This is a genomic window from Nocardia spongicola (genome assembly GCF_047200775.1).
Classification (GTDB): Bacteria; Actinomycetota; Actinomycetes; order Mycobacteriales; family Mycobacteriaceae; genus Nocardia.
The window spans coordinates 980,010-1,037,680 of record NZ_JBJZOO010000001.1 but is presented as its reverse complement, the minus strand read 5'-3'; the positions used below and the strand labels follow the sequence as shown (position 1 = coordinate 1,037,680).

The 57,671-nt window shown below is 64.9% G+C and carries 54 protein-coding genes and 4 tRNA genes (2 of these 58 cut by a window edge); 46 read left to right on the top strand and 12 right to left on the bottom strand.

Features of this window, described 5'->3' with window-relative positions; all coding sequences use genetic code 11:
* The 6 genes from ACL02S_RS04505 to ACL02S_RS04480 form a co-directional block, all read right to left on the bottom strand.
* On the bottom strand, window positions 1–702 hold the 5' portion of the coding sequence (locus ACL02S_RS04505) for a sigma factor-like helix-turn-helix DNA-binding protein (RefSeq protein WP_412800967.1). Its footprint begins 546 nt before the window's first position; 702 of the gene's 1,248 nt are visible here — the first part of the coding sequence; its start codon is at window positions 700–702; its stop codon lies beyond the left edge, outside the window.
* Window positions 703–969: 267 nt separating this feature from the next.
* On the bottom strand, window positions 970–1,218 hold the full coding sequence (locus ACL02S_RS04500) for a type II toxin-antitoxin system RelE family toxin (RefSeq protein WP_412800966.1): 249 nt from the start codon (window positions 1,216–1,218) through the stop codon (window positions 970–972).
* A complete protein-coding gene (locus tag ACL02S_RS04495; protein ID WP_412800965.1) occupies window positions 1,215–1,487 on the bottom strand; it encodes a type II toxin-antitoxin system Phd/YefM family antitoxin in 273 nt (90 codons plus the stop codon). Before ACL02S_RS04495 ends, ACL02S_RS04500 begins: the two co-directional genes overlap by 4 nt.
* Window positions 1,488–1,660: 173 nt before the next feature.
* Window positions 1,661–1,735, bottom strand: a tRNA-Val gene (locus tag ACL02S_RS04490).
* Window position 1,736: 1 nt separating this feature from the next.
* Window positions 1,737–1,807: transfer RNA gene (locus tag ACL02S_RS04485), tRNA-Cys, on the bottom strand.
* 48 nt (window positions 1,808–1,855) lie between these two features.
* Window positions 1,856–1,928, bottom strand: a tRNA-Gly gene (locus ACL02S_RS04480).
* Window positions 1,929–2,321: 393 nt separating this feature from the next.
* Between ACL02S_RS04480 and ACL02S_RS04475 the strand changes: the two genes are divergently transcribed.
* From ACL02S_RS04475 to ACL02S_RS04410, 14 genes are all read left to right on the top strand, one after another.
* Window positions 2,322–2,393: transfer RNA gene (locus ACL02S_RS04475), tRNA-Val, on the top strand.
* Between the two features lie 678 nt (window positions 2,394–3,071).
* Complete coding sequence (locus ACL02S_RS04470) at window positions 3,072–5,321, top strand: solute carrier family 23 protein (RefSeq protein ID WP_412800964.1); 2,250 nt, start codon at window positions 3,072–3,074, stop codon at window positions 5,319–5,321.
* Between the two features lie 178 nt (window positions 5,322–5,499).
* Window positions 5,500–5,856, top strand: a complete 357-nt coding sequence (locus ACL02S_RS04465) for a TIGR02611 family protein (protein ID WP_412801104.1) — start codon at window positions 5,500–5,502, stop codon at window positions 5,854–5,856.
* A 2-nt stretch (window positions 5,857–5,858) separates the two neighbouring features.
* Window positions 5,859–6,479 carry a (2Fe-2S)-binding protein gene (locus ACL02S_RS04460; protein ID WP_412800963.1) on the top strand — a complete coding sequence of 207 codons (621 nt, stop codon included), beginning with the start codon at window positions 5,859–5,861 and terminating at the stop codon, window positions 6,477–6,479.
* Between the two features lie 176 nt (window positions 6,480–6,655).
* Window positions 6,656–8,719, top strand: coding sequence for a threonine--tRNA ligase (gene thrS / locus ACL02S_RS04455; protein WP_412800962.1), 2,064 nt, complete (start codon window positions 6,656–6,658; stop codon window positions 8,717–8,719).
* Window positions 8,720–8,789: 70 nt separating this feature from the next.
* Window positions 8,790–9,389, top strand: coding sequence for an ATP adenylyltransferase (locus tag ACL02S_RS04450; RefSeq protein ID WP_412800961.1), 600 nt, complete (start codon window positions 8,790–8,792; stop codon window positions 9,387–9,389).
* 23 nt (window positions 9,390–9,412) lie between these two features.
* Window positions 9,413–10,108 (top strand): phosphatidylinositol phosphate synthase, encoded by a 696-nt coding sequence (gene pgsA, locus ACL02S_RS04445; protein WP_412800960.1) that lies wholly within the window; start codon window positions 9,413–9,415, stop codon window positions 10,106–10,108.
* 88 nt (window positions 10,109–10,196) lie between these two features.
* Window positions 10,197–11,165 carry a phosphatidylinositol mannoside acyltransferase gene (locus ACL02S_RS04440; RefSeq protein WP_412800959.1) on the top strand — a complete coding sequence of 323 codons (969 nt, stop codon included), beginning with the start codon at window positions 10,197–10,199 and terminating at the stop codon, window positions 11,163–11,165.
* Entirely contained in the window at window positions 11,162–12,286 is a 1,125-nt protein-coding gene (locus ACL02S_RS04435; protein ID WP_412800958.1) for a glycosyltransferase family 4 protein, read from the top strand. Before ACL02S_RS04440 ends, ACL02S_RS04435 begins: the two co-directional genes overlap by 4 nt.
* Entirely contained in the window at window positions 12,286–13,329 is a 1,044-nt protein-coding gene (locus ACL02S_RS04430) for an NUDIX hydrolase (protein WP_412801103.1), read from the top strand. Before ACL02S_RS04435 ends, ACL02S_RS04430 begins: the two co-directional genes overlap by 1 nt.
* Before the next feature lie 141 nt (window positions 13,330–13,470).
* Complete coding sequence (pdxS, locus tag ACL02S_RS04425) at window positions 13,471–14,391, top strand: pyridoxal 5'-phosphate synthase lyase subunit PdxS (protein WP_412800957.1); 921 nt, start codon at window positions 13,471–13,473, stop codon at window positions 14,389–14,391.
* Between the two features lie 120 nt (window positions 14,392–14,511).
* Window positions 14,512–15,333: an acyl-CoA thioesterase gene (locus ACL02S_RS04420; RefSeq protein ID WP_412800956.1), complete on the top strand. Its 822-nt coding sequence runs from the start codon at window positions 14,512–14,514 to the stop codon at window positions 15,331–15,333.
* A gap of 213 nt (window positions 15,334–15,546) precedes the next feature.
* Complete coding sequence (pdxT, locus tag ACL02S_RS04415) at window positions 15,547–16,197, top strand: pyridoxal 5'-phosphate synthase glutaminase subunit PdxT (protein WP_412800955.1); 651 nt, start codon at window positions 15,547–15,549, stop codon at window positions 16,195–16,197.
* Between the two features lie 108 nt (window positions 16,198–16,305).
* Window positions 16,306–17,058, top strand: a complete 753-nt coding sequence (locus ACL02S_RS04410; RefSeq protein WP_412800954.1) for a YebC/PmpR family DNA-binding transcriptional regulator — start codon at window positions 16,306–16,308, stop codon at window positions 17,056–17,058.
* 241 nt (window positions 17,059–17,299) lie between these two features.
* Here ACL02S_RS04410 and ACL02S_RS04405 read toward each other — a convergent pair whose 3' ends face one another.
* Window positions 17,300–17,506 carry a DUF5988 family protein gene (locus tag ACL02S_RS04405; RefSeq protein ID WP_412800953.1) on the bottom strand — a complete coding sequence of 69 codons (207 nt, stop codon included), beginning with the start codon at window positions 17,504–17,506 and terminating at the stop codon, window positions 17,300–17,302.
* A gap of 246 nt (window positions 17,507–17,752) precedes the next feature.
* Between ACL02S_RS04405 and ACL02S_RS04400 the strand changes: the two genes are divergently transcribed.
* The 4 genes from ACL02S_RS04400 (at window position 17,753) to ruvB (ending at window position 20,643) form a co-directional block, all read left to right on the top strand.
* A complete protein-coding gene (locus ACL02S_RS04400) occupies window positions 17,753–18,268 on the top strand; it encodes an O-acetyl-ADP-ribose deacetylase (RefSeq protein ID WP_412800952.1) in 516 nt (171 codons plus the stop codon).
* A 114-nt stretch (window positions 18,269–18,382) separates the two neighbouring features.
* The gene (gene ruvC / locus ACL02S_RS04395; protein ID WP_412800951.1) at window positions 18,383–18,952 is read left to right on the top strand and encodes a crossover junction endodeoxyribonuclease RuvC; all 570 of its coding nucleotides are present in this window, start codon (window positions 18,383–18,385) and stop codon (window positions 18,950–18,952) included.
* Window positions 18,949–19,554 carry a Holliday junction branch migration protein RuvA gene (gene ruvA, locus ACL02S_RS04390; protein ID WP_412800950.1) on the top strand — a complete coding sequence of 202 codons (606 nt, stop codon included), beginning with the start codon at window positions 18,949–18,951 and terminating at the stop codon, window positions 19,552–19,554. Before ruvC ends, ruvA begins: the two co-directional genes overlap by 4 nt.
* 6 nt (window positions 19,555–19,560) lie before the next feature.
* On the top strand, window positions 19,561–20,643 hold the full coding sequence (ruvB, locus tag ACL02S_RS04385) for a Holliday junction branch migration DNA helicase RuvB (protein WP_412800949.1): 1,083 nt from the start codon (window positions 19,561–19,563) through the stop codon (window positions 20,641–20,643).
* A 137-nt stretch (window positions 20,644–20,780) separates the two neighbouring features.
* Here the strand turns inward: ruvB and ACL02S_RS04380 are convergent, their stop codons facing one another.
* The gene (locus ACL02S_RS04380; RefSeq protein ID WP_412800948.1) at window positions 20,781–21,446 is read right to left on the bottom strand and encodes a TetR/AcrR family transcriptional regulator; all 666 of its coding nucleotides are present in this window, start codon (window positions 21,444–21,446) and stop codon (window positions 20,781–20,783) included.
* Window positions 21,447–21,482: 36 nt separating this feature from the next.
* On the opposite strand from ACL02S_RS04380, the gene ACL02S_RS04375 reads away from it, so the two are divergent.
* The 25 genes from ACL02S_RS04375 (at window position 21,483) to ACL02S_RS04255 (ending at window position 49,642) form a co-directional block, all read left to right on the top strand.
* Complete coding sequence (locus ACL02S_RS04375) at window positions 21,483–22,973, top strand: flavin-containing monooxygenase (RefSeq protein ID WP_412800947.1); 1,491 nt, start codon at window positions 21,483–21,485, stop codon at window positions 22,971–22,973.
* 187 nt (window positions 22,974–23,160) lie between these two features.
* Complete coding sequence (gene yajC, locus ACL02S_RS04370) at window positions 23,161–23,529, top strand: preprotein translocase subunit YajC (protein WP_412800946.1); 369 nt, start codon at window positions 23,161–23,163, stop codon at window positions 23,527–23,529.
* Window positions 23,530–23,653: 124 nt separating this feature from the next.
* A complete protein-coding gene (secD, locus tag ACL02S_RS04365; RefSeq protein WP_412800945.1) occupies window positions 23,654–25,336 on the top strand; it encodes a protein translocase subunit SecD in 1,683 nt (560 codons plus the stop codon).
* A gap of 7 nt (window positions 25,337–25,343) precedes the next feature.
* Window positions 25,344–26,528: a protein translocase subunit SecF gene (gene secF, locus ACL02S_RS04360; RefSeq protein WP_412800944.1), complete on the top strand. Its 1,185-nt coding sequence runs from the start codon at window positions 25,344–25,346 to the stop codon at window positions 26,526–26,528.
* A 19-nt stretch (window positions 26,529–26,547) separates the two neighbouring features.
* Window positions 26,548–28,266, top strand: a complete 1,719-nt coding sequence (locus ACL02S_RS04355; protein WP_412800943.1) for an ABC transporter substrate-binding protein — start codon at window positions 26,548–26,550, stop codon at window positions 28,264–28,266.
* Window positions 28,267–28,303: 37 nt separating this feature from the next.
* Complete coding sequence (locus ACL02S_RS04350) at window positions 28,304–28,876, top strand: adenine phosphoribosyltransferase (RefSeq protein WP_412800942.1); 573 nt, start codon at window positions 28,304–28,306, stop codon at window positions 28,874–28,876.
* 340 nt (window positions 28,877–29,216) lie between these two features.
* Window positions 29,217–30,806: an ABC-F family ATP-binding cassette domain-containing protein gene (locus ACL02S_RS04345; RefSeq protein ID WP_412800941.1), complete on the top strand. Its 1,590-nt coding sequence runs from the start codon at window positions 29,217–29,219 to the stop codon at window positions 30,804–30,806.
* A 39-nt stretch (window positions 30,807–30,845) separates the two neighbouring features.
* Complete coding sequence (locus tag ACL02S_RS04340) at window positions 30,846–31,457, top strand: alkaline phosphatase family protein (protein ID WP_412800940.1); 612 nt, start codon at window positions 30,846–30,848, stop codon at window positions 31,455–31,457.
* 357 nt (window positions 31,458–31,814) lie between these two features.
* Window positions 31,815–34,100 (top strand): RelA/SpoT family protein, encoded by a 2,286-nt coding sequence (locus ACL02S_RS04335; protein ID WP_412801102.1) that lies wholly within the window; start codon window positions 31,815–31,817, stop codon window positions 34,098–34,100.
* Window positions 34,101–34,379: 279 nt separating this feature from the next.
* Complete coding sequence (locus tag ACL02S_RS04330) at window positions 34,380–34,748, top strand: hypothetical protein (protein WP_412800939.1); 369 nt, start codon at window positions 34,380–34,382, stop codon at window positions 34,746–34,748.
* A gap of 57 nt (window positions 34,749–34,805) precedes the next feature.
* Window positions 34,806–35,753 (top strand): DUF8176 domain-containing protein, encoded by a 948-nt coding sequence (locus tag ACL02S_RS04325; protein ID WP_412800938.1) that lies wholly within the window; start codon window positions 34,806–34,808, stop codon window positions 35,751–35,753.
* Between the two features lie 14 nt (window positions 35,754–35,767).
* Window positions 35,768–36,643 (top strand): MinD/ParA family ATP-binding protein, encoded by an 876-nt coding sequence (locus ACL02S_RS04320; RefSeq protein WP_412800937.1) that lies wholly within the window; start codon window positions 35,768–35,770, stop codon window positions 36,641–36,643.
* Window positions 36,640–37,302, top strand: coding sequence for a DUF6668 family protein (locus tag ACL02S_RS04315; protein WP_412800936.1), 663 nt, complete (start codon window positions 36,640–36,642; stop codon window positions 37,300–37,302). Before ACL02S_RS04320 ends, ACL02S_RS04315 begins: the two co-directional genes overlap by 4 nt.
* A gap of 52 nt (window positions 37,303–37,354) precedes the next feature.
* Window positions 37,355–37,651 (top strand): hypothetical protein, encoded by a 297-nt coding sequence (locus tag ACL02S_RS04310; RefSeq protein ID WP_412800935.1) that lies wholly within the window; start codon window positions 37,355–37,357, stop codon window positions 37,649–37,651.
* Window positions 37,652–37,659: 8 nt separating this feature from the next.
* Window positions 37,660–37,923 (top strand): hypothetical protein, encoded by a 264-nt coding sequence (locus ACL02S_RS04305; RefSeq protein WP_412800934.1) that lies wholly within the window; start codon window positions 37,660–37,662, stop codon window positions 37,921–37,923.
* A gap of 90 nt (window positions 37,924–38,013) precedes the next feature.
* Window positions 38,014–38,826, top strand: a complete 813-nt coding sequence (locus ACL02S_RS04300) for a DUF8175 domain-containg protein (RefSeq protein ID WP_412800933.1) — start codon at window positions 38,014–38,016, stop codon at window positions 38,824–38,826.
* The gene (locus tag ACL02S_RS04295) at window positions 38,820–39,677 is read left to right on the top strand and encodes a DUF8175 domain-containg protein (protein ID WP_412800932.1); all 858 of its coding nucleotides are present in this window, start codon (window positions 38,820–38,822) and stop codon (window positions 39,675–39,677) included. The genes ACL02S_RS04300 and ACL02S_RS04295 overlap by 7 nt, the downstream gene beginning before the upstream one ends.
* The gene (locus ACL02S_RS04290) at window positions 39,671–41,152 is read left to right on the top strand and encodes a hypothetical protein (RefSeq protein ID WP_412801101.1); all 1,482 of its coding nucleotides are present in this window, start codon (window positions 39,671–39,673) and stop codon (window positions 41,150–41,152) included. Before ACL02S_RS04295 ends, ACL02S_RS04290 begins: the two co-directional genes overlap by 7 nt.
* Window positions 41,149–42,639 (top strand): SCO6880 family protein, encoded by a 1,491-nt coding sequence (locus tag ACL02S_RS04285; RefSeq protein ID WP_412800931.1) that lies wholly within the window; start codon window positions 41,149–41,151, stop codon window positions 42,637–42,639. The genes ACL02S_RS04290 and ACL02S_RS04285 overlap by 4 nt, the downstream gene beginning before the upstream one ends.
* A 7-nt stretch (window positions 42,640–42,646) precedes the next feature.
* Window positions 42,647–44,740 (top strand): putative type IV secretion/conjugal transfer ATPase, encoded by a 2,094-nt coding sequence (locus tag ACL02S_RS04280; protein WP_412800930.1) that lies wholly within the window; start codon window positions 42,647–42,649, stop codon window positions 44,738–44,740.
* Window positions 44,737–45,045 carry a transposase gene (locus tag ACL02S_RS04275; RefSeq protein WP_412800929.1) on the top strand — a complete coding sequence of 103 codons (309 nt, stop codon included), beginning with the start codon at window positions 44,737–44,739 and terminating at the stop codon, window positions 45,043–45,045. The genes ACL02S_RS04280 and ACL02S_RS04275 overlap by 4 nt, the downstream gene beginning before the upstream one ends.
* 34 nt (window positions 45,046–45,079) lie before the next feature.
* On the top strand, window positions 45,080–46,753 hold the full coding sequence (locus ACL02S_RS04270; RefSeq protein ID WP_412800928.1) for a peptidoglycan DD-metalloendopeptidase family protein: 1,674 nt from the start codon (window positions 45,080–45,082) through the stop codon (window positions 46,751–46,753).
* A complete protein-coding gene (locus tag ACL02S_RS04265) occupies window positions 46,750–47,379 on the top strand; it encodes a hypothetical protein (protein WP_412800927.1) in 630 nt (209 codons plus the stop codon). The genes ACL02S_RS04270 and ACL02S_RS04265 overlap by 4 nt, the downstream gene beginning before the upstream one ends.
* Before the next feature lie 41 nt (window positions 47,380–47,420).
* Window positions 47,421–49,256, top strand: a complete 1,836-nt coding sequence (locus ACL02S_RS04260; protein WP_412800926.1) for a type IV secretory system conjugative DNA transfer family protein — start codon at window positions 47,421–47,423, stop codon at window positions 49,254–49,256.
* Window positions 49,253–49,642, top strand: a complete 390-nt coding sequence (locus ACL02S_RS04255; RefSeq protein ID WP_412800925.1) for a DUF4913 domain-containing protein — start codon at window positions 49,253–49,255, stop codon at window positions 49,640–49,642. Before ACL02S_RS04260 ends, ACL02S_RS04255 begins: the two co-directional genes overlap by 4 nt.
* 84 nt (window positions 49,643–49,726) lie before the next feature.
* Here ACL02S_RS04255 and ACL02S_RS04250 read toward each other — a convergent pair whose 3' ends face one another.
* Together ACL02S_RS04250 and ACL02S_RS04245 are read right to left on the bottom strand one after the other, a co-directional pair.
* Complete coding sequence (locus tag ACL02S_RS04250; RefSeq protein ID WP_412800924.1) at window positions 49,727–50,287, bottom strand: hypothetical protein; 561 nt, start codon at window positions 50,285–50,287, stop codon at window positions 49,727–49,729.
* A 391-nt stretch (window positions 50,288–50,678) separates the two neighbouring features.
* A complete protein-coding gene (locus ACL02S_RS04245; RefSeq protein ID WP_412800923.1) occupies window positions 50,679–51,551 on the bottom strand; it encodes a peptidylprolyl isomerase in 873 nt (290 codons plus the stop codon).
* A 149-nt stretch (window positions 51,552–51,700) separates the two neighbouring features.
* Between ACL02S_RS04245 and hisS the strand changes: the two genes are divergently transcribed.
* The 3 genes from hisS to ACL02S_RS04230 all read left to right on the top strand — a co-directional run bounded on the left by hisS (window position 51,701) and on the right by ACL02S_RS04230 (window position 54,964).
* Entirely contained in the window at window positions 51,701–52,972 is a 1,272-nt protein-coding gene (gene hisS / locus ACL02S_RS04240; RefSeq protein WP_412800922.1) for a histidine--tRNA ligase, read from the top strand.
* A gap of 190 nt (window positions 52,973–53,162) precedes the next feature.
* A complete protein-coding gene (locus ACL02S_RS04235) occupies window positions 53,163–53,810 on the top strand; it encodes a hypothetical protein (protein ID WP_412800921.1) in 648 nt (215 codons plus the stop codon).
* 143 nt (window positions 53,811–53,953) lie between these two features.
* Window positions 53,954–54,964: a malate dehydrogenase gene (locus ACL02S_RS04230; RefSeq protein WP_412800920.1), complete on the top strand. Its 1,011-nt coding sequence runs from the start codon at window positions 53,954–53,956 to the stop codon at window positions 54,962–54,964.
* Between the two features lie 58 nt (window positions 54,965–55,022).
* On the opposite strand, the gene ACL02S_RS04225 is transcribed toward ACL02S_RS04230, so the two are convergent.
* Together ACL02S_RS04225 and ACL02S_RS04220 are read right to left on the bottom strand one after the other, a co-directional pair.
* Entirely contained in the window at window positions 55,023–56,102 is a 1,080-nt protein-coding gene (locus tag ACL02S_RS04225; RefSeq protein ID WP_412800919.1) for a 2-oxoacid:ferredoxin oxidoreductase subunit beta, read from the bottom strand.
* On the bottom strand, window positions 56,099–57,671 hold the 3' portion of the coding sequence (locus tag ACL02S_RS04220) for a 2-oxoacid:acceptor oxidoreductase subunit alpha (RefSeq protein ID WP_412800918.1). 359 nt of this gene lie beyond the right edge of the window; the window shows 1,573 of its 1,932 coding nt (coding positions 360–1,932); its start codon lies off the right edge, out of view — the gene reads right to left on this strand; the stop codon is at window positions 56,099–56,101. Before ACL02S_RS04220 ends, ACL02S_RS04225 begins: the two co-directional genes overlap by 4 nt.

Here is a 57,671-nt window from a genome sequence, read left to right as displayed (position 1 = left end):
GTGCCCGCGCCCATCATGGCTTTCCGCTGCGCGCGCTGTGGTAGCCGGGATCGGTGCCGCGGCGTGCGCAGCAGGCCAATCGATCTGCCCTATCCATGGGTTCAGCTGACTGGTCTCGTGAGGCTGGGCACCGTGCAGCTTGGCGAGACGGCTGTTGGTCTTCTTCTGCCATACCGCGATGCGCTGGGTGACGAATCCGGAGATCCGCTTCGCGTCCTCGGCCGTATGCCCGCCCAGCCGCAGCTTCAGATACGACAGCTCGCCCGCGGCGATATCGGTATCGGTCACATAGGTCTCCACCAGGAGCGCGCGCACCAGTGCCCGGTCTCCCGCGTCGAGCGGATACCGAGCACCGAGCACAGTGGCGGCGCGATGCCCGGATCGTTGCGCCATCCGGACCAGCTGCCCGACCGCCTTGGTGTGCAGTTGCCGCACGCGGTCCCTGGACAGGTCGTAGCGGGCGCCGAGGTGAGCCAGGGTTTCGGGCTTCTCGCCGCCGATTCCCAGCCGAGCCGTGAGCAGTTCGGCATCCTTGGCCTTGTGATCGGCCCGCATCGCGATCAACTCACCGAGTACCTCGTTGATCTCTTCGAGCTCGAAAGAGATATTGTTCTGTAGGTCGAGCAGCTCGGGGTCGGAGTGATCATCGGGTATGTGATCATCAGGCAGCTGCCCCTGCGTAGTTTCTGGATTGATCGTCACGCGGCAACCCCCTTTTCGCACTGGCACCGTGCGATATAGCGTATCCCTATCTACATACTGACGAGTATTGTCCCGAGGCGTTCGACCTGCTCGGCGACAAAAAATCGGTCACGTCAGGTGTGGGTGCGGTAGATCACCCGACGGTCGTGCGGCACCATTCCCGCTGCGGACATGGGGGCTCTCGCCCCGCGGACCTGTCTGTCCCGAATCGTCTTATCCATATCGGTGTAGCTCTGCGGGTAAGGGGCGGCCGCTGCTGGATGCCGGTCAGCGGTAGGCGTCGGAACGTTTGGCGACGGTATAGATCGTCACCAGCTGCTCGTCGTCGATCTCGTACACGATGCGGTACTGCCCGATGCGAACACGCCAGTCGTCCCGGCTGCCGACGAGCTTCTTCGCGCCTGCGGGTCGTGGATCTTTGCTGAGCCCGATGATCGCCTGAAGCGCCGGCTCGAAGACGTCGCGGGGGAGTTTCTGAAGCTGTTTGAGGGTATCGGGATGGAACTCGATCCTCACGAGGAGAGAACCTCGCTCGGGTCGATGCCCAGCGCGGTCGCCATCTCCGACATCGACATCTTTTCGAACGGTTCTTCCCGCTTCCGGCGTAAGTTCAGCGCATCAGCGAGGTCGGCGTGTTCGTGCAACCGCTCGTAGTCGGCCATGCTGATCAGCACAGCGACCTCGGTACCGCTATCGGTGATGATGACTTCCTCGCCGGTTGACGCGACTCCACGTACGACGGCCCCGAGATTGTTCCGTAGATCCCGCAGGCTGTATGTACTCATGTTGAACATGTTACATACCGGAATGGATTCCGGTGCGGTAGTGGCCACGGAAACCTTCGGTTACCTGCGATGGCTGTTTCCTCCCAGAAACAGGAATGTAAGACCAGATACGGGAACGCAGGAAAAGCTCCTGACCATTTCTCTTGGTCAGGAGCTTTTCTATCTGCTTCCGGTGGTGCGCGATACTGGGATTGAACCAGTGACCTCTTCCGTGTCAGGGAAGCGCTCTCCCGCTGAGCTAATCGCGCGAGGTGGAGACGGGAATCGAACCCGTGTGCACGGCTTTGCAGGCCGTTGCCTCACCACTCGGCCACTCCACCGCGCAAGGTGGGAAGGCTTTTATTACTATTGCCTGGCCCTACCTCTCGAGCGGATGACGGGATTCGAACCCGCGACCCTCACCTTGGCAAGGTGATGCGCTACCAGCTGCGCTACATCCGCATTCCGCCTCCCGGGCCTTGTTTCGACCCCGGCGGTGCGAGAAGAAACATTAGCGGACGCTCAGTGAAAGGTACAAATCCGCTGGTAGGGCGGGGGAAATTCGTAAGTTACGCACTGTGCCGATAGTGGCTCGTGTGGTTGATGGGGATGTGGATCGGCCGGGCAGTCGATTCGAAGCGTGGCAGCGGGACGGTGTTCGGATGGCATCGGCTGTCCCGGGTGGCCGGAATCGGTTTCGGTCCGGTCGTTCGTGAGTCGCGCTCTCGCCATCGATTCGGTGGCGAGCGCGGGCTCGGGTGGATCGCTCCTGTCCAGGTGGCGATTTGGTGAACCGGCAGTATCGCGTGCTAGTGTTTCGTCTCGTCCGGAGGGCATCCCGTCGGACGCCCGCAAGGTCTCATAGCTCAGCGGGAGAGCGTCCGCCTCACACGCGGAAGGTCGCTGGTTCGATCCCAGCTGGGACCACCTCATCCCCTCGTCATGTCATGTGGTCGAGGGGATTTTTTTGTGTCACATCCCGAGAATATTCGGCGTTGTCGGCGGCTGCTGGTGTCCAGCTGGATCCGATGGGTGTTTGCGCATGTGTTGCGTATGTGTTCGCTCGTGCCATCCGGATCGGTGATGTATCGCGAATCGATGTACATTTTGTGATCTGTATCACAATTGAATAGCGGTTGTGTCGGTGCCGACGAGAACCTTTCCTTCCATTTTGCTAAGCCTTTACTATTGATGCTAGCTCTGAGCTGCGAAGCTCGGAGCAGTTGTAGCGCATATCCGGCAAGCGATGGATGTGGCGGTGTGGGGCTGCTTCCGGCCCCGAGCGTTCGGTCGGCTGACTGATGGTCGGCGAAATCGTGAAGTTCGACGACAGCGTCCGCTGAGTAGTCGCGATATCGACCCGAGGGTTGCTGTGCAACAGATCCTGGTGAGGGTGACGAGCTGTTGGTGGCGTGAGGCGCGCTCCGCAAGCCTCCTCAGGCTTTGCTAAGTCTTTGCCAATACACTCGCATTCGTTTACTTCTCGGCCCGTTGGTGTGCCGGGACTGCTTCACCGCGAGATGCCGGTTCGCGGTCTTATGCCCTGCTGGACATGTTGATCGTCAACCGAACTCGGCTGATCGGCCGAGTCGGCGAAGGAGAATCATGGCTATCGATCATGAAATAGCCCCGCCATTGCCACCGTCTGTTACCAAGGGTTCGGAGAGGGGCTCCGGATTGCTACCCGACCGTGTCACAGAGGTACTCCGTTACGACGTTCCCGCGTCGGTGGTGGTCTTCCTTGTCGCGTTGCCGCTTTCGCTCGGTATCGCGATCGCCTCAGGGGCTCCGGTGGCCGCGGGGCTCATCGCCGCGGTGATCGGGGGCATTGTCGCCGGATCGTTCGGCGGTTCCCCCCTGCAAGTCAGTGGTCCCGCCGCAGGGCTCACCGTTGTGGTAGCCGAGACGATAAATCAATTCGGCTGGCGCATGACCTGCTTTATCGTCCTCGCCGCCGGCGTGCTGCAGATTCTGCTCGGGCTCAGCCGTGTTGCCAGGGCCGCGCTCGCGGTGGCGCCAGTGGTGGTGCACGCGATGCTCGCAGGTATCGGCATCACCATCGCCTTGCAGCAGGTTCATGTCCTACTCGGTGGTTCGTCCCGCAGCTCGGCCTGGCAGAACATCATCGAGCTACCCGAGCAGCTGCTGTCGCTGCAGGGTGGTGGTGTGTTCATCGGCATGGTGGTGATCGTCATCATGCTCGGCTGGCGATATGTGCCTGCCAGGGTCCGCGTAGTGCCGGGCCCACTGGTGGCGGTGGTCGCGGGTACCTTGTTGTCGCTGGCTCTGCCGACCGATGTCGAGCGCATTGTGCTGAACGGCTCGCTGTTCGATGCGATCGCGCTCCCGGAGCTGCCGAGCGGTAACTGGTCGGCGGTGGTGTTCGCCGTTCTCACCATCGCGTTGATCGCCAGCGTGGAGAGTCTGCTGTGCGCGGTGGCCGTGGACAAGATGAGTGCGCGCACCCGCACCAATTTCGATCGTGAATTGGTCGGTCAGGGCACGGCGAACGTGCTTTCCGGTTTAGTCGGTGGTCTGCCGGTCACCGGCGTGATCGTGCGCAGTGCCACGAATGTGCAGGCAGGTGCGCGCACTCGAGCCTCAGGGGTGTTGCACGGCGTCTGGGTTCTCGTGTTCTCGGTGATGCTGGTATCGGTGGTCGAGCAGATCCCGAAGGCCGCGCTGGCCGGTCTGCTCATCGTGATCGGTATCCAGCTGGTCAAGCTGGCCCACATCAAGTCGGCTCGCCGCACCGGCGATCTCATGGTCTATGCCGTCACGGTGCTCGGTGTGGTGTTCCTGAACCTGCTGGAGGGCGTGTTGATCGGCCTCGGGCTGGCCTTCGGCCTGCTGTTGTGGCGGGTGGTCCGGGTCGCGATCCGTGCCGAGCAGGTCCCCGGTACGCAGCGTTGGCTGATCACTATCGATGGCTCGGCTACTTTCCTCGCGCTGCCACGACTGTCGGCACAGTTCGCCAAGATTCCTCCCGGTGCCGATGTCACTGTGGAGATGACCGTCGACTTCCTCGACCACGCGGCTTTCGAGGCCATCGAGGCGTTCGAACGTCAGCAGCGGGCCGGCGGCGGCAGTGTCGATTTCGTGGAGATCGGTGGCGCCAGAATGGCCCAGGCCACGGCGAAGCCACCCGCGCGCAGCCTCGCGCGATCGGTCTGGGACGACGTCCTCGCCCCGTGGAGTCACGACGAGGGGGATAAGGACCCCATCGCGACAGGCATCGCGGCCTACCACCGCAATCAAGCTCATGTCGTGCGACCGCACCTGGACGAGCTGCGTAATAGGCAGGACCCGGATTCGTTCTTCCTGACCTGTGCCGATTCGCGGATCGTGCCGAATGTCATCACCAGTAGCGGGCCTGGCGATCTGTTCACTGTCCGCAATGTGGGCAACCTTGTCCCTGCCGAGGGTGATGATTCGGTCGAGGCCGCGTTGCGTTTCGCGTTAGAGGAGTTGAATGTCCGCTCGGTCGTGGTGTGTGGACATTCATCGTGTGGTGCGATGGCGGCTTTGCACGCACAGGCGCGGGTTCCCGGCGTGGATGCCTGGCTAGAGCACGCCCGGCCGAGCCTGGAGCGGTTCCGTGCCGGCCATCCGGTGGCGGTCGCGGCACGTGAGGCGGGGTTCGGCCCGGTCGATCAGCTCGCCATGGTGAATGTGGCGGTGCAGTTGGAGAACCTGCAGCGCCACCCAGCGGTACGTAAGGCGGTCGCCGAGCGCGGCGCCGCGGTGTCGGGTCTCTTCTTCGATATCGCTAGTGCGCGGGTGATCGAGGTGACCGCGCACGGGCTGGCGCGTATCGAGGACACCGATCACTCGGCCGCTTCTGATTTCATGTGATCTATGTGCTGTGCTGCTCGGGCCGGATGATTCCGTCCCGAGCGGCATCGCCGTATCCGGAAACGCGATAGCGGAGTCCGGTGTGCCGGATCGCTCGTACTCTGGGCAGGTGGCCGAGGATCTGACAGTGAGTTCGACTAGAGGGAAAACCGGCCGGAGCGCCTTCCGGGCCGGGCTCATGCGCCGACCTATGCTTTACCTCGTCTATCGGGCCGGGGTCGCGGTGGTCGGTGTGACTGTGCTCGCGGTCGGTGTTCTCGCGATCCCGTATCCCGGTCCTGGCTGGGCGATCGTGTTCGCCGGACTCGGTATTCTCGCCACCGAGTTCGCCTGGGCACGTGGGGTGCTCAGGTGGTTACGAAACCGGTATCGCAGCGGTATGGCCTGGTACTCGGCTCGGGGGCCGTGGATACAGGTGCTCACGACGGTGGGCACCTTTGTGTTGGTCATGGTGACTCTGTGGGTACTCGGAACATTCGGGATCGTGGGTAGCTGGATCGGAGTCGAATGGGAATGGCTGCGCAGCCCTCTGTAACGGTGACTGTCGTCCCGGGATGGACGCTTACCCGGCCTGAGTGGCTGGCCGCTCGGATCACGGAGCTGGGGCACTCGTGGGGAACCACGTCGCTGCGCGTCGCGGGCACGCTGTGGTGGTCTATGGCCGCCTCGGCGTTGGTGGAGCTCATCGTGCGGGCGTACGCGCACGATAAGCGAGCCCCCGAAGCCACATTGGATCGGCTGTCTTGCGAAGTCCGCGCTGATGGCGGCATCGAACGGGTGCGCATCCTGACCGGCGGTATACAGGAAGATTGCTCCGCGCATGCCGGGGCATTAGGGGAAACCCTGGCCGCTGTGGTCCCGCCGGTCACCGAAGTATCCGGCGCGGGGACGGCTGCTTTATGGGCGATCGTGGCCGATGCGATCGGTAATCGTGCGATCGATGCCGGGGCACCGGAGGCGGGAATGCGGTTGGCCGCCGAAATCGGTGGCGCGCTCCCGGTGCCACGGTTCGTAGCGATCGGCGGACGCACTTTCGTGCGACGTATCTCATGCTGCCTGGTATTCCAGGTGCCTGGCTGTGCCTTGTGCACCAGCTGTCCGAAACGACCGGCTGCTGAACGCCAAGCATTGCTGGAGGGCCTCGCCGCGCGGGACTGAGCTGTCCGGCTGCTCGCTTCGCCTGATCGGTGGTACGTGCCGCTGCGCTGATGCCGGTCCATCGGTACGTAGGTCGCACGGTGCCGATAGCATGGTCGCGCCGGAGCGAATACGCGATCGGTCACCGATTCGGCGGGAGCCTGCCCGCACCCGAGAACGCCAAGGAGAGCGCAGCCGTGACCACCTCAGCCCCCATCAGCCCAGTCGCCCTCGTCCGGGTGCCGGCCGGGACGACGGCGGGCGCCGCGGTGCGCGAAGCGGGACTTCCGGTCAAGGGGCCGGACACCATCGTCGTCGTGCGAGCGGACGGAGAACTGAAGGACCTGTCGTGGGTTCCCGAGGTCGATATCGATGTGGAGCCGGTGGCGGCGAACACCGACGACGGCCGCAATGTCCTCCGGCACTCTGCCGCGCATGTGCTGGCCCAAGCGGTGCAGCAGGAATTTCCCGAGGCCAAACTCGGCATCGGTCCCTATATCAAGGACGGTTTCTACTACGACTTCCAGGTCGAGCGACCGTTCACCCCGGAGGATCTGACCAAGCTGGAATCCCGGATGAAGAAGATCGTCAAGGGTGCGCAGCGCTTCTCCCGCCGGGTGGTCGAGGTCGACGACGCCAGGGTCGAGCTGGCCGGAGAGCCGTTCAAACTGGAGCTGATCAGCGATAAGTCCGGTATCGACGATCCCGAGGTCATGGAGGTCGGCGGTAAGGAGCTGACCATCTACGACAACCTTGATCCGCGTACCGGCGCGAAGGTCTGGGGCGATCTGTGCCGCGGTCCGCACATTCCGACCACCAAGTTCATCCCGGCCTTCAAGCTGACCCGCAGTTCGGCCGCGTACTGGCGAGGCGACCAGAATCGCGAGGATCTGCAGCGTATCTATGGTACTGCGTGGGAATCGCAGGAAGCGCTCGACGAGCATATGCACTTACTCGCCGAGGCCGAGCGCCGCGACCACCGCAAACTCGGATTGGAACTGGATCTGTTCAGTTTTCCCGAGGAACTCGGATCCGGTCTTCCGGTGTTCCATCCCAAGGGCGGCATCATCCGCAAAGAGCTGGAGGAGTACTCGCGCCGCAGGCACGTCGAAGCGGGCTATGAGTTCGTCAACACCCCGCACCTCACCAAGGGGCATCTTTTCGAGGTCTCCGGCCATCTGGATTGGTATCGCGACGGCATGTTCCCCGCGATGCATCTCGATGCCGAACTCAACGCCGACGGCACCGTCCGCAAGCCAGGCCAGGACTACTACGTCAAGCCGATGAACTGCCCGATGCACAATCTGATCTTCCGTTCCCGTGGCCGGTCGTATCGGGAGCTGCCGCTACGGCTGTTCGAATTCGGTTCGGTCTACCGCTACGAGAAGTCCGGTGTGGTGCACGGCCTGACCAGGGTGCGTGGCATGACCCAGGACGACGCCCACATCTACTGCACCAAAGAGCAGATGCACGCCGAGCTGACCGATACCCTGCGGTTCGTCCTGGATCTGCTGAAGGATTACGGACTCGACGACTTCTATCTCGAACTGTCCACCAAGGATCCGAAGAAGTTCGTCGGCTCCGAGGAGATCTGGGAAGAGGCCACCGCGACTCTGGCCGAGGTTGCCTCGGCCTCCGGTCTGGAGCTGGTGCCCGATCCGGGTGGCGCCGCCTTCTATGGGCCGAAGATCTCGGTGCAGGCCAAGGACGCGCTGGGCCGGACCTGGCAGATGTCGACCATCCAGCTGGATTTCAACCTGCCGGAGCGGTTCGAGCTGGAGTACACCGCATCCGATGGCACCAAACAGCGACCGGTGATGATCCACCGCGCGCTGTTCGGCTCGATCGAGCGATTCTTCGGTGTGCTCACCGAGCACTACGCCGGTGCGTTTCCGGCCTGGCTCGCGCCGGTGCAGGTCGTCGGCATCCCGGTCGCGGAAGCCTTCGCCCCGCATCTGGATCAGGTGATAGAACGGCTCCGCGGCGCCGGCATCCGCGCGCAGGTGGATCGCAGCGACGACCGGATGCAGAAGAAGATCTTCAACAACACCGCGCAGAAGATCCCGTTCATGCTGCTCGCCGGGGAACGCGATGTGAACGCGAACGCCGTGAGCTTCCGCTTCCGCGACGGAACCCAGGTCAACGGGGTGCCGGTGGACGATGCGGTGGCCACCATTACCGAGTGGATCGCGCACCGGGAGAATAGTTCGCCGACCGCCGAGGGCTTTGCGATCCGATCAGCGAACAAGGGCGGGGCATGAGCGGTCAGGCCCGGAGGCGGCAGCGCAGCGTGGCCATGGAGGGCTCCGCTCATGCCGGAGGAGGTACAGCATGAGCGAACGTACGGTATCGGACGGGCTCGCGGATCTGCACGAGAACGGGACTTCCGCCGAAGGGGGCAGCATTGTGGACACCGGCGCCGGGGAACCGGATCGGCTGCTGCGGTTGTGGACGCCGTACCGTATGTCCTATATCGCGTCGGCGGCCACCAGCCCCAAGGATTCGACCGGTCACCCGTTCACCGATATCCCCAAGATGTCCGATGAGGACGGGCTGGTCGTGGCCCGCGGCGAACTGGTGTATGCGGTACTCAATCTGTATCCGTACAATCCGGGGCACCTGATGGTAGTGCCGTACCGCAAGGTGGCGGATCTGGAGGATCTCACCGAGGCGGAGAGTGCCGAACTGATGGCCTTCACCCAGCAGGCGATCCGGGTGATGAAGAAGGTCTCCCGGCCGCACGGCTTCAATGTCGGGCTGAATCTCGGCGGGGTGGCAGGCGGTTCGCTGGCCGATCACCTGCATCAGCACATCGTGCCGCGTTGGGGTGGTGACGCGAATTTCATCACCGTGATCGGCGGAGCGAAGGTGATGCCGCAGCTGCTGCGGGAGACCAGGGCGCTGCTCTCGGCGGCCTGGAAGGAGGCGTAGATGAGCGACAGAGCGGATCGGCTGTGCTGAGTTTCTTCGGTCGGGAGGTGTTCGCCAAAGCGACCGCGCCGCTGGGCCGGATGCTGGTGAGCACGGGACTCACTCCCGATGTCATGACGGTGCTCGGCACCACCGCGTCGATCACCGCCGCGGTCACCCTGTTCCCGACCGGGCACCTGTTCTGGGGAACCATGGTGATCTGGTTGTTCGTCATGTTCGACATGCTCGACGGAGCGATGGCCAGGGCGCGCGGCGGTGGTACGAAGTACGGGGCGGTGCTCGACGCCACCTGCGACCGGCTTGCCGATGGCGCCATCTTCGGGGGTCTGGCCTGGTGGGCCGTCTATCAGGAACAGCACAAGCCGCTGTTCGTCGCCACGCTCATCGTTCTGGTGACCTCCCAGGTGATCTCCTATGCCAAGGCGCGCGCCGAGGCCAGCGGCCTGTCCGCGGACGGCGGACTCATCGAGCGACCGGACCGGCTGATCATCGTGCTTGTCGGTGCCGGGCTCACCGGCATCGGCGGCTATTGGGATATCGAGTGGCTCACCTACGCGGTGCACGTGGCCATGTGGTTACTCGCTGTGCTCAGTATGGTGACTGTTGTGCAGCGCGTACTCGCGGTGCGTAATTCACCGGGAGCGCGCACCGTGATCCCGGCGGGACAGCCGCAGAACTCGAGCACGGGAACCGCAGGCACCACGGGACTTTCGTCGTGACCTCATCCAGTATCGGGCGCCGACCGATCACAGGTGGCGTCCGGGCCGCCGTGTCTCTCGGTCGTGGACGAGTAATGGAGAGGTGTCGATGAGCCTCGGGGAACAGCTCGGCACCGCCGGGTACGCGGCGGGCTGGCAGTTGGTGCGTGCCTTACCCGACTCGACCGCTCGGCGGTTGTTCGACTGGGGTGGTGACCGAGCTGCCCGGCGCGCCAACCGGGAGTATCGCGCCGGTGCGGCACCGAATCAGTTGCGGCGCAACCTGGCTCGTGTACTCGGGGTATCGCCTGCCGAGGTACCGGACGAGCTGATCCGCGCGAGCATGCGGTCCTACGCCAGGTACTGGCGTGAGGCCTTCCGGCTTCCCACGATGGACCATTCCGCGATCGATTACCGGGTCGACGGGGTGCCGTTGCTCGACGCCGCACTGGCCGAGGGGCGCGGGGTGATCTTCGTCTTGCCGCATTCCGGCAACTGGGATATGGCAGGCGTCTGGCTGGTGCAGCGCTACGGCAGTTTCGCCACTGTGGCCGAGCGACTGCGGCCGGAATCGTTGTTCGAGCGGTTCGTCGCTTATCGGGAGAGCCTCGGCTTCGAAGTATTCCCCCTCACCGGCGGCGAACAGCCGCCGTTCGGTCAGCTGGCGGCACGGCTGCGGGAGAACAAGGTGGTATGCCTGATGGGTGAGCGCGATCTCACCGGTAAAGGCGTTCCGGTCCAGTTCTTCGGAGAACGCACGTGGATGCCGGCAGGCGCGGCGAAATTGGCCATCGAGACCGGTGCGGCGCTGATGCCGGTGCACGCGTGGTTCGAGGTCGATGCGCAGGGCCGGGAGAGCTGGGGACTGAAAACCGAGCGGCCGCTCGATGTTTCCGGTGGGGTAGCCGCTGCCACACAGCAATTGGCGGATCGCTTCGCGGCGAATATCGCTGAGCATCCCGAGGATTGGCATATGCTGCAACCGCTGTGGGAGAACGATCTGTCGCCACGACGGCGAGCTGTGATCGATGCCGCGCAGACGAGTATCCGGGCCGAGCAGGGGGATGTCTCGCCATGAAGATCGGCATGGTCTGCCCCTACTCGTTCGACGTCCCCGGTGGGGTGCAGGCACATGTGGTGGAGCTGGCACGGGTATTCATCGAACGCGGGCACAAGGTGAGTGTGCTCGCCCCCGCGTCGGAAGGTACCCCGCTGCCGGAATTCGTGGTGTCGGCAGGACGCGCGGTCGCTATTCCGTACAACGGATCGGTGGCCCGATTGTCCTTCGGGCCGACGGCCTATACCAGGATTCGCCGGTGGATCGATGGCAACGACTTCGACGTCCTGCATATCCACGAGCCGAACGCGCCGAGCTTGTCCATGCTCGCACTGAAGATCGCCGAGGGCCCGATTGTCGCGACTTTCCACACCTCGACGACGAAATCGTTGGTGCTGAGCACTTTTCAAGGCGTGCTTCGGCCCTATCACGAGAAGATCGCCGGCCGTATCGCGGTATCGGAGCTCGCGCGGCGCTGGCAGGTGGAGGCGCTCGGCTCGGACGCGGTGGAGATCCCCAACGGGGTCGATGTTCCCGCGTTCGCCAGGGCGCCGATGCTGCCGGGCTATCCACGGGCAGGCGGCACGGTGCTGTTCCTCGGCCGTTATGACGAGCCGAGGAAAGGGATGCAGGTCTTGCTCGGCGCGCTTCCCGAGCTGGTGCGCGAGCATCCCGGTATCGAGATCCTCATCGTCGGCCGCGGGGACGAGGACCGGCTGCGCCGTGAGGCGGGCAAGCTGTCCGGACATCTGCGTTTCCTCGGTCAGGTATCCGATGCGGAGAAGGCGTCCGCGATGCGCAGCGCGGATGTCTATGTCGCGCCCAATCTGGGCGGGGAGAGCTTCGGCATCATCCTGATCGAGGCGATGGCCGCGGGAACCGCGGTCATCGCCAGTGAACTGGACGCCTTCCGCCGGGTGCTGCGTGACGGTACGGCAGGCATGCTTGTTCCGGTCGGCGATTCGGCGGCATTGGCCACCGCATTGCATACCGTGCTCACCGATACGGTGCGCAGGGAAGCACTGGTGCGTACCGCGACCCAGGTGGTCGGCGAGTACGACTGGCCGGTGGTGGCCGAACAGATCCTGCGCGTCTACGAGACGGTGACCGTGGGCGACATCAGAGTTCGGGCCGCTGGATGATCACCTTCTCCGCGACCACCGTTCTCGTTCTCGGGTTGTTGGCCGCGCTGGTCGTCGCGGTCGGTCTCTGGGCTTATTCGACCGCGAACCGGCTCGATCGGCTGCATGTGCGTTCCGATCAATCCTGGCAGGCGCTCGATGCGGCCTTGGCCCGGCGGTCGGTGGTGGCCAGATCGGTCGCCATGGCCATCGCGGGACCGGTATCGGACCCGGTCCTGACGGAGCAAGCCGGACGGTTGACCACGTTGGCGGACCGGGCCGAGCGGGTAGACCGCACTGAACGGGAGACCGCGGAGAACCAGCTCTCGACCGCGCTGTCGGCCGTCGATATCGGTATGTTGCGCCCGCAACTGGTCGCCGAACTGGCCGATGCCGAGGCAAGGGTGCTGATCGCTCGTCGCTTCCACAACGACGCGGTACGCGATACGCTCGCGCTGCGCACGCGGCGTCTGGTACGTATTCTGCACCTCGGCGGCACCGCTCCGTTGCCGTCCTACTTCGAGATCACCGAGCGCGCTACACCTGCCGCGTCCACTGGTCTCTCTGTCGACACCGTCCGGACCGCTGCGCGCATCGTGCTGTTCGACGAGAACGATCGAACGCTGCTGATGCGCGGAAACGACCCCAAGACACCGGAGGTGTCGTTCTGGTTCACAGTCGGTGGCGGGGTGGAGCCGGGGGAGAGCCTGCGTGGCGCGGCGGTACGGGAACTCTTCGAGGAGACCGGATACCAGGCGGATCCGGCAGGCCTGCGCGGACCGATCTGGCGGCGGGTCGCGGTCTTTCCCTTCAACGGTGAGCTGATTCGTTCCGAAGAGCTGTTCTTCAGCCTGCGGGTGCGCGGTTTCGAACCGCGCGCGGCGAACCGGACCGTGATCGAACGTCGCTGTATCACCGGTCACAAATGGTGCACGGCCGCGGATATCGTCGCCTTGGATCGCGCCGGCGAAATCGTGTATCCCTATCACCTGGACGAATTGCTGGCCGAGGCCGCGGTAGCCGCCTCTGGTGTCGTCGAGCCGGAAGTGCGCTCCATCCGCTGACCGATTGCATACGGGGTGCTCTCGTCCAGAAGAGCCATCGTCGAGTCCGTACCAGGCCAGTGCGCTACAACTGGCTATCAAGTGGCCTCAGGTGGCCGCTTAGAATCGTAGTGTTCGAATCCGCGCGACCGATTGGCGCACATGACTCAGGAGTTTGCCGTGACCAGCCCCGAGACCACCCAGACCATTGGCACCGCCCGTGTGAAGCGCGGTATGGCCGAGATGCTCAAGGGCGGGGTGATCATGGATGTCGTCACGCCGGAGCAGGCCAAGATCGCCGAGGATGCCGGTGCGGTCGCGGTGATGGCGCTGGAGCGCGTTCCGGCCGATATTCGCGCGCAGGGCGGCGTGTCCAGGATGAGCGACCCGGACATGATCGATGGCATCATTTCCGCCGTCTCGATTCCGGTCATGGCGAAGGCCCGTATCGGCCACTTCGTGGAGGCGCAGATTCTGCAGAGCCTCGGTGTGGATTACATCGACGAGTCCGAGGTCCTCACCCCGGCCGATTACGCCAACCACATCGATAAGTGGAACTTCACTGTGCCGTTCGTCTGTGGCGCCACCAACCTGGGTGAGGCGCTGCGCCGTATCACCGAGGGCGCGGCCATGATCCGCTCCAAGGGCGAGGCGGGTACCGGCGATGTGTCCAATGCGACCACACATATGCGTAAGATCCGCCAGGAATTGCGCAGGCTGGCGTCTCTGCCCGAGGACGAACTGTTCGTCGCGGCGAAGGAGTTGCAGGCGCCCTATGAGCTGGTCCGTGAGGTCGCGTCGACCGGCAAGCTGCCCGTGGTGCTGTTCACCGCGGGTGGCATCGCCACCCCGGCCGATGCGGCGATGATGATGCAGCTCGGCGCCGAGGGCGTGTTCGTCGGGTCCGGCATCTTCAAGTCCGGGAATCCGGCGCAGCGCGCCGCCGCGATCGTCAAGGCCACCACCTTCTACGATGATCCTGACGTGCTGGCCAAGGTGTCGCGTGGCCTCGGCGAGGCCATGGTCGGGATCAATGTCGAGGACATCGCGCAGCCGCATCGGCTGGCCGAGCGCGGTTGGTGAGCACAACTGCGCTGAGTACGACAGCATGACGGGTAGGCCGCTGCGCAGGTAGCAGCGGCCTACCCGGCATCAGCTGTAGCCGAGCGATATCGGCGGCAGTGGCCGGGATAGTCTCACCGCATGGCGACAATCGAAGAAGCGCTGGAGATAGAGCGGCTCGAGCGGGACATTTTCCGCGGCGCGTCCACCAAGACCCAGCTCCCGCGTACGTTCGGCGGGCAGGTTGCCGGCCAGGCTCTCGTCTCGGCAGTTCGGACGGTGGAACCGCGATTCCAGGTGCACTCACTGCACGGATATTTTTTGCGTCCGGGGAATCCGCAGGAGCGCACCGTCTATCAGGTCGAGCGCATCAGGGACGGACGTTCGTTCTGCACCAGGCGGGTGACCGGTATCCAGGACGGCGCGGCGATTTTCACCATGGCGGCTTCCTTTCACGCAGGCGATGAGGGGCCCGAGCATCAGGACCATATGCCCGAGGTACCCGCGCCGGAGGAGCTGCCCGACGCGAGCACCACGATGAGCCCCGAACGGCTGTGGATGATGCGGGAATGGGAGCACTGGGACATCCGTATGGTGCCCCAGGAAGACGTGTCCAAGCGGGACGGGATGGTTTCCCAGCAGCAGGTGTGGTTTCGTTACCGGCATCAGCTGCCTGATGATCCGCTGGTGCATGTGTGCACCCTCGCTTATATGAGCGATATGACGCTGCTCGGTTCTTCGAAGGTCACCCATCCCGATGAGCGGACCCAGAACGCCTCTCTGGACCACGCGATGTGGTTCTTGCAGCCTTTCCGGGCCGATGAGTGGTTGCTCTACGATCAGTCCTCCCCCTCGGCCGGTTTCGGTCGCGCGCTGACCGGCGGCAAGATCTTCTCCCGCGCGGGTGCGCTGGTCGCCGCCGTGGTTCAGGAAGGGCTGATCCGTACCCACCGCGAGGGCTGAACGGTGTGCGTCCTGGGAATGCCCTGGCGCCGCGTCTGCTGTCGCGCACCGAGCGGAACGCCGGGGCATCGGCGCGGCGTGGTGTGACACAGGAAACCTCGGGTGCGAACCCGGAATCCACCGCCTTCGGGCTGGAGAAGAAGTCGAAGCGACCGCGTATGCGATAACGGCTGTGAGTACGCCCACATCAGTACGGCTCGTAAGCTTTCCGGCGTGAACGTTACCCCGGTCGTCGCATCCGCCGCCGACGCAGAACAGACGCAGTCTCGTCCCACCATCGGGGTGCTCGCCTTACAGGGTGACGTCCGAGAGCATGTCGCGGCGCTGGAGCGGTGCGGCGCCGAGCCCGTCCTGGTCCGTCGGGCGACCGAGCTGGCCGCGGTGGACGCGCTGATACTGCCGGGCGGTGAGTCGACAGCGATCAGCAAGCTGCTCGGCGCCTTCGAGTTGCTCGAGCCACTGCGCGCTCGGCTGCGGGAGGGGATGCCCGCCTTCGGTTCGTGCGCGGGCATGATTCTGCTCGCTTCGGAAGTGCTCGATACCCGGCCGGACGCCGAGCATCTGTCCGGTATCGATATGACGGTGCGCCGCAATGCGTTCGGTCGCCAGGTCGATTCGTTCGAGACTGATCTTTCCTTCGCGGGCTTGACTGATGGACCGGTCCGCGCGGTGTTCATCCGCGCGCCATGGGTCGAGCGGGCAGGTCCGGATGTCGAGGTGCTCGCCACCGTCGCGGATGGCCCCGCCGCAGGCCGGATCGTGGCGGTACGGCAAGGTAATGTCCTCGCGACCTCGTTCCATCCCGAGGTGACCGGTGATCTGCGGGTGCACCGGCTGTTCGTGGACCTGGTCCTGGCGGCCTAGCCGGGGCCGCTACGGAAGAGGTGTCCGAGTAGGCTGAAGAAGTTGTCCGTCCGGCGGTGCTGGTAACGGACACCACCAGACGTGCCATCGACCTGAAGGAAGTAGGGAATGAGCGGCCACTCCAAATGGGCCACCACCAAGCACAAGAAGGCCGCGATCGACGCCAAGCGCGGCAAGCTGTTCGCGAAGTTGATCAAGAACATCGAGGTGGCGGCCCGGACCGGTGGCGGTGACCCGGATGGCAACCCGACGCTGTACGACGCCATCCAGAAGGCGAAGAAGTCGTCGGTACCCAACGACAATATCGAGCGCGCCCGTAAACGCGGTGGTGGCGAGGAGGCGGGCGGCGCCGACTGGCAGACCATCATGTACGAGGGCTATGGGCCCAATGGTGTCGCGGTGCTGGTCGAGTGCCTCACCGATAATCGCAACCGTGCCGCGGGCGAGGTGCGGGTCGCGATGACGCGCAACGGCGGCAATATGGCCGACCCCGGTTCGGTGGCCTATCTGTTCCACCGCAAGGGCATCGTCACCTTGGAGAAGAACGGTCTGTCCGAGGACGATGTATTGCTCGCGGTGCTCGACGCAGGTGCGGAAGAGGTCAACGACCTCGGCGAGTCGTTCGAGGTCATCAGTGAGCCCAGCGACCTGGTCGCCGTGCGCACCGCGTTGCAGAGCGCCGGGCTGGACTACGATTCCGCGGAGTCCGGGTTCCAACCCTCGGTATCGGTGGCGGTCGACGTCGATGGCGCTCGTAAGGTGATCAAACTGGTCGACGCCCTCGAAGACAGCGACGACGTGCAGAACGTCTACACCAACGTCGATATCTCCGACGAAGTACTCGCGCAACTCGACGACTAGGGCGTATCCGGTAGTTCGCGGTGAGCGGGCCGGGTCCCGTGGTCATCGCGAACCCGGATCTCGCAACGGCGGGCCGGATCTCGGGCACCCGTACCGTCGCTCGGCAGACACGGCCGGAACCAGGGCCGCGCTACCGCCGGGTCGAAGCCGAGCGCGCTGCCTATCGGTACCGGGACCGAGGGGTTATGTGCTCGGATACGGCTGTGGCGACGCTGCCGCCTACCGGAGCGGAGGGTTCGGTCTACTCCGCGATCTTGGTGCGGTCGCACCATTCGTAGACACGTAACCGACCTTCCTTGGTGTCCCGCTCCCGCTGCGTGAGCAGGAAGTGTTCATACCCGTCCCGGAACGGGACCTTCAACTCGCCTTCCGGTGCGGTGATCGGCACGATACGGGTGGGCAGATCGTGCGGACCGCCTTCGAGAACAGCTTTGGCAATAGTGCTCATTCTCAGATGGTAGAAGTGGGAGCCACCGGCCCGTGGCGGATTCGGAATGCGATGGATTCCGATTAGCTAATAGTTTGCTTTGCATTGCACATTATGGCCCCGAACAGGTCTTTGGTTTAGTTGCCATCTTGCCCTATATCTCGTATGCAATGTCTCGTACGCATCTCTATGTCTCGTCTGTTCTCTGCCGTCTTCCTTACCGGCAGGGTGTGGTGGTGTGGTCGGGGATCGAGGCAAGATACAGCTATGGCCGAACTGGTGATCATGCGTGGCGATATCACAGAACAAGAGGTCGACGCAGTGGTCAACGCGGCGAACTCGTCGCTGTCAGGGGGTGGGGGAGTCGACGGGGCGATCCATCGCCGCGGTGGCCCGGAGATCCTGGCGGAGTGTCGTCGGTTGCGAGTGTCGCGGTACAGTGCGGGGTTGCCTGCCGGTGCCGCGGTCGCTACTACGGCGGGATTTCTTCCCGCCCGCTGGGTTATCCACACAGTCGGCCCCGTGTGGTCGGTCACCGAGGATCGTTCGGCGCTCCTGGCCTCCTGTTATCGAGAATCCCTGCGTGTGGCGGATGAACTGGGTGCGCGGTCGGTGGCGTTCCCGGCTATCTCCACCGGTGCTTTCGGCTGGCCTGTACGTGATGGCGCCCGGATCGCCGTCGAGGCGGTCCGGGCGAGTGCTACGGCGGTGTCGGAAGTCCGTTTCGTTCTCTTCGACGATCCGGCGTACGCGGCGTTCGCCGGTCGGCTCTCCGGTGACTGACGGCACCGCGTCACGGCTGTCCCGCCGCGCGGCGAACTGTGTCGCACACGGGCATCGCGTCCGGTCTCCGCTAGACTCTCGAACAGTTGTTCGTGTCTGTGAGAGGGGCTGTCGTTGCGGGTGATGGGTGTCGATCCCGGGCTCACCCGATGTGGTCTCAGCATCGTCGAAGGTGGTCTAGGGCGTAAGGTCGCGGCCGTGGAGGTCGGCGTGGTTCGCACTCCTGGAGATATGGATCTGGCGCAGCGCTTGCTCGTTGTCGCCGAGGCCGCGGAACGCTGGATGGACACCTACGAACCGGGGGCGGTCGCCATCGAACGTGTCTTCGCTCAGCACAATGTCCGTACCGCTATGGGCACCGCGCAGGCGGGTGGGGTGATCGCACTCGCCGCGGCGCGGCGGAAGATCCCCGTGGCGTTCCATACTCCGAGCGAGGTGAAAGCGGCGGTCACGGGCAATGGCACCGCGGACAAGGGGCAGGTGACCGCCATGGTCACCCGGATTCTCGGCCTGTCCGCCGCGCCGAAACCAGCGGATGCGGCGGATGCGCTCGCGCTGGCCATCTGCCATTGCTGGCGGGCGCCGTTGCTGGAACGGATGGCCGCGGCGGAAGCCAAGGCAGCCGCGGCGCGGCGCCGTTACCAGGAACGACTGGCCGAGGAACGGAAGGCGGTGCGTAGGTGATCGCGTCGGTACGCGGTGAGGTGCTCGAGATCGCTCTCGACCACGCGGTGATCGAGGCGGCCGGTGTCGGCTACCGGCTCAACGCCACCCCGTCCACGCTGGCCGGGCTCACCCGTGGTGCGGAAACCAGGCTCTATACCGCGATGATCGTCCGCGAGGATTCGATGACGCTCTACGGTTTCGCCGATACCGAGGCCCGCGATCTGTTCGGTTTGTTGCAAACCGTTTCCGGCGTCGGACCTCGCCTCGCCATGGCTGTGCTCGCCGTACTGGAGCCCGAAGCACTGCGAAAAGCGCTCGCCGAGAGCAATATCGCCGCCCTGACCAGGGTGCCCGGTGTCGGCAAGCGCGGTGCCGAGCGGATGGTGGTCGAGCTACGCGACAAGGTGGACCTCGTTCCGGTGCTGTCCGGTGCGCCAGGATCGGTGCCTATCGCGGTGCGCACGCCGGTGCGCGATCAGGTTGTCGAGGCACTCATCGGGCTCGGTTTCGTCGCCAAACAGGCGGAGCAGGCGGTCGATACGGTACTGGCCGATCAACCGGCCGCCGATACCTCCACTGCGTTGCGTACCGCGCTCGGTCTGCTCGGCAAGAACCGTTAGGACGCTATGGATCATCAAGAGGAAACCGCCGAATCGCCGGTCAGTGCCAGGTACCTGAAGTCGGATGGCGAGATCGAGGCGAGCTTGCGCCCGAAATCGTTGGACGACTTCATCGGCCAGCCCAGAGTCCGGGAACAGCTGGCACTGGTGTTGCGTGGAGCCAAACAGCGCGGCGGCACCCCGGATCATGTCCTGCTGTCCGGTCCGCCCGGGCTCGGTAAGACCAGTATGGCGATGATCATCGCCGCGGAGCTCGGCACCGCGTTGCGGATCACCTCCGGTCCCGCGCTGGAACGTGCGGGCGATCTCGCGGCGATGCTCAGCAACTTGGTCGAGGGCGATGTGTTGTTCATCGACGAGATCCACCGGATGGCCCGTCCCGCCGAAGAGATGCTCTACTTGGCGATGGAGGACTTCCGCGTCGACGTGGTGGTCGGCAAAGGGCCTGGCGCGACGTCGATTCCGCTGGATATCGCGCCATTCACCCTGGTCGGTGCCACTACCCGCTCCGGAGCGTTGACCGGTCCGCTGCGCGATCGTTTCGGTTTCACCGGACATATGGACTTCTACGAGCCCGAGGAGTTACTGCGTATTCTGCAGCGCTCGGCACAGCTGCTCGGCCTCGGTATCGAGGAGGACGCGGCGGCCGAGATCGCAGGCCGTTCCCGCGGCACGCCGCGCATCGCCAACCGCCTGTTGCGCCGCGTGCGTGACTACGCGGAAGTCCGAGCCGACGGCCGGATCACCCGGTCCATAGCGCAGGCCGCGCTCGAGGTCTATGACGTGGACGCGCTCGGTCTGGACCGGCTCGACCGGGCGGTCCTCGGCGCACTGGTGCGTAGTTTCGGTGGTGGCCCGGTCGGGGTATCCACCTTGGCGGTGGCAGTCGGTGAGGAGGCTGCCACGGTCGAGGAGGTGTGTGAGCCGTTTCTGGTGCGCGCGGGCATGATCGCGCGCACTCCGCGCGGTCGGGTGGCCACCGCCGCCGCCTGGACGCATATCGGCCTCGTCCCTCCCGCTGATCTGGCCTTCGGCTCCATCGAAGTTCGCGGTCGTGAGCTGCATCCTACTCTCGACTTCTTCGAATGACGCCGGGCCGTGCGCACTCGTACGGTCGTATTCGTTGTGCCGGACACGGCGTCGCCGGTGCGGGCGATGACACCGTTGGTGGTGTCCGTGTGCGGGGCCTACTGGTGCATCAGTGCTCACCGGATCGCTCAGCAGTTCTATGTTTTGCGGACACCATCGATGAGCAGGTGGCGGATCGCCTGGTTCAGCCCGGCGACATCGGCCGGGGCCGGTGTGCGCAGCGCGTACACGATGCCGCCGAGCAGCATGCCGGTCACCGCGCGCGCGGTGTTCACGGTGTCCAGGTCGGTCCGTAGATAGCCGAGTTCGACGCCGTGCTCGAGATATCCCGCGGTCAACGCGTCGGCGGTGTCGAGTAGCCGGTAGAGCCGCTGCGTGAGTTCATCGTCGATACCGGTGGCGTGGAACAGCAGCAGTTGGGCGACTCGGCGATCGGCGAGCAGGATCTCGGTGAGGGCCGTCCCGATGCGATCGATCTGGGCACGGTATTCGACCAAGGTGGTCGCGGCATCCGGGGCGTTCTCGGTGCCGAGTGCCGCGATGATACGTGCGGCCAGATTGTCGATGACGTGGTCGATGATATCGCGCTTATTGGTGAAGTAGCGGTAGAAGGTGCCGTGCCCGATGCCGAGTCTGCCCGCGATATCGGCGATAGCGGTGTCGTGGTAGCCCTTTTCGGCGAAACAGGTGAACGCCGTGTCGATGATCTCCTGACGCAGCTCCGCTTTACGTTGTTCGGCACGAGTGGATAGCTTCGACACCTCGCCGATGATACAGTAATCACATTCGGAATGACGTGTCATTCCGTGCTGTATAGCTCGGTTAGCAGGAGGTTCGGCGTGGCACCTCAGTACGACGCGATAGTGGTCGGTGCGGGATTCGGTGGCATGGGGGCAGGCATTCAGCTCGACCGGCTCGGATTGAGCAACTACGTGATCCTCGAACGCGAGGACGATCTCGGCGGTACCTGGCATGTCAATCGCTACCCCGGCCTTGCGGTCGATATCGCTTCGGTCACCTACTCGTATTCCTTCGAGCCGAACCCGCACTGGTCGCGGCTGTTCGCGCCAGGTGCGGAGCTGAAGAAGTACGCGGAGCATGTGGCCGATAAGTACGAACTGCGCCGCCGGATGCGTTTCGGTACCGTCGTCGATGGGGCGCGCTGGGACGACGAACTCGGGCACTGGGAGGTTTCGATCGCGGGTGGGGAAACTGTCACCGGACGCTATCTGCTCACCGCGACGGGATTTCTGTCCCAGCCCTATACTCCGCCCTTCCCCGGTATCGATACCTTCGCAGGCGAGATCATCCACACCGCCGCGTGGAAAGACGATGCCGACCTCACCGGACGTGCCGCTGCGATCATCGGCACCGGCGCCACCGCCGTGCAGCTGATTCCGGAGGTGGCCGAGAAAGCACGCTCGCTCACTGTTTTCCAGCGCACGCCGATCTGGGTGGCGCCGAAGATCGACACCGAGATCCCGGTGCCGGTGCGCAGAATGTTCGAGCGCGTCCCGCTCACCCAGCAGGTCGCACGGCTGGTCAACACCAGTTTGCTCGAGGCGCTGATGGTGGTGGGTGTACTGCATTTCAAGCAGGTAAGGCTGATGAACAAGGGGGTGAGCGTACTGGCCAAGGCGCATCTGCGGGCCGCGGTGCGCGATCCGGAGACACGCAGGAAGCTCACCCCGGATTACGATTTCGGGTGTAAGCGGCCCACCTTCTCCAATCGCTACTTCCCGACATTCAACCGGCCACATGTGCGGCTGGAGACGAATTCGATCGACCACATCGAGCCGGACGGGATCGTCACCGCCGACGGTCACAAGACCGAGATCGATACGCTGATCCTGGCTACCGGTTTCAATCTGTGGGATGTGAACTTCCCGGCCATCGAGATCATCGGCCGGGAAGGAGTGAACCTCGGGAAATTCTGGCGAGACAACCGTTTCCAGGCATACGAGGGCATTACGGTGCCGAAGTTCCCCAACTTTCTCAGTCTCAACAGTCCGTACTCCTACAGTGGCCTGTCCTACTTCACCACCATCGAGGCGCAGATGAAGCATATGGGCAGGTTGTTCGGCGAGCTGCGCAAGCGCGGCGCCACCACCTTCGAGGTCACCGAGCGGGCCAACGCGGAGTTCCTCGACCGGGTCACCGCCAAGCTCGGCTCCTCGGTCTTCTACCGCGGCGACTGCGCTACCGCGAACAGCTACTACTTCAATCCACATGGTGAGGCCGCACTGCTGCGGCCGACCAGCACGATCAACGCGCATCGTGAGGCGGTCAGCTTCCCGCTGGACGATTACATGTACCGCACGATCGCTTGACCCGGAATACCCGCGGCCGCCGTACCGGAAGGTACGGCGGCCGCATGTGTTCCGGGTAGCCCGCGGCTGGTGCGGAGGATGTCTTTGGTGCTCAGTGGGTGTGCGGATGTGGCAGCCGCGCGGCGAACTGGCAGACTGTGTGAGTACTTGCTCATCCCACCCACGACACTAGGGACTGACTTCGACGATGGAACTGCTGTTTCCGCTGCTACTGGTAGCTCTGCTCGTGCCGATGTTCCTCGGTGTCCGCCGTCAGAAGCGGGAAGCCGAGAAGATCGCGAACATGCAGGACACCCTGAAGATCGGCGATCAGGTCATCACCACGTCGGGACTGTACGGCACCGTGGTCGACCTCGACGACACCACGGTCGACCTCGAGATCGCCGAGGACGTGATCACCACGTGGTTGCGCCGGGCCATCCACGAGGTGCGCGTCGACGACCAGGTGAGCACCGAGGAGGCCGATACCTCCGAGACCGGCTCCGGTGATTCGAGCGCGGCCGAGATCACCGAGGAGACCGCCGAGCAGACCCAGACTCGGCTGACCAAGGACTGAGTTTCTCCGGTTGCGCCCCCGCTCGCCGGAGGTCGCAGCGGCGGTCGCCCGTCCGCGCGCCCGGCGCCGCTGAGGCGCGCCCACCTGTTCCGCATTCGTTTTCCCGCCTAGGAGATGAAGTACTGTGCCACCTTCTCAGGGATCGGCGCACCCGCTGCGGTTGCTCGGTGTCTATGCCGCGCTGCTGGCCGTGGTCTACGCGCTGGTGTTCTTCACCGGTGACAACTCGCCGACACCCAAGCTCGGCATCGACCTGCAGGGTGGTACCCGGGTCACGCTGTCACCGCGCACCCCGGACGGCAGCACGCCGAGCCGGGACAGCCTGCAGAAGGCGCAGGAAATCATCGAGAACCGGGTCAACGGACTCGGGGTGTCCGGCTCCGAGGTCGTCATCGACGGCAGCAATCTGGTGATCACCGTGCCCGGCGAGGACGGGCAACAAGCTCGTGCGCTGGCGACGACAGCGAAGATGTACATTCGCCCGGTGCTGCAGGGCGTGCTCGCCGCGAGCCGTGGCACCACGCCGCAGTCGCCGCAGGCCGCGGAGCCGGGATCGGCCGAGGAGCCGGAGCAGGCCACAGCGCCTGCGCCTGCCGCGCAGCCGGGGACCCCGCAGGCCACACCAGCCCCACAGCAGCGGGTATTCCCCGCCCAAGCGCCGACTCAGCCGCCTGCCGAGCCGAACTTGACGCCAACCGAAGCGGCCGCCAAGGAGATCCAGGAGGCCAAAGCGACGCGGCAGAGCACGGATCCGGCGGTGCAGCAGGCCGCGATGGCCGCACTGGACTGCGGAAAGGCCGATCCGCTCGCGGGCAACGACGATCCGAACCTGCCGTTGGTGACTTGCTCGACCGACGGCACCCAGGTCTTTCTGCTGGACAAGAGCCGTATCGACGGCCAGGAGATCAAGGATGCCAGTTCGGGCTGGGATCAACAGCAGTCAAGGCATGAGGTCTACCTGGAGTTCAAGTCCGGCGGTAGCGACGCCTGGGCCACGCTCACCGGTGAGTACATCGGCAAACAGGTCGCCTTCGTGCTCGATTCCCAGGTGGTCAGCGCGCCGACAGTAGAGAGCGGCCCGCAGTACGGCGGTAGCACCCGCATCACGGGCACCTTCAATGCGGAGACAGCGAAGGAGCTGGCGAATACGCTGAAGTACGGCTCGCTGCCGCTGTCGTTCGAGACCTCCGAGGCGGAGACGGTATCGGCGACCCTCGGCCTGGCTTCGCTGAAAGCCGGTCTGATCGCGGGCGCGATCGGTCTGGCCGTGGTGCTGCTCTACTGCCTGGCCTATTACCGCATGCTCGGATTCATCACCGGCTTATCGCTGGTGGCCTCCGGGGTCGCCGTCTACGGCATCATGGTGCTGCTCGGGCGCTGGATCGGCTTCACCCTCGACCTCGCAGGCATCGCCGGTCTGATCATCGGTATCGGTATGACCGCCGACTCGTTCGTGGTGTTCTTCGAACGCATCAAAGACGAGATGCGAGAAGGCCGTAGCTTCCGGTCCGCCGTGCCACGCGGTTGGCAGCGCGCCCGCCGCACCATCCTGTCCGGCAATGCGGTCAGCTTCATCGCCGCGGCCGTGCTCTACAACCTGGCCGTCGGTCAGGTGAAGGGCTTCGCGTTCACTCTCGGCCTCACCACCATCCTCGACGTCGTCGTGGTGTTCCTGGTGACCGCACCGCTGGTGCTGCTCGCCTCTCGGACAGAGTTCTGGTCCAAACCGTCGGTGAACGGTCTCGGCGCGATCCAGCAGATCGCCCGTGAGCGGAAGGCGGCCCAGGCTGCCCTCGGGAAGGCATGAGGACGCGATGATCAACAGCCACACCACCTCGCTCGACAAGGTGAACCCTGGCGAGAACGCCGGATCGGACACCGAGCCGCACCCAGCCGAGCACGGGTTCTTCAACCGCCTCTACACCGGTACCGGTGCCGTTGAGGTCATCGGCAAACGCCGGATGTGGTACGGCATCACCGCCGCGATAGTGCTTATCGCGCTGGGGAGCATGCTTGTGCGCGGTTTCGATTTCGGTATCGACTTCGAAGGCGGTACGCGCGTCCAGTTCCCGATCGGGAACGCGACTGTCGACGAGGTAGAGGATGTCTACCACGGTGCCATCGGTACCGATCCGGTCTCGGTGCAGACCGTCGGCACCGGCGGTTCGGCCACCGTTCTGATCCGGTCGGAAGCGTTGGATCAGCAGCAGGTGGAGGCGCTGAATAGCGCCCTGTTCGCCGCGTTCCAGCCGAAGGACAGCAATGGCGACCCGAGCATGGCCGCGATCAGCACTTCCGATGTCAGTGAGACCTGGGGGAGCCAGATCACCAGTAAGGCGCTCATCGCGCTCGCGGTGTTCCTCGCGCTCGTGGCGATCTACATCCGCATCCGTTTCGAGCTGCCTATGGCCATCGCCGCGCTCGCCGCACTCGGCTTCGACCTCACCGTCACCGCTGGTGTGTACTCGATGGTCGGATTCGAGGTCACCCCGGCGACGGTGATCGGCATGCTGACCATCCTCGGCTTCTCGCTCTACGACACGGTCGTGGTGTTCGACAAGGTGGAGGAGAATACTCGAGGTATTCTGCATCTGACCAGGCGCACCTATGGTGAGCAGGCGAATCTCGCCGTGAACCAGACGTTCATGCGCTCGATCAATACCTCGTTGATCGGTATTCTGCCGATCCTCGGCCTGATGGTGATCGCGGTCTGGATGCTCGGTGTCGGCACCCTCAAGGATCTGGCGCTGGTGCAGTTGGTCGGTCTGCTGGTCGGTACGTACTCCTCGATCTTCTTCGCGACTCCGTTGTTGGTGTCGATCAAGGAGCGCTGGGGACCGGTAGCGGCGCATACCGAGAAGGTTCTGGCCAAGCGGGCCGAGCGTGGGGCGAAGGCGGCGCGGCCGGATCTCGGTACAGTGCCGCGCAGGCAGCAGACGGCACGCGCACCACAGCCGGGTGCGCGGCCGAGCGGAAAACGACACAAGAGGCGGCACTGACCACGAAGCAGGGGGTTGTATGCGACAGCCACGTACGGTGCTCCGACTGATCGGAGTGTTCGTCGCGGGGATGCTGACCGCCGGGTCGGTGGTCGGTTGCTCCGGTAAGAGCCAGGTACCGTCCATCGGCTATGCCACCGATGCCACCATCGCCACCTATAACGGTGGCAGTACGCTCGGAGCCGTTTCCGGATCCACCGCGGTGTTCTCCCGGGTGCTCACCGGATTCTTCTATACGGGTCCGGAAGGCCAGCAGATCGCCGATACCGATCTCGGCACCGCCAAGGAAGTACCCGGCGAATCCCAGACCATCCAGTACCGGCTGAATCCCGAAGGTGTGTACTCCGACGGGGTGCCGACCTCCTGCGACGATTTGGTGCTGGCATGGGCCGCCCGCAGCGGACAGTTCACCGAACCCGGTGACCGAGGGCCGGTTCCGCTCTTCGATGCCGCGAGTACCGCGGGCTACGAGGATATCGAACGTGTCGACTGCCAGCCCGGCTCCCGGGATGCCACGGTGGTGTTCCGGCCCGGCCGGGACTATCTCGCCTGGCGCACCCTGTTCGTCGCGGGGGAGTTGCTGCCCGCGCATATCGCGGCCGCGGCGGCGAACGTGCCGGACGTGGTATCCGCGGTGCAGGCCGGTGATCTCGACGCGATCCGCAGGCTCGCGGAGTTCTGGAATACCGGCTGGAGCATTCCGGCCGACGGCAGTCTGGATGTGTCCCGGTTCCCGTCCTCGGGGCCCTACCGCATCGAATCCTTCAGCAAGGAAGACGGATTGGTGCTGGTCGCCAATAACCGCTGGTGGGGGAACAAGCCGGAAACCGGGCGTATCGTGGTGTGGCCCAAGACCGCCGATATGCGGCAGAAGGTCGGGGAGAATGCCGTCAATGTGGTCGATATCGGCATGAATTCGGTGAAAGACCTGGATCTGAAAGATTTTTCGGTGTACAGCCAGCCCGGCCGTGGGGTCGAGCAGTTGGTGTTGTCGACCAGTGGGGTGTTCGCCTCGATCGAGGCGCGCCGGGCGTTCGCGTTGTGTCTGCCGCGGCAGGCGCTGTTCGACGCACTCGGCAAGGTACCGGACACGCCGAAGACCGGAATCGGCTCCGGCCCGCTGAACGCGCATATCGTCCAGCAGGATGCGCTGCTGTATCCGGCGGTCATCGGTGCGGCGAACAAGTATTCCGGCGACCCGGCGAACGCAACCAGGGCGGTTGCCGCATCCGGTGTGCCGAACCCCACCGTTCGTATCGGATACCTGGCTCCGGACGACCGCCGCGCGCGGACCGTCGCGATGATCGCCGATGTCTGTCAGTCGGTGGGCATCTCGGTGGTGGACGCCGGTTCCCCGGATTTCACCCCTGACCAGCTCACCACGGGTGCGGTGGATGCGATTCTCGGCAGTACTGCCTCGGCGCACGGCCCGGCGGGCTCGGTCGACGCGGTGGTCGCGATCAGTGCGTTGCGCGCCGGTAGCGGACTCAATGTCGGACGGTTCGATAACGGCAGGTACGATGCGATCACTGATCAGCTTGCGGTCGATGACGATTCGACTACACAGCTGACTCTGCTCACCGAAGCCGAGAATTTGCTGTGGACCCAGTTGCCGAGCATCCCGTTGTTCGCGACGCCCCGCACAATCGCTTTCGGCGCAGGGCTGCGTAACGGGCTCCCCGCCCCCAGCCGGACCGGAACCGGCTGGAATATGGACCGGTGGGTGCTGGAGCGGTGACAGACGGTGTGGGTGATGTGATCATGGAGAGGTGTCGATGAGTAAGCACGCGGCCGTCGAATCCGCGGATGTCGCTGTGGAACGGGCCGCCAAGGCTGCCGCGGCGGTCGATCGGTTGACTCGCTGGACCGATGACTTCCCTACGCCTGGAGTGCGTTTCGCGGATCTGACGCCGGTGTTCGCCGAGGCAGAGGGTTTCCGTGCGGTGGTCGATTGCCTGGCCGAGTGCGCACCCGACGCCGATCTGGTGGCCGGAGTCGACGCCAGAGGCTTCCTGCTCGGGGCTGGTGTCGCCGCGACCCTGGGTACCGGGGTGCTCGCCGTTCGTAAGGCGGGTAAGCTGCCGCCCCCCGTGCTCAGCCGGAAATTCGAGCTGGAATACGGCACCGCCGCATTGGAGATCCCCGCGGATGGTATCGAGCTGCGGGGCAGGCGTGTTCTGCTGCTGGACGATGTGCTCGCCACCGGTGGCACCCTTGCCGCCGCGGCCGAGCTGTTCGATCAGGCGGGCGCGGAGGTGGTCGCTCTCGCGGTGGTGCTCGAGCTCACCGTCCTCGAAGGACGCGCCAAACAGGGTGACTACCCGTTGACCTCGATCGTGCAGGCCTGATCCGGCGCCGAGTCGATCATCCGTGCGGGACGTCGAGGTGATTACCGCACTGTCCTGTGACGGCGGTCGCCCTATGCTTCGGACCGAGGCCACGCGCAAGTGTCTTGTCCATGCCGGGCGATCGCTCCGTGTACTGCCTGTCGCTGTTGTCGGGTATCGAGCCGGACCGATACCCGGATCTCTGTGATCCGAATATCACTGGTGTGTCGGTCAGTGCTGTGCCTAAACTGGACGGGTCTTGTTCCCGGTGATCGGAGTCCTGCCGTTGCTCAGCTGAGGTAGCCACTCGGGCGGTCCGCAGTCGCGCACCGCATATCCGGCGCAACCTCTGGGAGCTGGTATGACCACTCTTTCTTTTTCCGATCTCACATTCTTCTGGCCGGACGGGACTTCTCTCTTCGAGGGCCTGGACGCGGTCCTCGGTCCCGGTCATATCGGCCTGGTCGGTGAAAATGGTGCGGGCAAGTCCGCATTACTGCGGTTGATCGCCGGCGAGTTGCAGCCAGCGCGGGGGTCCATCACGGTCGCCAGGAATCTCGGCTATCTGCGCCAAGACCTCGGTCTCGGTGCGGGGCAACGGGTGGACGACTTCCTCGGCATCGCGGAGGTCCGACAAGCCTTGCACCGCATAGAATCCGGTATCGGTAGTGACCGCGACTTCGATCTCGTCGACAATCGCTGGGATGTCGAAGAGCGGGCCGTGGCACTGCTGGCCGGATTCGGCTTGCACCACATCGCCGATTCGGTCGAACAACTGGACCGCACGCTCGACACCCTCTCCGGAGGAGAGACTGTGCTGCTCGGGCTGGCCGCTGAGCTGGTAGCCGAGCCCGACGTGCTGTTGCTGGACGAGCCGACGAACAACCTGGATCGAATGGGCCGTGCCAGGCTCTATGAGGTGATCGAGCAGTTCCCCGGCACGGTGCTCACGGTCAGCCACGATCGTGAGCTGCTGGATCGGGTGTCGGTCATCGCGGAACTCCGTGGCGGTGTACTGCGATTGTTCGGCGGAAATTTCAGCGAGTACGAACGGATCGTCGCTGTTGAGCAGGAGGCCGCCCGTGCGGTGATCCGAGATGCCCGCGGCGATGTGCGTACACAGGCGCGCGAACTCGCGGAGGCGCGCATCAAAATCGATCGAAGACAGCGCTATGGGCAGAAGATGCGGGACCAGAAGCGAGAGCCGAAAGTCGTGATGGGCGAACGCAAACGCCAGGCGCAGGTATCGGCGGGCAAGTTGCGCAACAACCACATCGAAAAGCTCGACATGGCCAGAGAACAGCTAGAGCAGGCTCAGGAGTTGTTGCGCGATGATCGGGAGATCCGGGTGGATCTGCCGGAAACCCGTGTGTATCCAGGCCAAGAGGTGCTCGAGCTGGACGGGGTCGAGTTGCTGCGCGGTCAGGCGGTGACGTTACGAGTGTCCGGCCCGGAGCGGATCGCGGTGACCGGCCGCAATGGCGTCGGCAAGACGACGCTGCTTGGACGCATCGCGCAGGGCGGTCCGAAGGTGCCGTGGCGGATGCTGCCGCAGCGGCTGGACATGTTCGATGAGCGGCGCTCGGTGTTCGAGAACGTCGTATCGGTGACGCCGCACGCCTCCGCGGAGCGGATCCGGGCCCAGTTGGCCCGCTTCCTGTTCCGTGGCGCGGCCGCGGATGTCGCGGCCGCGGCACTGTCCGGTGGAGAGCGGCTGCGTGCGGCGCTGGCCATGCTGCTGCTGGCGGACCCGGCGCCGCGGTTGCTGTTGCTGGACGAGCCGACCAACAACCTCGACCTGCCCAGCCTCGAACATCTCACCCAGGCACTGGCGAGTTTTGCGGGCGCGCTGATCGTGGTCAGCCACGATCAGCGTTTTCTCGACGACATCGGGGTGACCCGGCAGTGGGAACTCACCATAGACGGGCTGGTGGAAACACTGGTGACGTGAGTTCCGACGGTTTTCACCCAGGTGAAACGGGTTCGTCCGATGCTGAGGACTCAGTCGATCGCGACCTGGGATCAGATCGCCGTTATGGCGGCCAGTGGCAATCCGCATGCTGATGTGGTGATCTTCACCGCCCCGGTTCCGGACGATCCCGACGAATCCCGCGCAGATGCCGCTACTGCTGACGCGGTAGTCGCCGCCCTCGGCGGATTCGGCCCCGACCTGCTGTTCGCCCATCTGGATCAGGTGGATCACGCGGGTCATGATCACGGTAGTGCTTCGCGGGCCTATTCGGATGCCGTGTTACGTGTCGACGCCCTGGTCGGCCGGATCGTGGCCGCGGTGGACGCCCGTGCAGCGGCCAGGCCGGACGAGCGGTGGACCATTCTCGTCACCGCCGATCACGGACATCGGCCCGAAGGTGGACATGGTGGCCAATCTCCGGAAGAGACGAGCAATTTCGTTATCGCACGGGGACCGGACTTTTTGCCCGGAACCACCGATAGGCACGCGACGCCGGTCGATATCACCCCGACGGTGCTCGATCTCCTCGATATCATTTCCACCTCCGAGCTGGATGGCCGCTCCTTGCGTCCGGCACAGACACCCGCTCGGGCATCATCTTCTGATCCTTGCCCCGCCGCGATCCGCTGACCCCGATTCCTCCGGTGCGTACACCGGATACGCGGGGAGCTGGGGGACCTGATCGTGGTGCGGCGGGATAGCTGGAACCGCCCGCTGGCAGGCTCCGCGGCTTTTCGGCAGGCATCGGAGGGTATCCATCGTCCGCTGAGCGGACGTGTGTGCTCTACCCGGACTAAAGTGGTGGTCCGGGAGGTTGCACCGGTCGGATAGGGTGGTCCGATCGAGGCGCGGAGAGGTGGTGGCATGACCAGGCATCTGGGCGAGGCGAAGGTCGAGCAATCGACGTCCGGCCCGCAGACCAATGGTGCGGCCGCCACCGATGCCGCGCGGCAAGCGCAACCTTCGCAAGAGGCCGACACCGCGCCCATGCGGCAGCCGGGTGCCTCTTCGGCCGTCCCGACATCGGCTTCGCGCCGGGTGCGTGCGCGACTGGCCCGCCGGATGACCGGACAGCGCGGTATCCCCGCGGTCAAACCGGTGTTGGAGCCCTTGGCCACGGTGCACCGTGAGCTGTACCCCAAAGCCAATCTGACCCTGCTGCAGCGCGCGTTCGATGTGGCCGACGAGCGGCACAGACATCAGTTCCGCAAATCCGGTGACCCTTACATCACCCATCCGCTCGCCGTGGCCAATATCCTGGCCGAACTCGGTATGGACACCACGACGTTGGTGGCCGCGTTACTGCACGACACCGTGGAGGACACCGGCTACAGCCTCGAGCAGCTCACCAAGGATTTCGGTGCCGAGGTAGCGCATCTGGTCGATGGTGTCACCAAGCTGGACAAGGTCAATCTGGGCGCGGCCGCGGAGGCGGAGACCATCCGCAAGATGATCATCGCGATGGCCCGCGATCCGCGTGTCCTGGTGATCAAGGTGGCCGACCGACTGCACAATATGCGCACTATGCGTTTCCTGCCGCCGGAGAAGCAGGCCAAGAAGGCCAAGGAGACGCTGGAGGTCATCGCACCCCTTGCCCATCGCCTCGGGATGGCGACGGTGAAGTGGGAGCTGGAGGACCTCGCTTTCGCGATTCTGCACCCGAAGAAGTACGACGAGATCGTCCGGTTGGTGGCCGATCGCGCGCCCTCCCGCGATACCTACCTGGCGAGGGTCAGGGCCGAGATCGTCAACACGCTGGCCGCCTCACGGATCAATGCCATCGTCGAGGGCCGCCCGAAGCACTACTGGTCGATCTACCAGAAGATGATCGTCAAGGGCAAGGACTTCGACGATATCCACGATCTGGTCGGTATCCGCATCCTGTGCGACGAGGTGCGCGACTGTTATGCGGCCGTCGGTGTGGTGCATTCGCTGTGGCAGCCGATGGCGGGCCGGTTCAAGGACTACATCGCTCAGCCGCGCTACGGCGTCTACCAGTCACTGCACACCACGGTGGTCGGGCCGGACGGTAAGCCTTTGGAGGTGCAGATCCGCACCCAGGACATGCACCGCACCGCCGAATTCGGTATCGCCGCGCACTGGCGCTACAAAGAGACCCGCGGCAAACATTCCAATGACACCGCCGAGGTCGACGATATGGCCTGGATGCGCCAGTTGCTGGACTGGCAGCGCGAGGCCGCCGACCCGGCGGAGTTCCTGGAATCGCTGCGCTTCGATCTGAAGTCGCCGGAGATCTTCGTGTTCACACCGAAGGGCGATGTGATCACACTGCCGCAGAAATCGACACCGGTCGACTTCGCCTACGCCGTGCACACCGAGGTCGGCCACCGCTGTATCGGTGCCAGGGTGAACGGTCGCCTGGTCGCGCTGGAGCGGCAGCTGGAGAACGGTGAAGTGGTCGAGGTGTTCACCTCGAAGGCGCAGAATGCCGGGCCGAGCCGTGATTGGCAGAACTTCGTCGTGTCTCCCCGAGCCAAGGCGAAGATTCGCCAGTGGTTCGCCAAAGAACGGCGCGAAGAGGCCCTGGAAAGCGGTAAAGAGCAGATTTCCAAAGAGGTGCGTCGGGTCGGGCTGCCGCTACAGCGGTTGATGAGTGTCGACGCGATGAACGCGGTCGCGCAGGAACTGCACTACACCGATATCTCCATGCTCTACACCGCGGTCGGCGAGCATCAGGTCTCCGCGCACCATGTGGTGCAGCGGTTGATGGCTCAGCTCGGCGGTATCGGTGATGTGGAGAACGAGCTGGCCGAGCGCTCCACCCCCTCGACAACGCCGAACAGGCAGCGGGTAACCGGTGATGCCGGGGTATTGATCCCAGGCGCTCCCGGTACAGTCGCCAAACTGGCCAAATGCTGTACCCCGGTGCCGGGTGACGAGATCATGGGTTTCGTGACCCGCGGTGGCGCGGTGAGTGTGCACCGCACGGACTGCACCAACGCCGGTTCGCTGCGCGCGCAGGCAGAGCGGATCATCGAGGTTTCCTGGGCGCCATCGCCGTCCTCGGTATTCCTGGTCGCCATCCAGATCGAGGCGCTGGACCGTACCCGGTTGTTGTCCGATGTGACCAAGGTGCTGGCCGATGAGAAGGTGAACATCCTGTCCGCGTCGGTGACCACACATGGTGACCGGGTGGCGATCAGCAAGTTCACCTTCGAGATGGGTGATCCGAAACATCTGGGGCACTTGCTGAATGTGGTGCGCAATGTAGAGGGCGTCTACGACGTCTACCGCGTCACCTCCGCGGCCTGACGGGACGGATTCCTCCTGGGTAGTACGGGGGAGTAGCCGTCGATCGGCTGGTGCGTCATGGTGACAGCGTCCGGTGCGCGGCGTGCGTCCGTTATCCGGGGTGGGCTATCGGAAACTTGCCGAATTTTTTCCGGTAAGGCGCCATGACATGCTGCGCCTTGAACGTTGTTTCGTGAAAGACTTTCGCTGATGCGGCAGTGATAGCTGGAATCTGTTACGGTCTATTGCGTTTCGTGGCGTTGGTAGTTACGGTGAACGACTTGATTGCGGATCGCTATGATGAGTGATACGGCACGACCCGCGGGGATGCTGGCAGCATCCGCCGTGGCTGTAGTCAAGGCTCGGCTCGTCCCGGTGGAGTCGCCGAATCAGGCGGCGACGAATCGAGTAGTGATTCCGCCGAATACCGCGTTCTTCCACGAGATCGCCACCGCCTCCGGCGATAATGTCGTACCTCGGGTAGTCACGAAGTGTCCGACCGGATTCTCCGGTGCGGTCTTCGGCGCGTCGACTACGCCGAGTTCTCCCGGTACGGGACAATTCCCGATGGAGACAGGAGCCGATGGCGCCTCATCCGGCGGCGTGACACCGATTCCGCCCGTCGACCGATCCGGCACACTAGACACCTACCCGTTCTCCACGAACTGATCGCAGAGAGGGTCCGATGATGCGGTACTGCGTGCCCAGTTCTGCGGGAATGGGGGAATGTTGAAGTCGTACAAACAGCTTTCCCGCTGGTACGGCGCTCTGGAACCGGAGAACGGCGCGGCGGAGGACCGGTCGGATAGCCGAGGAGTACCGGCGAGTTCTGGTCGCGCCGCGCAGACCGGCGTGCCGGATCCGCGTCCGGAGCGCATTCCCGGCGACGAGGACTCGGCGCAGTCGGGGCCGGAGGATATCCCGGCCGCTCTACCCGCGCAGCACAGCGAATTCCGTGGTGGCTGGTCGGATTGGGTGGTGACCGATCATGCGCCGGGTCCGGAGGACGACCATATCGTGTCGAATACCGATCTCGGGGAGCTGCCCTGGGCGGTCGAAGAGCCCGATGATCGCGCCCGATCGCGCCCGATCGTGCCGCATCGGGCCGCCGGTGCCCGGTCTGCCGTGCGTCGGGGCAGGCTGCTACTCGTGGTGATCGCCGCGGTGCTGGTGCTCGCGGTGGCCGTGGTGTGCGTTGTGGTCCTTTCGCGCTCGGCATCCGACGCCGCAGCCGCGCCGCGACAGTCGCCCTCGGTACAGCTCACCGCGGGCGGAGCCCGGGCGAGCGGAAATCCGCTCGCCGCAGGCGCCTGCCCGACCGAGCGTGACGATGTGATCGTGCGCAGTGCGGAGGCGGGCGGGACGAACTCGGGTCCGGATGTGGTGTTGCTGTTCCAATACGCGTACTACGTCGAACGTTCCGGAGCGCGGGCACGGGCGGCGGTGGCACCGGATGCCGCTGTCCCGCCGGCGCGGATCATCCAACGTGGCATCGACACGGTCCCGGCGGAGACCACGCATTGCGTGCGGATCGTGACAATCAGCGACAACAGGTACTCGGTGGAGGTCACCGAGTACCGGCCCGGTGGTGCGCCCGCTACGTACAACAAACAAACGGTCACCACCGCGGTGATCGATGGACGCACCCTGATCACGGGTATCGCTGCTGGATAAGGAGAGCGGAGGCGATGGGAGAGGACTGGAGCCGCTGGCTCGACGAGACGCCTGACGGGGGTGGATCGTCGAGCCGGTCGGCGCGCCCAGACGCTCCGGTGGTGCGGTTGCGGCGAGGCAGGACAGCTGAATCCGACGCGGAGCATCCTGGGCGACGCTCGATTCTGGTGGTCGGTGGATGCGGTGGCGCGGGAACCACCACGACGACACTCGGCCTGGCGGGGGAGCTCGGGGCGGACGGAACGCCGACAGTCGCGGTGGACGCGACGTCGGCGGGCAGTGATTTGGCGCTGCGGGGTGCGGACGAGCATCTGCATCCGATCAGTCTGCAGTCCTGGTTGTACGGGCGTGGTGACGATGAACCCGCGCCGTTGAAGGAGTGCCTGTCCCGCGCGACCTCGGGTATCGGGTTGCTCTGGCGTGATGCCGCACCACTGCGCAGGCGTGCGACCTATCTCACGGTCGCTCGCGCGGTACGCGACGCCGGATACACCGCGGTCTACGACGGCGGACACCCGATTGCCGCCAGGCAATTGCTTCCGTTGCTCGATGACTCGGAAGTAGCTCTGGTGCTTACCATTCCGGCTCGCACCGATGCGGCCAACCGACTGCGGGTCACCTTGGAATGGCTCGATGACCAGTTCGGTGCCGCGGAAGGACCGGCCGATGGCATCGTCGGTGATACGACCATCGTGGTCTCACATCAATATCCCGGTGGGGATTCCCGGGTAGCGGATCATTTGCGTGAGCATCTGTCCGGCTGGGTCCGCGATATCGAGGAGATACCCTACGATCCCCATCTGGCCCGTGGTGAACTCGTGCGGCACACCGAGCTCGCCGAGGAGACGCGCCGGGCCTATGAGCACGTACTCACCGAGGTGGCATCATGACCGCCGCCATGATTTTTCCGCGCCAGCCAGATCCAGCGCCCGCCGGTGTGATCGCACCGCCGGAGTCTCGCCGTGCCGCCGTCTGGGATCGCCCCGTGCCCGGTGTCGGGCGCGCGCCCCTGGTGTGGCTGCTCGGTGTGCACGGTGGGGCGGGAACAAGTACTCTCGCGCATGTGCTTGCGCCCGCGGCGGATTCGGGCCGCCGCTGGCCCGGCGTCTTCGACCGCGAAAGTCCGTTCGTCATTCTCGTCGCCAGGGAGACCATCGCGGGCTTGTCCCGCGCACACGATCTACTGCGCCAGCATCTTTCGGGATTGGCCGGTCCCTCCCATGTGGTCGGCCTCGTCACGGTCGCGGCGCGTCCAGGCCGGATGGCTCCGGAGATCCGGCGGTACCGGGAAGTGGTCGGCTCGTTGGCCGGGCAGGTGTGGCAGGTGCCGTGGTACGAGGAGTGGATGCTGGTCGAACCGGAACAGCTGCCGGTGTGGTCACCCGGCGACGCACTGCCGTCCAAAAAGCGCAAACTCGATCTGCTGCGGGAAGTGCCGCTCGATATCAGGGAACTCGGCACCGACATCATCACAGCGGTGCGGACGGCACTACAGGAGGCCACTTCCGATTCCCCGGTACCGGAGCTCGAGCAGCAGGCGAACCCATGAGCTTCCGCGGTGAATCGGTCATAACCACACTCTTCTTCGAGAAAGGTACCCGATGAGCACGATCCTCCTCGCCGTGCAGGACACGTACGGCACCGTACTCGCGCAAGTCGGTAATCCGAGTCCGGAAGCACCACCCGGCTCGGAGAAGATCCTGCAATTGGTGCGGTATCTCACCTGGTTCGTGCTGCTGTCGGGGATCTGCGGCATCATCTACGCCGGCGGGAAATTCGCGTGGGAGAAATGGACCGGCGGTGGTCTGGAGTCGCCGAAGATGGTGGCAGGCGCGATGATCGGCGGCGTTGTCGCCACCAGCGCGGGCACCATCATGAACGCAGTCATCGGCACCTGATGTCCGCGATGAGTACCGTACGCGTGCCGCTGGCCTATAAACAGATGCCTGCCGAGGTCATCGCCCCGTTGATGCAGTTGTTGAACTGGCTGCTGTGGTTCGTGCTGCTGGTATGCCTGGCCTGGATGATCGTCTCCGCAGGCAAGCTGTGGCTGACGTTCCGTAGCGATCTGGCCATGAACGACTCTTCGCACGGTGTGCTGATGAGCCTGCTCGGTGCTGTGGTGGCGAGTACGGCGTCGGGAATCGCTCTGGCATTCCTGCCCGAGTGAGCCATCGAAGCGAGACGGGGAATTACGCGGGAATGATTTCCACGGTAATGCGGCAGGCACACTCTGCCGCAGGGCATTGGAGGTAGCGACGTGAGTGATAAGGAGTCGTACGCGCGTGACCGCGTCTCCTTCGGCGCCGTGGCCTCCGCCGCCGTGCTCGCGCTCATCGTGATCGTCGGTGTCGTGGTCTATCTCGGTCGCGCGGACGAAGAGGTGAGCGGCGCTCCTGCGGTCGCAGCGGGTTCCGGTGGCACCGGGTTCACCGAACCCGAGGTGGATATCCTCGGCAGACGAGTGGACATACCGAACAATGCCGCCGGACAACCGCTCCCACAGGATCCGACGCGGCAGCGTAAACCGGGTGATCCGGACTGGCTGACCGCCGCGCCGGAGGGCACCACCGAACCGTACGGTTGGCAGCGGGTGTACGGCGCCTCCGTCCCGTTCTCCACCTCCGATGGGCCGACACGTATCGAGGACGATCTGGCCGTCGGGTACTCACACACCCCCCAAGGCGCGGTACTCGCCGCGGCACAGATCACCTATCGGCTCAACGCCCGTCCCGCCGACCGCGATCTGTATGTCCGCCAGGTGCGGGTGACCGCGCAGCAGATCGCCGCCTACGACAAAGCGCTGGCCGACGACCGCCTGCCCGAACAACAGCCGGAGCAGGTGACCCGCTACTTCATCGCCTCCGACGCGTTCAAGGTGGACGACTATGCCGATGATCTCGCGATCATCCGCCTGGCCACGAGAGGCCCGGTGGTGGACGGTAAGCAGCTGTGGGCGGCGACGCGCCTGGTCATGGTATGGGACGCGGGCGACTGGCGACTCAAGCCCGCGATGACCAACAACGCCAGGACCGAGTACATCGAGTCGCTTCAGGGGTGGACGACATGGTGACAACGCGTAGTTCCGGTCGAAGGCCCCTCGCGTTGATGGGTGCCGGCGCGGTGCTCAGTGTCGTAATAGCCATTGGTGTCACGGTTTTTTCCGTACGGGACGATTCATCCGGTGACGATCAGGCGCCGAAGGCGGACGCGGCATCGGAGATCACTCCGGTACCGGTATCCGCTGGGGTGGATGACACAACTGTGGTATTCGGTAGCCCGGAGTTCGATATGTTCGGTCGTCGTGTCGATGTGCCGGTCGTCACGGCGGGAGTTGCTCTGCGACAGCATCCCGATCAGCGTAGGCAACCGGATATGCCGGGATCGCGTGTTGCCGCGCCTGCTCCGTCGAACGGTGCGGGAGTATGGCAGCGGATATTCAATGGCCCGGTAGTGCGCTTCTCCACCTCCGATGGTCCTTCCGGAATCGACGGTTCGGCCGCCGTCGGGTTCGCGCGTACGCCGCAGGGGGCCGCATTGGCCGCTGAGCAGATCTACTGGCGAACGAATGCGAATCCCAAGGATCGTGATCTTCTGGTCCGGCTGGTCGACGTAACACCCGAGTACTTGGCCGAATACGACCGTCTGGTAGCCGAAGGCGAGGTGTCCGACCGGCTACCGGACAAGCTCGTGCCGTTGTTGTTTGCTTCAGATGCGTTCCGAATCGAAAGCTATTCAGATGATTTCGCGATGATTCAGTTTGCGAGAAAGGCTCGTGAAACAGTTGATGGCCAACCAACGTGGGTGGGCATGCGCCTGGCGGTCGTATGGCGAGACGGAGATTGGAAACTCACCGCGGTGACGGGCGACCAGCGAGTGCAGATCGATTCCCTGCGGAGTATCGAGGGGTGGACACTATGGTGAGGCGGCTGGTCACGATATTCGCGGTCATCTTCACGGTGATGATCGCGACGCCGACCGTAGCCTACGGCCAGACCTATGGCTTCGACGAGACGTGTAACGAGATCCACGACACTCTCGACAATATCGGCATCCCAGGCATTTCCCTGGGTGACGCCGCATCCGCCGCGTGCAAGGCGGGTAATGCCGCTTCTCATCCGGGGCAGGCCGCGACGGCGGTGCGGGACAAGGCGTGGGATTCGACTTTCGGCAAAGTAGTCGATTCCTTGATGAGCGGTCTCGGTGAGGCTCTCATTCTGGCATTGACCTTCTGGATGAAGGTGCCCAACGAGGTGGCCAGTGATTCGGGCTCGCTGTTCACCAAGATCAACGATTACACGTATCAGATACAGATCCTGCTGTTGATCGCATCGGTCATCCTCTCCGGCGCGCGATTGGCCGAAGCCAGACGCGGGGCGGTGATGAACGAGGCGACGGAGTCGTTCCGTATGTTCGCCAGGGTGGTGTTCAGTTCTTGGATGCTCGGTGCGGTGATCGTGGCGGGCACTCAGGCCTCGGATCGCTTCGCGGAGTGGATCATCAACGATTCGACCGACGGAAATGCGCAGAACCTCGCCGAATTGATGGTGAAAACCAGCAAGTTGCAAGCATTTTCTCCTGGTCTGGTCCTGATCATCGCGATTGTCGGCCTGCTCGGCGCGCTGGCACAGATCGTGCTCGCCATCGTTCGTCAAGGCCTGCTCGTGATCGCGGCCGGTGTGCTGCCGATGGCGGCGGCGGCGTCCGGTATGAACGTGGGCAAGCAGTCCTATCAGAAACTGGTCGGCTGGATCATCGCCTTCATGCTGTGGAAACCGGTAGCCGCGATTGTCTATATGATCGCGTTCACCACAGCGGGCCATGTCGACGAGCTCACCCCGACCAGTGGCTTACCGGAGGGTGAACAGGCCCAGCGCATGCTGGTGGCGATTGTGCTGCTGTGCAGTGTGGCGTTCGTATTGCCCGCCCTCATGCGCTTGGTCACCCCGGCGGTCGCGATCGTCGGTAGCGGTGGTTCCGGCCTCACCGCGACCGGCGGAACATTGCTCGCGGCAGCGGGCCTCGGCGCCATGGGCACGAAGGCCGTCGGCGTCAAGGACGCGGCCGCCCCTGGCGCGGCCGGTTATGTGAGCGGCAGTGGCACCGGTCCGCGACCTGGTGGTGCGGGCGGACCTGGCGGACCTGGCGGTGGCGGTGCGCCACGGCCGACGCCGCCACGGGGTGGTGGTGGCGGACAAGGCGGCGCGGCCCCGCGCGCCGCCGAATCCAGTGGTGAGGCCGGAGTACCGTCCGGAGCGGCCAGGGCGGCGGGACGGCTCGGGGCGGCACGCGCCGCGAGCGGTGGGCTGAACCGAGCCGATCAAGCCATGGGTGATGTCGCGGGTGATCGCTGGGCGAACCGCTCACCCGATCTGGGGAGGAGCACCATTCCACGATGACAGTCACCGACACTTATCAGCGGCGCTCGTACGGGCTCTGGCAGAAGCCGCGCAGCGCGGGCCTTTTCGGTCTGCGCTGGGAGGAGACCGTACTCGGCTTCGTCGTCGTGATCACCGCGCTGATCACCGCGATGGTCGGCGGCTTCCGAGCCGGTGTGATCGTCGGCGGCCTCGGTGTCGCTGTGTTGGTTCCGCTGGTGTGGCGGACCGGAGGCCGTTCGGGTTACGAGACGGGATTGATGATGTTCCATTGGATGCGTTCACGTAGTCGCGGCGAGCATGTGTACCGCGGTGGTCGATTCTCCCGCATTCCGGGTGGGGTCACCCGTCTACCCGGCCTGCTCGCACCCGCCAAACTCTATGAGGGCATCGACGCGGGCGGCTACAGCTTCGGCATGATCCATCTGCCGCAGTTCGCGCAGTACACCGTGGTGTTACGCGCTTGGCCGCAGGGGCACGAGGCGGTGGATCAACCCGTGATCGACCGGTGGGTATCGGCGTGGGGGACCTTTCTGGCCTCGGTCGGTCAGACCAGCGATATCGTCGCTGTCGTTCCGGTCATCGACACGGTGCCCGAGACCGGAAACCGTCTGCTCACCGAGGTCGCTACGATCACGAAGCCGCAGGCGCCGGAGCTGGCCCAGCAGGTGATGTACGAGCTGGCCACCGAGCTACCGCAGGAGCGGGTGCAACTGTTGCCGCGTGTGGCGATCACCTTCAAGGCCACAACTGCCGAGCGGCGTAAGAACCCGGCGGAGGAGGCTGTGGAGATCGGCCGTCGCCTGCCCGGTATCTGTGCGGCGCTGGCGGAGGCAGGGGTGCGCGCACAGCCGATGGCGGCTGACGAGGTGATCGCCTTCATCCGGCGCAGCTACGATCCCGCCGCACAGGCCGATCTGGAAGTCGCCGCCGGTGAAGCCGATGGCCACGGTCTGGACTGGTCGGACGCGGGTCCGGTATCGCATGACGAGAAGTGGGATCACCTGGTACACGACGGTGGCCGGTCGGTCACCTGGGAGATGGACGCGGCACCGGAAGGCGCTGTGGACGAACGGGTACTGCAGCGCTTGCTCGCGCCCAATCCCGAAGTTCCGCGTAAACGGATCGCGATCGTCTACCGGCCGCATTCGGCGGCGGACGCCGCCGAAATCGTCGATGACGATTTCAAGAACGCCCTGGTGGCGCAGCAGAGCGAACGAGGGGTTGTTTCGGCGGCGGCGACCCTGCGCGTCGGTGCGACCCAGCAGGCCCGCGAGGAGCAGGCCAGGGGACACGGTGTCACCCGCTTCGGTGTGTTGGTGACGATCACCGAACCGTTGCGTGGTGATCTGCCGCGCATCGAAGCCATTACCCGCGACCTGTCGACTCAGGCACGGTTGCGGATTCGGCGGTGTTACCGCTACCAGGCGGCCGCATTCGCGGCGTCGCTCGGGTGCGGGGTGATTCTGCCGGAGCACGCCACTATTCCGAAGGCACTGGCAGGGTGAGCGATTCATGGCACAGAACGACGAGTCACTCGTACCGGAACGGGGCGAGCACCCGCGTCGCCGCGGGATCGAGGAAGCAGGCCGCGCCGAGCGGGGGCGGCCGGAACGGGCAGGCCGCTCCACGCGGGATCCGGCGCGGGTGAGCGGCGAGGGGCGGCCGGACGCCGAGATATCCGAGCGGCGCAATGGAACAGGCACGGCCCGACCGGTGGGCGCGCGCGGCGCAGGCCTGCCCCGCGGCATGATCACCGAACCGGGTGACCGGCGGCCGGAACGCAATGCGGCCAGGAACGGCCGGGTGGCCCGACGGCCCGCCAAGGTCGACTACACGGCCGACCGCGCTATGGGCATCCCGGACCAGGACAAGGCGGCTCGGCGGGCAAAGGCAAAGGCGGACCGGCGTAAACAGTCCGGTCCGCCACTGCTCGACGACGCCACCAGGGCTGAACTGGAGATCCTCGCCCGCGAGGGCAGCGGTGTGCGGGCGGCGTGGGCCCAGTTCCGGATTCGCACCGACGATATCCGCAGGCAGAATTACGAGGCCAGGGCCGAACAGCTGGTCGAGGACGGGTTCGACCGCAGCACAGCGCAACTCACCGACCGAGGTTACGCGGGCCCAGGTGGTGGCCGGATGAACGTGGTGGGCCGCCCGGTCGAATATCGTGCTACCACCGCCCAGGTCGCCGGTTTGTGGCCGTGGTCGGTCGGCGCGGGCGCGCCCTTGATCGGCACGCCGCTCGGATCACATCTGCACACCGGCGCACCGGTGTGTTTCGACCCGATGAACTGGTTTCTGCGCGGCAGCTTCATCACCGCGCCCAGCCTGTTCGTGCTCGGTCTCAACGGTTTCGGTAAGTCGTCGTTGGTGCGCCGGATCGTGCTCGGCGGTATCGCGCAGGGGATAACGCCATTGATCCTGGCCGACGTCAAACCCGATTACCGTAAGCTGGTCGAGCAGGTCGGGGGACAGGTCATCGATCTGGGATACGGGCATGGCAAGCTCAATCCGCTTGCCGCGGGTGTGCTCGGCGCGATAGTTCCGAAGTTGGCGGAATTTCCGGCCCTGCGGCTGCAAGTGCTACAGGATCTGCGGGCCAGACAGGTGACGCTGATCGCCGGTCTGGTCGAACTGGTGCGCGGCGACCGTGTCCGCGATTATGAGGAGACTCTGATCTCCACCGCATTGCGTATCCTCTACCAGCCGGGAAGCGGGTACACGCCGGATAAGCCGCCGATCATGGAGAATCTGCTCGACGTGATCGTCGGCGGCGGTACGGAGTTGATGCTGGACGCGGGCGCCGACGATCCGGACGAGTACCAGGAAGCGATCAAAGGACTGCGTCGCTCGTTACGGGCGCTCACCCAGGGGCCGTTCGGCGCGGTCTTCAACGGGCAGACCACGGTGGCGATCGATACCAGCGCGGTCGCGGTGTGTATGGATGTCTCCCATATCCCGACCGGCGACAAGAAGCTCAAGGCCGCGGTCATGCTGGCCTGCTGGGCCGATGGTTTCGCCTCCGTCGAGGCCGCACATGTGCTGGCCGATGCGAAGCTCGGGACGCAGCGTTATTTCCAGGTGGTGATGGACGAGCTGTGGCAGGTGCTCGGCCTCGGCGACTTCATGGTCGACCGTGTCGACGAGCTCACCCGGCTGCAGCGCGGTATCGCCACCGCTCTGATCATGATCAGTCACACCATCAAAGACCTCCAAGCACTCGGGTCGGAAGCTGCCATCGCCAAGGCAGTCGGCTTTCTCGAACGGGCTCGCGCCAAGATCTTCGGCGCACTTCCCGCGGAGGAGATCAACCGACTGGACAGCACGGTTCCGTTCACCTCTGCCGAAGCGGAGATGGTGACCGGGTGGTCCGCACCGCAAGCACTGACCGGCGAAGCGCTCAAGCCGGGACAACAGCGGCCCTCTCCGCCTGGTACCGGTAAATTCCTGCTCAAGATCGGTGAGGATCGCAGGCCCGGCATCCCGTTCCACATGGAATTCACACAGTCGGAGCGAGAAAGCGGGATCCACGACACCAACCAACGGTTCAGCGAATTCACCGGATCGCAGGCACGAGGAACGGATTCGCCGGGGAGTGCCGCATGATGCCGCAACGGTCCTATCGCCGAGTGTCCCCCGAGGTACGCCAGGCCGCGGTGACGCAGGTCATCGCGCTCACCGACAAGCTGCGCAGTGAGTCGGAGGCATGTCGCGTGGTCGCCGAACAGATCGGTGTGCATACGAATTCGGTGCGCAATTGGGTCCGTGCGGCGGAAGGCCCGAGCCTGGAGCGGATGGACGCGACCGCGCTACGGCGTAAAGTCGCACAGCTGCAGCAACAACTGGCGGCAGCTGCCGAGATGAACCGAACCTTGGCCGATACGCTCAACGAAACCCGGCACCGGAGGTGAGTCGCGCCCGGCCCGCGATCGGAGAGCAGCGGCTATGAGCGGCAAATCGGCGCTGTGGACGGCACTTGGCGTTGTACTCGGACTCATGACGATCGTCCTGGTGATCGTCATGCCCGCGGTAGACGATGAGTGCGAGGGCGGCTCGGTGCTCGGTCCGGCTGATCTGATCGACCCGCTGGGCGGATACCCGGCCGATGATCAACACGGGGTGGTTACCGCTGATCCCGTTGCCATCGGCCCCGACGCGCTGCCGGGCGATCCGACCGCGACACCCGTATCGGCCGCAGCGGCGGGGCTGCTGCGCCGGACCCTGCCGCTGGTCGCGGGCACCTTCACCGTATCGGACATCTTCGGTTCGCGAGGGGGCGCGCACAAGGGTATCGATCTGGCCGCGCCTGCTGGGACCCCCATCTTCTCGGTGTCGGATGGCCGGGTGGTGGCTGCTGGTCCGGCATCGGGTTTCGGTAGCTGGATCGTGATCGATTCGGTGGATAGCAACGGCCGTTCGTATTCGGCTGTCTATGGGCATATGTGGAGCTATGGGGTGCTGGTCCGGGCAGGTGACCGAGTGCGCGCGGGGCAGCACATCGGCATGGTCGGCTCGGGGGGCGAATCCAGCGGCCCGCATCTACATTTCGAGATCGTTCCCGGGGGCCGGTTCACCGGCGGACGGCCGATCGATCCGGTGCCGTGGCTTGACGGCGCTCCAACCCCGGATGTCGGTGGTGCGCATGCCTATTCCAGCGATCCGCGGTGCCGCCGCGGCTTCGGCACCGCCGGTGGCGCACTCGCGGCGGGCACGGTGCCGCGAGAACTGGAGATCTGGTATCGCCGGGCGGGGTCGATCTGTCCGCAGATCACGCCATCGTTGCTGGCCGCGCAGGGCAGGCAGGAATCAGGTTTCCGGCGTGGCGCGCTCTCACCTGCCGGTGCGCAGGGGCTGGCGCAGTTCCTGCCGACGACGGCGACGAGTATCAATCCGGATGACGGCAGACCCTATGTGATCGACGCCGATGGCAATGGTGTGGCCAGTGTGTGGGACGACGGTGACGCGATCATCGGTCAGGGCCGATACATGTGCGCGCTCGTGCGCAAGATTCTGGGGTGGCAGGCCGAGAACAGGGTGTCCGGCGATATCATCGCGCTGACATTGGCCGCGTATAACGCGGGTGAGGGGGCGGTGCTGGCCTCGGGCGGCATACCGAACCAGATCGCGGCACATTACCTGGAGACCCAGCCGTATGTGCGGAACATCCTGGTACTGGAGGCGCAATACCGCGCACCGGGCTCATTCGGCCGGTTCATCCCGGGGGAGGGCGCACCAGGCGAGCAGATCGTCGCCGCCGCGTACGAATGGCTCGGCACCCCGTATGTCTGGGGCGGTGGCGGGCCACAGGGGCCGAGCGGAGGTGGCCTGGACGGGCCGGGGCTCACCTCGGCGGCGGTATTCGCGGCCTCGTCCGGAGCGGTGACGCTGCCACGGACGGCCGAACAGCAATGGGAGGCAGGGGTCGAAGTGCGGATGAGCACGGTACAGCCGGGTGATCTGGTGTTCAGTTCGTTCGGGGCACGCGGACCTGCTCAGGTCGGTATCTATGTGGGGCAGGGCAGGATGATCCGGTCCTGGCCCAGCGCGCTCCCCGGATCGGCGGGCGGTGTCACGGAAGTTCCGGTACCAGGGGATGGGCGAGCGAGGAGGGTGTTGTGAGTGTGTTCCGGCCCGGCCCCGTCGCAGCACCGCCGCACCACAGTGCGGTGCGGTTAGCCTGGAGGGACAGCGCGTACGCGCGTGCGAAACTGGTGGTGGTGCTGGTGGTGAGTCTGGCAGTGCTCGGCGCGGCCTGTGGCCGAGCGGACCACGCGGACAACGGGTCCGGTGCGGCACACGCGGTGACCTCTTCGGCTCGATTGCTCGAGGACGTCCCCGCGCCGGATCCCGTGCTGGCCGATGGCGTCGCGGTCGCGGCATTACGAGAGATCTACAGCTGGGAACCCGCCACCGAGAGCCAGGGCGCCGCTCTGGCTCGGGCACGGAAGTTCCTCGGTCCCACTCTGCTTCGTACGTTGGATACACCGCCGCCGGAAGCGCAGGCACCGAAACCCAGCCTGCGGTGGTCGGATTGGGCGGCGGAAGGGGCGCGGGTCGAGGCGTTCACCTTCGCGTCCGGTGAGCAGGCACCGCGCCACGGCGATCCGAACATCCAGCAGTTCAAGATCGGAATCGAGCAGACCGTCGTCTATCCGAGCGGACGCAGGGAGCCGTTACCGCCGACGACGGTGATCGCGACCGTCGTGCGCACACCCGATGGCTGGCGACTCGACGAGTTCCGCTGACCAGTGCTTGCCCTATCGAACGGCCGACCGAGGAGACACACATGGCGAAGAAAAAGGTGACGGACCCGGCTATCCCCGCACCCGATATCAGCCTGTACCTGATCTACGCGGGCTTCGCGATCGTCGGCACCCTGTGGCTTGCCCTGCAGCTGGGGAATCTGCTCTCCGCGCAGCGGCAGGACTTCCCGTTGAACCCGATCGCTATCGCCGCCGAATTGGCCGATGGGACGCTGCGCTGGCCGGGTGCGGCTACCGTGATCCTGGTGCTGGTGCTCCTGACCGTGCTGGCCTATTTCGTGATTCGCGGGTACCGGCAGCGGAAAGGGTCCGTTGGCAGGCTGCCGGTCGATGACAAGGCCGATGTGATGGGGTACGGCGGCGCGATCTCGATGCTCACCGAGGAGGGTGTCCGGGAGAAGGCCGAACAGCTCGGAGTGCGACTCGGCTACAACGACATCCCCGGTGTGCCGATCGGTGTCGGAGTATCCGATGGGACGATGCTCTACGGTTCCTATGAGGATCTGCATCTCGATATCTGGGGTCCACGGCAGGGGAAGTCGACTTCGAGGGTGATCCCGGCGATCCTCACCGCGATCGGGCCGGTATTGGCCACCTCGAACAAGCGTGACGTCGTCGACGCCACCCGAGACGTCAGGAAGGCCAAAGGTAGCCCCACCTTCGTCTTCGACCCACAGGGTGTGGCGGGTGAGGAGCCGACCTGGTTCTGGGACCCGTTGTCCTGGGTGGATGCCGGGCGCCCAGGAAGCGAGATGCGTGCGGCGCGGCTGGCCGGGCACTTCGCCGATGGTGACGACAGTGATGACGGCACCACCGACGCGTTCTTCGATCCGGAAGCCGAGGATCTGCTGGCCGGCCTGTTCCTGGCCGCCGCGGTCGGCGATCACGCGGGCAGCAGGTCGATCTTGCAGGTCTGGGAGTGGGTGACCAATCCGCAGGACACCGAACCCATCGAGCTCCTGCGCGCTGCGGGACATCATTACACGGCTTCCGGTCTGTCCGCGCAATACAACACCGAACCACGCACGCGCAGCGGGATTTTCGGCACGGCCAAGAAGATGGCTCGGTGCCTGAAGCTGTCGAATGTGCATCCCTGGATCACCAACGAGTATGGCGGTACACAGTTCGACGAAATGGATTTCCTGGAGCGCAATGGCACGCTGTACAGCCTGTCGTTGGAGGGCAGAGGGTCGGCGGCCCCGCTGGTGAGTGCGCTCGCCGAGGCGGTGATCGATGTGGCGATGCGCAAGGCTTCGCAGTCGGCCGGTGGCCGGTTGTCGATACCGTTGCTCGCGGTGCTGGACGAAGCGGCGAATGTGGTGCGCTGGAAGGATCTGCCCAAGCAGTACAGTCATTTCGGTTCGCGTGGCATCGTGGTGATGACAGTGCTGCAATCCTGGGCGCAGGGTGTCCGATGCTGGGGCGAGAGCGGAATGAACGCGCTGTGGGCGGCGGCGAACATCAAAGTGCTCGGCAGCGGTGTGGACGACACCAAGTTCCTGCAGGAACGTTCGGACGCGATCGGCGAATACGACACGATCTCGCGGTCGGTCTCCGAAGCCAAGGGCGGCAGCAAGACGTATTCGCGGTCACTGAGTTCGGCGAAGACGTTCACGGTCAACGCATTGGCGACTCTGCCGCGCGGCCGGGCCATCCTGTTCCCCTCCGGCGCGCCGCCGGTGCTGATCCGCACGGTGCCGTGGTGGGAGGGGGAGTACGCCGCAGAAGTGAAGAAGTCCATTTCGCATCATGATCCGCAGCGCAAGACCCAAGTTACGGATTTGGCCGCTGCGCCGTCGCTGAGCAAATCCACACCGCCACCGGATCAAGGACAGATCGAGGAGGTTCGGCCACTGTGACCGACGACCAAGAACAGCCCAAACTCGTGTACGCGAATGTGGGGGAGTTCGTCGAGAAACATCTCAGCAAGGTCTATCAGCGGCAGGTCACCGATCACAGTGATACGGTCTGGTGTCCGGAATGGTGGCGGCACCACGAGGCATATATACGGCTGGACGCGCTCTGGCAAGCCTGGGAGTACTACCGGAACGTTGTGGGAACCGGTATGAGTGTCTGGTTCCTCGATCACGCGGACCCACATATGGCGAAGTTGTTCGACCCGAATGGACCGTTCAAATACTGCAGCGTACGCAACGGCCACAAGGGTATGCTCAGTCGGCTACCAGTGGAACCCTTGCAGCCGGGGCTGGTCGATCATCTCCCGACGGAAGAATCTCCCCGGTAACCGGCGGCGCGGTAGCCGTGCTCGCGAGGACCGATGGAAGCAGTCGTGCTCGCTCGGCGAACCGAGGAGTGCTCGCGGCGGGGACTATCTTGTGCGTTCCAGGCCGCGGGATTCCTGTCTCCGCGCTCTGGTGACAGTGGGCATCTCCTCTGGTCGGGTACGTACGGCTTCTTCCGGTGGTTGCGCATGTCCGATCTCGGTCAGCATCCGCACCTCGACCAACTCCGGTGCGATACCCATTCTGGAGAGATGCGCGGCAAGGGCCGCGCGGCGTTCCGCGGAGTCGTATTGCACGGCCGGTTGCGCAGGGGGGGTGGTATCGGCAGCGACAGCGGCGACCATTCCGGTGGACTCGGACGGTGCGGCGGAGCGGTCCTTCTCCAAGGACACTCCCCGGTCCGTACTCGGCCGCTCGATCAACCGGGCCAGCTCGGCATTCCGTGGGTCCTTGGCCTTCGCGTCGCGGGCCTCACGGGTCTGCATCTCCCTGGCCTCTTTGAGGCGCGCCTCGGTGAGTTTGACGCGCGCTTCGGCCTCTTTCTGACCGCGCTCGCGGGTCCGCAAAGCGACGAGCGTCGCAAGCTGCAACATTGTCCTCATCATGGCCGCGGTTTCCCGGCCGATGTCGTCCAGTTCCTCGGACATGGCTGCTCCCCGATGCTGCGGTGATCACTATGGATGATTGTGGTGCTCGGTAACGGATACTGCCAGGCGAACTGTAGTCCCCCGCAGCGGATCTCGCGCGAGAACTGCGGCACCTGCGGTACGCGTGGCGCGACACTCCAACGGAAATCGCCTGGTGCGGGGTTACGCTGCAGGAACTGCTTGGTTCAAGATTACCCGGCACCCGCCGGGCGCAATCGCATGAGCATGCTGAGCATCAGCATATCGTCCATTTCCTGCGTAGGACGGAAATGGACAGGATGGTCTCCGGATCGAGGACAGAAAGGTCGGCCTCTCCTCGTTCGGATGGCCGACCCCCGGATTCGGTGTGGGCCCGCGACCACATCAGGCGACGGACCCACACCGCAGACGATCAACGATCGAGGCGCACCGATTCGATGACGACCGGCTGTGCGGGTTTGCCGTCGAAAGGCTCTCCGGAGCCGTCCTGCCCCAGCTGGGCGATGGTGTCGAGGGTGCCGAGGCTGTTCTCGTCCACCGTGCCGAAGATCGTGTACTGCGGCGGCAGCGCCGAATCCGCGTAGACGATGAAGAACTGGCTGCCATTGGTGTTGGGGCCGCTGTTGGCCATGGCGAGGACGCCGCGCTGGTACAGGACCGGGGTACCTGCCGCCGGATCACCAGGAGCGTATTGATCGGTCGGGTACTCGTTGTCGAACGAGTACCCGGGTCCCCCTGATCCGGTAGCGGTCGGATCACCGCACTGGAGGACATTCAGGCTATCCGTAGCGGTTATCCGATGGCATTCGGTGCCGTCGAAGTAATTCTGCGCGGCCAGGCTGACGAAGCTGTTCACCGTGCAGGGTGACTCGGCATTGTTCAAGGTCAGGCCGAGCGGACCCTGGTTGGTCTCCATGCTCATGCTGACTGTGGCATCGGCGCCGGTGGTCGGGATGCCATCGGCTTTCGGTGTGGTCGCGGGTTCGGCCGCGGGCTGTTTGTCGGCGCGATACTCGCAATTGACGGTCGCGGGTTTGGCTTTCGCGGGGGGTGGCGCGGGAAAGTCGGACAGCGCGGTGTCGGTGGTCGGCGCGGCGTCGGTGCCGCTGTCCTCACCGCGGGTCAGCAGGTAGATTCCCGCGGCGGCAGCGACCACCACGACGACGCCGAGCGCCGATCCGGCGATGGTGAGCTGCTTGCGCCTACGTGCCCGCTGTGCCCGGTTGGCGAGCTGACGCTCCAGCTTGCGTTTCGCCGCTGCTCGTCGCTGTTGGTTGCTCGGCACTACCGCGTTCCTCCTGTATCCGGTTGCATCGGGATACGAGTGTGCCATCTCTTTCTGAGACTGTTTCGCATCCTTTCCGATCCTCTCCGAGGAAGGGATACGACAAACCGGTTGGACTTCTCGGGCCGCAGTGGGGAAACTGGAGCATCGTGACCAAGACCAGCAGCTTTTCTGCCCCGAAGGGGGTACCGGACTACGTGCCACCCGGCTCGGCCGAGTTCGTCGCGGTGCGCGACGGCTTGCTGCGGGCCGCCAGACTGGCCGGGTACGGGCATATCGAGCTGCCGGTTTTCGAAGACACGGGCCTGTTCGCCCGTGGTGTCGGCGAGTCGACCGATGTGGTCACCAAGGAGATGTACACCTTTCCTGACCGTGGCGATCGCAGTGTCACGCTGCGTCCGGAGGGAACCGCCGGGGTGATGCGCGCGGTCATCGAGCATGGTCTCGACCGGGGCCAGCTGCCGGTGAAGTTGAGTTACGCGGGTCCGTTCTTCCGTTATGAGCGGCCGCAGGCCGGCCGGTACCGGCAGTTGCAGCAGGTGGGGATCGAGGCGATCGGGGTCGACGATCCGGCGCTCGACGCCGAGGTGATCGCCGTCGCCGATGCCGGATTCCGTGGGCTCGGGCTCGACGGTTTCCGGCTGGAGATCACCTCGCTCGGCGATCAGACCTGCCGCCCGCAGTATCGGGAACTGCTGCGGGAATTCCTGCTCGGACTGCCGCTGGACGCGGAGACCGAGCAGCGGGCCCAGCTCAATCCGCTGCGCGTCTTGGACGATAAACGCCCTGAAGTGCGAGCGATGACCGCGGACGCGCCGTTGATGCTCGATCATCTCTCGGAATCGGCGAAGGCGCATTTCGAGCAGGTGCTCGGTTACCTGGACGCGCTCGGCGTGCCCTATGTGGTGAATCCGCGCATGGTGCGCGGGCTCGACTACTACACCAAGACCACCTTCGAGTTCGTGCACGACGGTCTCGGCGCGCAGTCCGGTATCGGTGGCGGCGGGCGTTACGACGGGTTGATGGCCGATCTCGGGGGGCAGCCGTTGTCTGGTATCGGTTTCGGTCTCGGCGTCGACCGCACCATGCTGGCATTGGCCGCCGAAGGGAAAACGGCGGGTGATCCGGCGCGTTGCGAGGTATTCGGGGTTCCGCTCGGCGATGCCGCACGACAGCGGCTGGTCGTGCTGGCCGCACAGCTGCGGGCAGCGGGAGTCCGGGTCGACCTCGCCTATGGCGGGCGTGGGGTGAAGGGCGCGATGAAGGCCGCGGACCGGTCCGGGGCGCGGTTCACCCTGGTGCTCGGCGATCGCGATCTCGCGGAGGACACCGTCGGGCTCAAGGATATGGTGACCGGCGCGCAGCGCCAGGTTCCGCTGCCCGATGTGCTCGTCGTGCTCCGGGAGTCACTTGCCGGTTAGTGTGCGCGCGGAGTCGGATCCGGCCGCGGGTTCCTGGGTTCGGCGTTACGGGTTTCCGGTGCCGAGTGCGACGCGCCCGCGGCGCGGTGGGTGAATCGCTGTAGGTATGGGTGTGAACGCGGTAGCGTGACCGGCGCATACGGCTGATGCCGAAGTCTGGAGCGGCCCGAAGTCTGGAGAAAGCAGAGCAGTGTCGGCGAATTCTGATGACCAGCAGGCGGTCGTTCCGGTAGGGCTCGATCTGGTCGCGCCCGAGGTGTATATGCCGATGCTGCGCCGTCTCGCGTTGGCCGCGGCGGGTATCGGTCTCGGCGCCGCGTTGCTCGCCGCGATCGTGGTGAGCTGGCCGATCGCGGTAGCAATCGGCCTCGTCATCGGTGCGCCCACCCTCTTGTACACCCTCGCGCTGCGCAGGCGGCGTATGTGGTTGGCAGGGACCGTACTGCGTGTCCGCAGGGTGTTCGGTGAACGGCAGCTGGATATGACGGCTGTGGTCGGTGTCGAGGTGCTGGTGTTCCCGAACCGGTTGAGCCGTATCGCGCTGCGGGTAACCGCGGCGGGGATCTCGCAGATCATCCCGCTGGCCATGTATACCGACGCGGGCAGTGGCCGCGAATTACATCTGCTCGGCCTGCGCAGGCTCGCGGACGCACTCGCTGCCGGTCATTCGGCCTCGGCCGTCGCGGTATCGGCCATGTTGGTCCAGCAGCTGCGGGCAGCGGCACGTGATGCCGGGCTGGAGCAGCGGCCACTGTATCGAGCGGTACGGCTGGCGCGGGCCAAGGATGCGGTGTCGCCGATTGTGCTGACCGACAGCGAGGTCGCGGCCCTCGGCTGACTCCGAGTGCCCGCGGGGTGGCTCGATCGAAGCCGGTGTGAATCGCCTATGGGTCACTGTAGCGTAGCTCACCGTTGGGGTTCGGAGGCAGTGAGAGTCGATATGGTGGGCGATAAGAGCCTGCCGACCGCAAGGAGTTCGTCGTGAGCACCGCCGCTGGGACCGCACCTGTCACCGTCACCGTGACCGGGGGCGCAGGCCAGATCGCTTACGGCCTGCTGTTCCGGATCGCCTCCGGCGCGATGCTCGGCCCGGATACTCCGGTGCGGTTGCGGTTGCTGGAGGTACCCGCCGCGGTGTCCGCGCTCGAAGGCGTCGCCATGGAGCTGGAAGACGGGGCTTTTCCCCTGCTGGAGTCCATCGACATCAGCGACGATCCATGGGTCGGCTTCGCGGGCGCCGAGATCGCGCTGCTGGTCGGCGCCCGGCCGCGCACCGCGGGGATGGAGCGCTCGGATCTGCTCGCGGCCAACGGTGCGATTTTCACCGAACAGGGTGCGGCGATCAACGCCACCGCCGCGGACATGGTGAAGGTACTCGTGGTCGGGAATCCGGCCAATACCAATGCGTTCATCGCGATGAACAACGCACCCGATGTTCCCGCCGAGCGGTTCACCGCGCTGACTCGCCTCGACCACAATCGAGCCCTCGCGCAGCTGGTGCAGAAGACCGGCGCGCCCGTCACCGATATCGCGCGCGTCGCGATCTGGGGTAATCACTCCGCGACGCAGTATCCGGATATCGCGCACGCCACGGTAGCCGGCCGTCCCGCCTTCGATCTCCTCGACGATAAGGCGTGGCTGACCGAGGAGTTCATTCCGACCGTGCAACAGCGCGGCACCGCGATCATCCAGGCCCGTGGCGCTTCCTCCGCGGCCAGCGCGGCGGGCGCGGCGATCGATCACATCCACGACTGGGTGCATGGCACCAGGGACGGCGACTGGGTCTCCATGGCCGTCCCCTCGGATGGCTCCTACGGCGTACCAGAGGGGTTGATCAGCTCGTTCCCGGTCACCTGCGCGGACGGTACGTACACGATCGTGCCGGATCTGGCCATCGACGAACTCGCCCGTACCAGGATCGATATCTCGGTCGCCGAACTCGTGCTCGAACGCGATGCCGTTATCGACCTCGGCTTCGCCAAGCGCGGCTGAACCCTGTTCGTCGGCTGTCTCGGCCCGGCCGCCTCTGGTGCCGATTTCGCCGTTTCCGCTATCCGACCGTCCAGGTTTCCGTCCCGGTGAGCAGGGACTGCAGCGAATCGGGAGCGATCGGCTTGCTTTCATGGGCCGCCGCGACCTGATTACGCACGGCGTCGTCGTAGGTCGGCCGTGTGACATTACGGAAGATGCCGGTGGCGACGTGGCCGAGATCTTGATCGGACAGCCGCGACAGCGCGTAGGCGTACTCCGGGCCGTCGATATGCATATCGTGCACGACGATATCGGACTCAGGGACGCTGTCGGCACGAACCACAGCAAGCCCGAAGCCACGGTGGACCACCGCGAATTCACCCTCGGCGCCGAATCGGACAGGTTCGCCGTGCCGCAGCGGGATGAGGTGATTCGCGGCATTCTCCCGGCGCAACATATCGAACGAGCCGTCGTTGAAGATCGGGCAGTCCTGCAGGATCTCCACAAACGAGGTGCCGCGATGCTCGGCGGCGGCACGGAGCACCTCGGTGAGCCCGGCGCGATCGGAGTCCAGTGCGCGAGCGGCGAAGCTCGCCTCCGCGCCCAGTGCCACCGACAGCGGGTTGAACGGGTGGTCCACCGACCCCATCGGGGTGGACTTGGTGATCTTGCCCTGTTCCGAGGTCGGGGAATACTGGCCCTTGGTCAGGCCGTAGATGCGATTGTTGAACAGCAGGATCGTCATGTTCACATTGCGCCGCAAGGCATGGATGAGGTGATTGCCCCCGATGGACAGTGCGTCGCCGTCGCCGGTCACCACCCAGACCGACAGATCGGGCCTGCTGACCGCGAGGCCGGTGGCGATGGCTGGCGCTCGGCCGTGGATGGAATGGATGCCGTACGCCTCCAGATAATAAGGGAATCGGCTGGAGCAGCCTATTCCGGAGACGAACATCAGGTTCTCCCTGCGGATACCGAGCTCGGCGAGAAAGCCGCGGATCGTCGCCAGGATCACGTAGTCGCCACATCCGGGGCACCAACGCACCTCCTGATCAGAGGTGAAATCCTTCGCCTTCTGCGGCCCGTCCGCACGAGGCACCTCGGATACCCCGGTCAGACCGAGATCGGTACCGGCAAGCGAGGTTTCCACGATGGTCATGCATCACCCCTGGCTGTGTGATAGGTGGCCCGCGCTTTGGCGGCGAAGACCTTGTCCTGTTCCATCTCCTCCAGCGATCCATCCAGTGCCGCGTCGATGACCCCCACTATTTCCTGAACGGAGAACGCGGTACCCGCGATCTTGGTCCAGGGCCGCACATCGACCAGGCACTTCGCGCGCAGCAGCAGCGCCAGTTGGCCGCCGTTCATCTCCGGTGCGACCACGACACGATAGCGGCGCAGCACATCACCGATATTGGCGGGCAACGGATTCAGATATCGCAGATGCGCCTGAGCCACCGGTACGCCGCGGCGGCGGGCGCGTCGGCACGCCTCACCGATCGGACCGTAGGAGCTGCCCCAACCGATCAACAGCAATTCGGCAGCGCCTGCCGGATCGTCCACTTCGAGATCGGGCACATCGATACCATCGATCTTGGCCTGGCGTAGGCGGACCATGAGGTCGTGGTTGGCCGGATCGTAGGAGATGTTGCCACTGCCGTCCGCCTTCTCCAGCCCGCCGATACGGTGCGTGCGTCCGCGGGTACCAGGGACGGCGAAGGGACGCGCCAGCGTATCGGGGTCGCGGGAGTACGGCTGGAACGGGCCGGTTTCCTCGGTTTCCGGCTCGAATGCCGGATCGATCCGGTCCAGTTGCGCGACATCCGGAATCGCCCACGGTTCCGAGCCGTTCGCGATCGCGCCGTCGGACAGCAGCACTACGGGGGTGCGGTAGGTGAGCGCTATCCGTGCCGCCGCCACCGCGATAGCGAAGCAGTCGGCAGGAGAACACGGTGCGAGCACCGCTACCGGCGATTCGCCGTTGCGTCCGAAGAAGGCCTGCAGCAAATCGGCCTGTTCTGTTTTGGTTGGCAGGCCGGTGGACGGCCCACCGCGCTGCACGTCGATCACGACCAACGGCAGCTCTGTCATCACCGCGAGGCCGATGGTCTCACTCTTCAACGCGAGCCCTGGGCCGGAGGTGCTGGTGATTCCGAGAGCGCCACCGAGCGAAGCGCCGAGTGCCGCACCTATCCCGGCGATCTCGTCTTCGGCCTGGAAGGTCGTGACACCGAAGTTCTTGTGCTTGCTCAGCTCGTGCAAGATGTCCGAGGCCGGTGTGATGGGGTATGTGCCGAGGAAGACCGGCAGCCCGGCGAGCTGTCCCGCGGTGACCAGACCGTAGGCGAGCGCGGTGTTGCCGGTGATCTGGCGATAGGTGCCTGCGGGTAGTTGCGCGGGTGCGATCTGGTAGGTGGTGGCGAAGCTCTCCGTGGTTTCGCCGTAATTCCAGCCCGCTCGGAAGGCCAGGATATTGGCTTCGGCGATATCCGGTCTTGTGGCGAACTTCTCGCGCATGAACTGCTCGGTTCCGCCGATCGAACGCCCGTACATCCAGGACAGCAGGCCGAGCGCGAACATGTTCTTCGCGCGTTGGGCATCCTTCTTACCCACCCCGGTCGACTCGGTGGCACTCATGGTGAGTGTGGTCATCGGCACTTGGTGGACCACGAAATCCGACAGAGTGTCGTCGGTCAGCGGATCGGCAGGATAGCCGACCTTCGCGAGG

Coding starts and splice junctions, on each gene's coding strand:
- ACL02S_RS04470 (WP_412800964.1), top strand. CDS start 3,072: ATGGCTATCGATCATGAAATAGCCCCGCCATTGCCACCGTCTGTTACC.
- ruvB (WP_412800949.1), top strand. CDS start 19,561: ATGGATCATCAAGAGGAAACCGCCGAATCGCCGGTCAGTGCCAGGTAC.
- ACL02S_RS04355 (WP_412800943.1), top strand. CDS start 26,548: ATGCGACAGCCACGTACGGTGCTCCGACTGATCGGAGTGTTCGTCGCG.
- ACL02S_RS04440 (WP_412800959.1), top strand. CDS start 10,197: ATGAGCCTCGGGGAACAGCTCGGCACCGCCGGGTACGCGGCGGGCTGG.
- ACL02S_RS04325 (WP_412800938.1), top strand. CDS start 34,806: ATGTTGAAGTCGTACAAACAGCTTTCCCGCTGGTACGGCGCTCTGGAA.
- ACL02S_RS04320 (WP_412800937.1), top strand. CDS start 35,768: ATGGGAGAGGACTGGAGCCGCTGGCTCGACGAGACGCCTGACGGGGGT.
- ACL02S_RS04335 (WP_412801102.1), top strand. CDS start 31,815: ATGCGGCAGCCGGGTGCCTCTTCGGCCGTCCCGACATCGGCTTCGCGC.
- ACL02S_RS04435 (WP_412800958.1), top strand. CDS start 11,162: ATGAAGATCGGCATGGTCTGCCCCTACTCGTTCGACGTCCCCGGTGGG.
- pdxS (WP_412800957.1), top strand. CDS start 13,471: ATGACTCAGGAGTTTGCCGTGACCAGCCCCGAGACCACCCAGACCATT.
- ACL02S_RS04225 (WP_412800919.1), bottom strand. CDS start 56,102: ATGACCATCGTGGAAACCTCGCTTGCCGGTACCGATCTCGGTCTGACC.
- ACL02S_RS04275 (WP_412800929.1), top strand. CDS start 44,737: ATGATGCCGCAACGGTCCTATCGCCGAGTGTCCCCCGAGGTACGCCAG.
- ACL02S_RS04280 (WP_412800930.1), top strand. CDS start 42,647: ATGGCACAGAACGACGAGTCACTCGTACCGGAACGGGGCGAGCACCCG.
- ACL02S_RS04495 (WP_412800965.1), bottom strand. CDS start 1,487: ATGAGTACATACAGCCTGCGGGATCTACGGAACAATCTCGGGGCCGTC.
- ACL02S_RS04295 (WP_412800932.1), top strand. CDS start 38,820: ATGGTGACAACGCGTAGTTCCGGTCGAAGGCCCCTCGCGTTGATGGGT.
- ACL02S_RS04350 (WP_412800942.1), top strand. CDS start 28,304: ATGAGTAAGCACGCGGCCGTCGAATCCGCGGATGTCGCTGTGGAACGG.
- secF (WP_412800944.1), top strand. CDS start 25,344: ATGATCAACAGCCACACCACCTCGCTCGACAAGGTGAACCCTGGCGAG.
- ACL02S_RS04330 (WP_412800939.1), top strand. CDS start 34,380: ATGAGTGATACGGCACGACCCGCGGGGATGCTGGCAGCATCCGCCGTG.
- ACL02S_RS04285 (WP_412800931.1), top strand. CDS start 41,149: ATGACAGTCACCGACACTTATCAGCGGCGCTCGTACGGGCTCTGGCAG.
- ACL02S_RS04315 (WP_412800936.1), top strand. CDS start 36,640: ATGACCGCCGCCATGATTTTTCCGCGCCAGCCAGATCCAGCGCCCGCC.
- ACL02S_RS04450 (WP_412800961.1), top strand. CDS start 8,790: ATGAGCGAACGTACGGTATCGGACGGGCTCGCGGATCTGCACGAGAAC.
- ACL02S_RS04260 (WP_412800926.1), top strand. CDS start 47,421: ATGGCGAAGAAAAAGGTGACGGACCCGGCTATCCCCGCACCCGATATC.
- ACL02S_RS04340 (WP_412800940.1), top strand. CDS start 30,846: ATGCTGAGGACTCAGTCGATCGCGACCTGGGATCAGATCGCCGTTATG.
- ACL02S_RS04345 (WP_412800941.1), top strand. CDS start 29,217: ATGACCACTCTTTCTTTTTCCGATCTCACATTCTTCTGGCCGGACGGG.
- ACL02S_RS04405 (WP_412800953.1), bottom strand. CDS start 17,506: ATGAGCACTATTGCCAAAGCTGTTCTCGAAGGCGGTCCGCACGATCTG.
- ACL02S_RS04465 (WP_412801104.1), top strand. CDS start 5,500: ATGCGCCGACCTATGCTTTACCTCGTCTATCGGGCCGGGGTCGCGGTG.
- yajC (WP_412800946.1), top strand. CDS start 23,161: ATGGAACTGCTGTTTCCGCTGCTACTGGTAGCTCTGCTCGTGCCGATG.
- ACL02S_RS04250 (WP_412800924.1), bottom strand. CDS start 50,287: ATGTCCGAGGAACTGGACGACATCGGCCGGGAAACCGCGGCCATGATG.
- ACL02S_RS04420 (WP_412800956.1), top strand. CDS start 14,512: ATGGCGACAATCGAAGAAGCGCTGGAGATAGAGCGGCTCGAGCGGGAC.
- ACL02S_RS04410 (WP_412800954.1), top strand. CDS start 16,306: ATGAGCGGCCACTCCAAATGGGCCACCACCAAGCACAAGAAGGCCGCG.
- ACL02S_RS04310 (WP_412800935.1), top strand. CDS start 37,355: ATGAGCACGATCCTCCTCGCCGTGCAGGACACGTACGGCACCGTACTC.
- ACL02S_RS04305 (WP_412800934.1), top strand. CDS start 37,660: ATGAGTACCGTACGCGTGCCGCTGGCCTATAAACAGATGCCTGCCGAG.
- ACL02S_RS04400 (WP_412800952.1), top strand. CDS start 17,753: ATGGCCGAACTGGTGATCATGCGTGGCGATATCACAGAACAAGAGGTC.
- ACL02S_RS04380 (WP_412800948.1), bottom strand. CDS start 21,446: ATGACACGTCATTCCGAATGTGATTACTGTATCATCGGCGAGGTGTCG.
- ACL02S_RS04290 (WP_412801101.1), top strand. CDS start 39,671: ATGGTGAGGCGGCTGGTCACGATATTCGCGGTCATCTTCACGGTGATG.
- ACL02S_RS04270 (WP_412800928.1), top strand. CDS start 45,080: ATGAGCGGCAAATCGGCGCTGTGGACGGCACTTGGCGTTGTACTCGGA.